We start from the raw sequence: 57,671 nt of genomic DNA, 5'->3' as shown, positions 1-57,671 counted from the left end.
GGTTCAAGATTTGCGGAAATTGTACCTGAAATAGAGTTTGATTCTGTTGAATTCATTAAAGCTTTAACAGATGCAATTAAGGCAGAACAGGCTAAATCAAATAAATCATTTGATGAAACAAAAATGGAGCAAGATGAAGAAATTAAGAAAAGAATGAAAGAAATCGAAGTTCAACAAAAAATTATCAAAGAAGAAAAAGAATTAAAAGAAAATATTGAAACCATTCAAGCATTTATTGTAAAAAATAAAACAAACAAAGAAGTTGTTACTCCAATATTATTAATTCTAAAAAAATATGGACTTACTAATTTACAAGAAATTACTGATTTGAACTTATCTAAAGAGATATTAAAGTTGACTAAATAAAATTAAAGGAGGAAGCGATGACTAAACAAGAAAAACAAGATTGGGATGAATTATATCAATATGTAAAACTTAATGTGTTTAATTATGATCAGAATCAGTCGCTTCCTTCTAATATTGTTTTAGGTTTAAAAGGATTGCAAACGGGTAAGGCAATTGAAAATCGAAAGATTAAGGATAATGCTCATTATCCGTTTAAAATCATTTTATTGTCGTTTAAATTAAATAAAAATAAAATTGATTATGCAATTAAAACAAAGAATTTTAAAAATGAACATTCAAAATTTGTATATATTAAAAAGATTGTCGAGAGTGATTTAAACAATTTATATACAAAAATTAAAGAATCTGAAAAAGCCAAAAGCAAAATAGAAGGAATCGATTTAACTAATTTGGAAAATAATTTTAAAGCAAAATATAAACCAAAAACTAAAAAGACAAATAAAAAATTAAAAGGATACTGGTAAGAGGTTGTATTATAGAAAAAAATATATTAAATGGATATGAAAAAGAAAGGTTGAGTACTATTAAAAAGGTTGCTGAAATCAAGTTGCCTTGTGAAGCAAATATAGTTTCAATATTATTTAAAAAACCTGAATTATTATCCAACGTTGAATTAAGCATTAATGATTTTACCAATAATGCTTGGAAGGTATATTTTGCAATAGTGAATGACTTATATAATATTGAAAAAAAGAATGTATTAGATGTTATTACTGTTGGTTTATATTTAGAAAAACATCCAAAATTAAAAACAGTTTATGAAAATTTTGGCGGTTATAATACTATAAAAAATGCTATCGAATATATTTCTGAAGATAATTTTAATGGATATATTAGTGAATTGAAAAAATGGAACATAGTAATAAAACTCTGTAAAATGGGAATTATTGTTGATGACAACAAGTTAAAAGAATTTATAGATTGTACAACTGAAGAAATCTATGAAGAATATGAATGTATGTTTAATGATATATTCATCAATGCTGATACAGATATGAAGTCATACAGTATATCTTACAAAATTAGAGATTTAATTGATGAATTAGATGAAGGGTTGGCAGTTGGTTTACCATATCACAACATGAGGATGTTAACTAATGAAACTGGCGGACAATATATGGGTTCAATTACTTTAATTGGTGGGCTCTCTAATGTTGGAAAATCTGCTTTTTTAAGAAGTTCTACGATACCAAGCATTATTGAAAATAATGAGAAAATAGTCATTATGCTTAATGAGGATGGACTAAAAAAATGGCAACGTGAATTTTTGGTATATGTGGCCAATAATGTTATAAAAAAAGATCTTCAAAAACAAACAGTTAGAGATGGCTCTTTCAAAAATGAGACCAAAGAATTATTACTTGAAGCAGCAAAATGGATAGAAAATAAAGACAAAGATAATGTTATTACTATAATTCCTTTTAAAAAGTATAAAACTAAAAATGTTATTAAAATTATGAATAAATACATAAGTCTTGGTATTAGATATTTTGCACTAGACACTTATAAAATGGATGCAGGAAAGGTTGAGAGTCATGCATGGTTGCAAATGCAACAAAACATGGTTGAAATTAACGATATTGTAAAACCAGAGAGTAAAAATGTACATATACTTATCACATTTCAATTATCAAAAGGAAGTGTAATGCAAAGATATTATACTCAAGACAATATTGGTATGGCAAAAAATATTGTTGATCCTGCAAGTACCTGTTTGATGATAAGAACATTATTTGACGATGAAAGACCAGGCGGTAAACGGGCGTTAAATATCTATACGTATGCTGGTAAAAATGGATTGTCAAAGGTGCCAGTAAGATTGGCTGATAATAAGCATTATCAAATAATATTTATTGTTAAAAACAGAGAGGGTGCAGCCAATACATATCAGATAGTAGTTGAACATGATTTAAGTAGAAATATTTTGAAAGAAGTTGGATTCACAAACGTTCCAATGGATTATTAGAGGGTTAAAGATGACAGGATTAGAACTAAAAGAATACATTTTTAATAATTGTAAGATCGAATATGTTCTAAATGAAATTGGATGTCATCATATTAAATATAATAAAAATAAAGAATATTTTACTTGTGGGAACATTGATGGAGATAATCCTTCTTGTATAGTTGTTAATAATAATAAATATATTAATGTTCGTAACTATACAAGAGAAGAATACTTTAAAAGTAATGATGAGATCAAATCAGATATATTTACACTGATACAGTATAATTTTTCTAGAACTAATCAAAATTTTGATTTTCGAGAAGCAATTAAATATGTACACAAATTGTTTGATATACCATTAACATACAATAAAGATGTTAAAGTAAAAAAACAAGTTAATGATCCATTAGAAGTGTTTAAAAAAATCAAACGAAGCACTGTTTATGTACAAGACATAGATTTGGATGAAATGGAGAATATTGATTATATACCGTATATCCATATTGATTGGTTTCGTGAAGGCATTGTTCCACAAACCATAAAAAAATTCGGGTTAGCATATAGTCACTTATATAAGAGAAATATAATTCCCTTAAGATACTGGCTTGATGGTAAATTGCTAGGATATAATCAGAGAACAGTTATTGATAATTATGAAGAATTGGGAATAAAAAAATATTTTATTACTCCTACTTACCCAAAAAGTCATAACCTATATGGATTATGGGAAAATAAAGAAGATATAACAAAATATGGTTATGTAGTTGTATATGAATCGGAAAAAAGTGTATTAAAAAGACATTCTAGAAAAGATCCAACTGGAGTAGCTTTAAGTGGACACACATTAAGTTCGGAACAGGCAAGGATTTTAATTGGTTTAAATGTAGATATTATCATTAGTTTGGATAAAGATATAAGTATTAATGAAATACGTCATATGTGCGAAAAATTTTATGGTATCAGAAATGTTTATTACACATATGATAAATATAATTTATTAAATCCCAAAGATTCTATTGCAGATAAGAGCAGTAATATATTCGAATTTTTAATGAAGTATAAAATAAAATATGACGAAAAAGAACATAAAAAATACTTAGATAGTTTAAAAAATAAAAATTGAGAAAGACAAAAGAAGAACTTTCAGGAATATGTAAAAAATACTCTGTTGATTTTCTGTGGAGTTGGTCTAGGGTGCATTCCTATATGACATCACATTATGAATATTTTTTAAGATACGTTAAACATATTCCTGAAGATAATAATAATTGTGCGTATGCACCCCTAGGCGGGGTAGCACACGGTGTTTTAGAGGAGTATTATGAGGGGAAAATTCAATATAATGATATGATAGAGCGTTTTCGAGATGGCTGGATGTTAAATATTGATTTGGCTGATTTGAAATTTGACCGTAATAATTCCGAAAAAAACAATAATATAAAAATTAAATATAACGAAGATTTAACACATTTTTTTAAAAATCATAAATCAATAGTTGATAAAAAAATGATTGAGCAATTTATTTTGATAAAGTTAAGACATGATATTGTATTGCAAGGATATATTGATATATTGATTACAACAAAAGATGGTAATTGTATAATTGGGGATTTTAAAACAAGCACTATCTATAAAGGTAAAAAAGCATTGGAAGAATGTGGTCAGCTGGCACTGTATGCAATTGGAATTCATCAGTTGGGTATTCCATTAAATAAAATTAAGATTGGCTGGAATTTTCTAAAGTATCAAAATGTTACTATAGAACAAAAAAATGGCAAGAAAAAAGTTAGAGAAATCGAAAGATGTAAACTTGGCGAATCACTGGTGTCTAATATAATGGTTTGGTTAAAACATTTTAAATACGATAGTGAACAAGTCGATGAATATATAATGAAAGTAATGCAAGATAACTCAATAGACTGTTTGCCTGATGACATAAAAGAAAAATTTATATTTGAAGACTGTTGGGTGTATGTTGAAGTAACACAAGAATTATTACAACAGTGGAAAGATTTATTAATCAATACAATTGATGAAATCAATGAAAAAACTGATATGTATAAACTTAGTCATGATTCTAAATTGTTTTGGGATGATAAGGATAGTGTAAAAACTCAAAGCTATTATTACTCAACGTTGTGTGGTTATAGTGCTAATTTATTGTTGCCTTATAAAGAATATTTAAAACAATTAGAAAATGAAAAGGGAGGTATTGATTTGCTATCTATTAGTAATGGTGATAACAATACTTCTAATGAAATTGACATTGATTTTGATAATATGCTTGAGGAGTTATTATCAGATGTCTAAAAATTATGTTCTTTATCATGTTCATTCAGATTTATCGAATGGTGTAACAAATATTGATAGTATTAACAAATACTATCAATATATTGATTATGCTAAATCGCTTGGTATGAAGTCGTTTGGCTTTGCAGAACATGGATGCATATATGAATGGAAACATAAAAAAGATGAAATTGAAAAAGCTGGAATGAAGTATATTCATGCTGAAGAATTTTATGTTACCGAAGAATTATCTGAGAAGATTCGAGATAATTATCATTGTGTTTTAATAGCAAAAAATGGCAATGGGGTTGAAGAGCTAAATAAACTATCTTCAATTGCGTTTGAAGAAGATCATAAATATTATCACCCTAGAATTAGCTTAAAAGAATTGGAAGAAACCAGCGACAATATTATCATTACTACAGCTTGCGTAGGTGGCATTCTTGCAAAGGGAGATAAAGCGATTCAAAAAAGATTTTTAAATTTATTAATAAAAAACAAGCATAGATGTTTTTTAGAGGTGCAACATCATAATGATGCTTTTCAAAAAAAATATAATCAATATTTAAAGAATATAAGTGATACAACTGGAATACCGTTAATCGCTGGAACTGACACTCACGCTTTAACAAAAGAGGATTTAGAGGGGCGAAGAGTTTTGCAGATTGGTAAAAGGGTGAACTTTGGAAATGATGAAAATAATTGGGATATGTCTTTCAAAACATATGATGAGTTAGTTGAGGCATATAAAATTCAAAATGCATTACCAGAAGAAGTGTATCTTCAAGCAATTGAGAATACAAACATAATGAGTGATATGGTTGAAGAATTCAGATTAGATTATTCAAAAAAATATCCGAAATTGTATGACGATTCTGAAGGTGTATTACTGAAAAAAATTGTTGAAGGTGTAAAAAATAGGGGGATTAACAAATTTCCAAATTACAAAGACTATATTCAAAGGATTAATTATGAGTTGCAAACTTATAAGCATAATGAGGCAATTGATTTTTTGTTGCTTGAAGAAGATTACAAGTCATATCTAAAAAAACAAGGAGTGAATTTTGGATACTCACGAGGGTCGGTTTCTGGAAGTGTAATTGCATATCTGTTGGGAATTACTGAAATAGATAGTATTAAATATAATTTGAATTTTGAAAGATTTATGAATACCGAAAGAATTACCTTAGCAGATATTGACACAGATTGGTTTAATGAAGACAGAGGTATGGTAAGAGATTATCTGTTTAAAAGAGATGGTCTTTATTGTTGCGATATTATTACATTTAACACTATCAAAATGAAAGGTGCAATTAAGGATATCGGTCGTGCTTTGGGAATGTCGCTAAATGAAACTCAAGAAATTAGCAATGCAGTATTCTTAAATGATAACAAAAAGTTTGAAATTGATGAATTATACCGAAAACGATATCCAAAATTATTTAAATATGTTGATTTGGTATCAGGCACTATAGTTTCTGTAGGTTCTCATCCTGCTGGACTAGTAGTTTCGCCTTACCCGATTGAAGGAAAATTTGGAACGTTTAGAAGTAAAACAAACAAAAACCCAATTTCACAAATCAACATGAAAGAAATTGATTCTTTAAATTATGTAAAACTGGATGTACTTGGATTAGACTGTGTTGGACTAATTTATAAAACCTGCAAGCTTGCAAAAATAGACTTTTTATTACCTGAAAATATGGATTTTACTGATATGAATGTTTGGGAAGATTTAGCTAAAGATACCACATTGATTTTTCAATTTGAATCAGATTTTGCAGGTAATTATTTAAAAGATATATTAAAGCCAGAAGTAATTGAAAAAATAAGAGAAAAAAATCCAGATTTTTCATATATAGACTTAATGTCTATGGCAAATGGGGCAATAAGGCCTGCGGGCGCATCTTATCGTGATAGTTTAGCTAAAGGATTATATAGAGATAATGGACATTATGCATTAAATGAATTCCTGGCGCCAACATTAGGGTATCTCGTATATCAAGAACAAGTTATAGAATTCTTGCATATATTTTGTGGATATTCGATGGGTCAAGCAGATGTAATAAGACGTGGTTTTGCTAAAAAAACTGGTACTGAAAAATATATTCCTGATATAAAAAAGGGCTTTTTTAAAACTATGAAAGAAAATTATGGGGTGAAAGAGAATGAATCAGAAGAATTAATTGTCAATTTTTTAAAAGTAATAGAAGATGCAAGTTCGTATTTATTTAGTAAGAATCATTCTGATCCATATTCATTCTTAGGATTTGCTTGTGGATATTTGCGACATTATTATCCATTAGAGACGTTTACTGCTGCACTAAATATTTACAAAAGCGATGCTGATAAAATGAAAAATATTAAAAATTATATAAACCAAAAAGGTTGTTATGTTAATGGAATAAGATTTGGATATTCTAAGGCTGAATTTTATATGGATAAGAAAACAAATTCAATCTATCAAGGCATTGAGAGTATAAAATATTGTAATGGTCAGATCGCAGAAGAGTTGTTTGAATTAGCAAAAAATAACTATAGTTCTTTTATAGAATTATTAGATGATATGAGTAAAACATCATTAGATGAAAGACAAACAAGGATTTTGATTGGTCTTAATTATTTTTCGGATTTTGGCAATAACGTTTATTTGGAAGAAGTTTATAATAAATACATTCAATTAAGAAACGCTAAAATTATTTCAAAATCTAAATTAGAAAAAATAGGAATATCGGAATATTATTTAGAGAAGTATTCAAAAAAAATTACTCCAAAACAATATAGAGATATTGATAATTTGAGCCTTTTGAAAGAACTATCAATAACTTTAGAGAAAGTTTGCCCAAAACCAATGCCAGTAGTAAAGCAGATAAAATTTGAAATTGAAAATTTAGGATATACTGATTATTCAAACTCTGAAATAAACAATATGTATTATATAGTTATAGATTTTGTTATAGGAAATAATCCAACAACCCCAAGATTAATTATAAGAAACTTAAACAATGGACAAGAGATAAAAACAAGAATTAAAAGAGGAAAAAAATTCAGAGACAACCCATTTGACCAGTTTTCGGTTTTAAGCATAAAGGAGTTAGATAAAGAATTTAAAAAGCGACCTGATGCTGAAGGGAAATGGATAGCAACTGATGAAGTAGAAGAAATATTAAATGATTATGAGGTGATAAAACTATAGAAGAAAAAGAAACGGTATTTACAGGGCAAGTAAATAGATGTACCTTCTCTAAAGAAAATTTTAGGATATATGCTATGAATGTTGATTTTAAATCAAATCCTAGGGTAATTGCAAATAATTACGGAAATGTGTCTATTATGGGAGAAATATCTGAATTGGATTTAAATACTGACTATAAAATTACTGGAATACCAACTAAAAACAAATATGGAACAACATATAAAGTAGTTTCGATATCAAGAGATAAACCAGTGAATCAGCAAGAAACATATCAATTTCTTAGAACTATATGTACAGAAAGGCAAGCCTCAGAATTGTATCTTCATTATCCGAATATTATCCAAATGGTTCTGGATAATGAAGATGTTGATTTGTCATTAGTTAAAGGTATTAAAGATGTTACATTTGAAAAAATCAAGAATAAAATAATTGATAATTTTATGTTAATTGACCTTATTAATGAATTTAAAGGATATATTTCATTAAATGTATTAAGAAAAATGTACAGCAAGTATACTTCAATCGAAATTGTACGTAAAAAAATTATTCAAGAACCATATAAATGTATGTGTTCTTTGAGTGGAATTGGTTTTAAAAGTGCAGATGAATTACTTTTAAAACTTCAAAAAAACAGAATTGTTGAGTTCGGTTATAATTTAAGAACCTCTTTACAAAGGTGTAGAGAGTGCATTTTATATAATCTTACCGAAACTGAAAATAACGGAAGTACTAGAATAAATATTCTAAAATTGTTATCAATCGTTAAAAGTGTAACCCCTGAATGTTCACAACATTTCTTTGAAGCAATCAAAGATGATGATATTTATTACAATAAGGATAAAAATAATGATGTTTTTGTATCGAGAAAAGTTACATACGAAGCCGAAATGTATATAAAATACAGAATAAATGAGGCGTTAGAAATCAATGATATATACGAAGTTAATCCTGAAAATTACAGAACTATTGATGAATACGAATTGACTGATGATCAGTTGTCTAGCATTCATAATTTATGTAAATCTCAATTTAGTATTTTAGTCGGATATTCAGGAACGGGAAAGTCGTTTTCAGCAAAAGCTATTATTAATATGTTAACAGATAAGAGTAAGTGGTTTGCTTTGTTTGCACCAACTGGAAAAGCTGCCAAAGTTTTATCGGAATATACTGGATCAAAAGCCGAAACAATTCATACTGGATTGGGGTATCAACCGCCTACATGGAGATATAACTCGTTTAATAAATTGAATTGCGATGTGCTTATAATCGATGAGTTTTCGATGGCAGATGTATTCTTGTTCAAAACTGTATTGGAAGCAATCGACTTTAATATAACCAAACTACTAGTAATAGGTGACCCTGCCCAGTTACCATCAGTAGGTTGTGGAAACGTAATGCATGACTTACTGACATCAAAAAAAATACCTAAAACCATGCTGACAAAGGTATTTAGATATGGCGAGGGTGGATTGATGAAAGTAGCTACTGATGTAAGAAATTGTAAACTGTATCTAACAAAATATGATAATAAAGTTACTGCATTTGGAGAAAACAAAGATTATTTATTTATGAACTATGACAAGGAGGCTGGATTAGACTGTATAAAAAAAGTTTATGCGAAAACATTGGAAAGATATTCTACCTCAGATGTGGTTGTATTGTCATCATATCGCAAAGGTGATTATGGGTGTATAAATATTAACAGATTGTTACAACCAATAGCTAACAAAGAACGTAAGGTGTCAGATATTCATATCGAAGCGCATAACACAAATTTTTATGTTAACGATATTGTAATGCAAACAAAAAATAATCGAAAAGCTTTTCTTGTTTCAAAGGGAACAATGTGGGGCGAAGATTGTTATGACTTTATCAACGAACAAACGTTTATTGCAAACGGTGAATCAGGGGTAATAGTTGATATTACAAAAAGAGGCTTGATTGTAATAGATTTCAATGGTTTGCTTGTTGGATATGAAAAGACGGATATGCAAAATGTCGAATTAGCATATTCTTGTACGCTGCATAAATTTCAAGGTTCCGCTGCCAAGGTGGTAATTTTATTTACACCATCAAGTCACACTTATATGCTCAATAGCAATTTGATTTATGTTGGGCTTACAAGAATGAAAGAAAAGTGTTTCCATATAGGAGATTTAGATACGGTCAATAGAGCAATACTAAAAAAAGAAAACTTAAGTAGAAATACATGGTTAAATATATAAAATTTTACTTTGCTAGTTGACATCAACTTGTGTTTGGTGTATAGTATACACGTGGAAGAAAACTAAGTTCTTCCTAAAAAAATTATTTATGATGTCACTTAGCAAAGTATGTTATATAAGGAATATGAAAAAAGAAATTGTTAGGGATAGATTATAGGCATAAGCAAAAAGAATTGTTAAAAATGGAAGTGAAAGAAAATGGAAAAATTACAGAAATTGAGAATTAAAGAAAAAGAATTACAGCAACACATAGAGGATTTTAATAAAATTCAATATAAGGTATATGAAGAATTTTTAGAAAAAAATGGATTAGATAAAGATGTTGAATTTTATGTGTGGACTAGAAATAAGAGGGAATGGAAAAAAGGAAAAATATTAATACGTAAAGATGGATATACTCTTATTGCTTCTTATCAATATGAGTTTCATAGCTATACAAAACAGGGAAAATTATCAACTAATCAGCTAGGGTATATAAAAAGCCCAGAAAATATAACAAATTATATAGAAAAAGGAGAATTAAAAGGAGTGATGAAGAATGAATGAAAAAAAGCAACTTAGAATGGAAGTAAAATTAGTCTTATTATTAAACGAATTATGTCCCGATTGTACATTGCATAGGGGTGTTGAAGAAAAATATGTAATTGCAAGCGTATTATTTAAAGGGAAATTTGGATTAAGTAGTATTGTTGATTGTAACCATATCCACCAAGTTATTAAAGAAAGCGGGAAAAATTGTTTATCACCTAAAGAAGTATTTAAAAAATTTGTAGGTAAAGGGTGGTTAGAAGATGCCAACTAGAGAAGAAATATTAGAGTATGCTGACACATTACATAGCTTGGAGCAGTTAGACGTTGTTAAAGAATATAAAAAAGCATTACATGAAGTGGTTACATATTCACAAACTCAAAACGAAGTACCATTAGAGTATTATAAATCATCTAAAAGATATGATTATTATATAGAATTACAATATGAAGAATTTAAACCATTAGATAATGGCAAATATGGTTTTAAACAACATGGATTTAGTTATCAGGGCAAGGGTATTGGTGCATATAAGAATTGGAGTATAAACGGTTGCGTAAGTTTATGTAACTTCACTAAAGAAGAAATAAAAAATATGATAGATAAGTGTATCGAAAGAGATAACAAAGAGGTAGAAGAAGATGTCGAGTAAAGAAGAATATATAAAAAAGCATAATGTTAGTGAAAAGGAATTTTTAATTTATTGTGTTAATGCCTTAAACGATAATTTTATGCTCAATGATGATGACAATGTAAATGATTTAAAAGGTTTCTTATACGATTTAATAACAGATTATTTTAATGGTATTGATTATTTAAATAAAGTTATCGAAGCACAAAAGAATAACTTAACAGATAGCTACATGATTGGATTGTATAACGGTTTAGCAACTGCCAAGGCAATTCTATTAAATAACAATGAGAATATTAAATTGGCTGATAATACAATAAAACCATACAAACTTGAAGATTTAAAGCCTGATATGTGGGTATGGGATAGCTATTGGGAAGAATGTTTTGAAATAGGTGAATTGTATAAAAAGAAAAATGAAATCGATATTCTTATACATAATAATAACATAAACACAAAAAGATATGAAACTATTAAATTTGAAGAAAACCGTTTCTATCCTGTACAATGTGCAATGAGGTAAACCCATGAATCCTGAAACAAAACTACAAAATGAAATCATGGTTAAAATGAGTGAGTTAGGATGCATACCAATGCGTAGAAATGTTGGATTGTTTTATACTCAAAACATGATACCCATTCACATTGGGACAGAAGGAGAACCTGATATAGAAATCATCTGTCCTAATGGAAAAGTGCTATGGTATGAAATAGTATATGCTGAATTTGAATATTGTCCTAAATGCGGTCAAGCAATAGATTTGGATGGTTGCGATGGAAAATAAAGGAGGAGATATAATGGAGTATATTGAGAGAGAAGAAGAAGAGTTTTTCAAACTATTGTTTTTAAAAAAATATTTAATTGGAACAAGTGGGATTATAGCAGGTGGTTGTTTTAAAAATATCTTTAATGGCGAACATATAAAAGATATAGATATGTTTTTTAGAAATAAAAATGATTTTAATGAAGCAAATAACAAATATGGAAAAAATAAAGAATTTAAATTTTATTATGAAAATAAAAACGCTGTGGCGTATGAGGAAGTAAAAACAGGGATAGTTGTTGAACTGATAAAAAAAACATTTGGTGAACCTGAAGCTATATTAGATCATTTTGATTTTACAATTACTAAATTTTGTTATTATTACGAAGTTGATTATGATGATGAAGATTTGTGTATGTTTAATTATTGTATATTACATCATCCAAAATTTTTTGAGCACCTACATGAAAGAAAACTTGTTTTACAAAACGACAAACTGCTTTACCCATTTAATACATTAGAACGCAGTTATAGATATTGTAAATATGGTTACTCACTGTGCAGAGATAGTAAAATTAATCTAATTAATGCAATAAGAAATTCCAACAAATTTAGTAATGACGATTTGTCGAAATCTTTATATGATGGGCTTGATTAAAATATATTAGTTTATAAGAAGGTAGTAAAATATGACTGACAAATTGACAATGTTTAAAGATGATACAAAAAAGGCTTGTGACAACAAAAAATTATATCCAGTTCAAATGTCTAATAAAAACAATCATAATTAAAAACATTTGCATATCTCAATAACAAATATTCTTTAAAAAAAATAAATAATGGAGGTGAAATATATTGAAAAACAGTAACGATGACAAATGGTTCTGGTTGTTTATGATAACTACAGCTATATGTTATTTAATAGGAAATATATTTTCTTAAATACCTTAAAACTGTATAGTTATTATAATTTTTTGAAAAATATTTTTAGGATAAATATAAAAAAAACAAAGGAGGACGATTTTGAAAAAATATACATTTGAAGATTTTGTTAAGGGAAATATAGCAGTAACATTTGAAAATATTGAAGAAGTTAAAACATTTTTAGACAAATGTATTAAAAATAATTTACTAAACTCTAAGTTTAAAAGTGCATGTCTGGAATGGATAAAAAATTCAAATTTTAAACTTGGATTATTTGTTGACAAAAAATCACATAAGTTAAAAGCAGCTAGATTAGAAAACCTCTTATTTGAAAAAGTTGCTTTCAAAAACATTACATTTAAAAAAAGTAGTTGCGAAATTCATATAACAGTTAAAAATAATGAAACTCATGCAATATTAAAAGAAAATGGGAAAGTTGTAAAACGTGAGGTAAGTAAATGTCATCATGATGACAAGTTTGATTTTACTATTGGAGCTACTATGACTTTCAACAGACTATTTGACAAAGATGAAAAAATAGATGTAAGTGAAACCAAAGATGCAAATTTTCTTAATTGTAGTTTTGAGGTATTAACCGACAGTTCCATTCTTACTAAAGGAAAAATTTATGATGTAGTAGATGGATATTTTACTGCTGATAATAACGCAAAGTATCCAAAATATATAGCACCACTTAAATTTTTTGAAGATTTAGAAAATTATTTGAGGCGATATAGCATTGCTTGTCACAAAGAAAAAACTATTAAAGTTAAGCAGGTCAAAAAAAAAAATAAACGCCCTGCAAAAATGGGAGAATATGTAATGATTACAAATAATCGTTTTTGCCCATCTCTTAAAATTGGAAGTATTAAAAAGATTCAAAACGAACTTTGTAATATATTAGTTGATAATAAATTACTCTCTCTCAATAAAAACAACTATATTGTTTTAGAAGGTTATGAATCTGCTAAAGCAAAAGTATTAGCTTTAAAAGGTATTTTGGATAAAATATATCCTCAGAAAAACATATTGGGAACACCAGTACTATCGAAAGATGTTAAAGGCAGTAGATTGCATATAGGTGATATAGTCAAGGTATTTGATAAGTATAATAATTTTAAACAATATGCAATAGTAACTTGTTCAGCTTATTCTGGATTTGGAAACAATATTAATAATAGTATTTTGTTTAGTGCAAATGGAACGAACAGTGATGGAAGATGGTTTGTTTTAAATACAAAATATAGTGAGTTTAATTTGAATGATGAAATCTCTGTTGATAATATTTCTGATACTTTGAAAGTTGTAGAAATAGAAAAAGATAACAATACCTAGATATTTTTACATAATTGCTCAAAAATATCCTTAGAAAACATCGTAAAATCACGTGTTTTCCAAAGGGGGATTTTTGGATAAAATGTAGATTTTATTCAAGTGGAGGGTTGGATGCAAAGATACTATGTTTACAAACAAGAAATTAAATGGGTGGACAGCAATAAAGATGGAAGTGTGTATCACTTAAGTGGTTGGACGTATCTTGGATATGTTGAAGGCGCTCAAGGTGTGTATGATTATCTTGGTGAAATAAAATTAGCAAAATGCTTTGATTATGAGCGAGTAAATACAAAAATTCGAACATGGCGGTTTTTAGTTTCTTGCAGATACATTGTAACTGATAAAAAAGGTCGGATTCGCACCAAGGATGAATTATATAAAAATGTTAAAAGGAAATTCGGGTGCAGACAAAATCGCAAACACTCTGGGCACAGATGGCGGTATCCAAATAATCATAGCGAACAGATACACTCTATTACTCCTCAAGAAATAAAAGAAATTAGTGATGAATATGGTATCCATTTAAAGCAGATTAAAGTTAAAAGAAAATTAGATGGTTTGGCGATGGAATACCAAACTAAAATGCAGCGTTCTTGGAAACGTTATAGAAGATACCAATACAAATAAAGAAGTATGAATATGAAAATGTGGTTAAATAGAAAAAGATTGGCTAGTGCAGTAACAATTTATTTGTTACATAAAAGAGATTATCACATATATTTATGGCAACGATATAATGGATATTATGACTTCTATTATGATTGTTCATGGCATTGGAATGATTGTATTAAAATAAATAATAACATTAAATTGTGTAACATACATGCCAAAACTTTAGCGGGTTTAGGAAGTGACTATAGACAATGGTTCGACATCTCATTCGATTTATATATTAATGATGAATTCATAAGAAAGTATGAAGCAAGTCTGTCACTAAATCCATCTAAGAGTGATTTTGGTTGTTGGGAAGTAAAAAATGTCAACCCAGATAAAGATAAAATAAACAAAGATATCCCACAATGGGCTGTTTATAAAATTGTGGTTTGGGTTGAAACAACGAGAAATAAATACAATTAAGGAGAAGATAATGAATGAACTAGAAAACGATTGTGTAATTATTTGTCGTGAAGTGAATAAATTTGATGACACGATTACATCATATAAATGTAAGGAAGGAACGTATAAAGATTTAAGCAAAGACTTTAGGTTTTTAATTTTTAGAAGCATGTTTAACCAAGAGTTAAAATATTTTATTTGTAATAAAAACAATGTTCAATTAGCTCTTAACGAAATATCTGACTCAACAATAAGTATATTAAAATATTGTACGGAGATAAAACGATGTTAAAACTATATTACAAGGACGAGTATGCTCAAAACTATATTATTAAAAACAAACTTGATGTCGGTAAATTGAAATATATTGGCGAATTCAAATCGGAGAAGGAAATTTGCTCGTTTATCAAAGATTTTTGGGAGCTTCGTGGCGCTCCTGTTCCCTATTTAGATATATGCTATGCAAATAATTATATTAGAATTGGTTATGGCAGCTGTACAAATTCTTACTATGTGACAATTAATAAATTGGATTTATTAGACTCTAAAGATAGCTTTGAATGTAACACAGACAAACTGCCAGTTGATAAACTTAAAGATCTAAACTCAAGTTGGATGCGCAAGCAAATTGAAGAAACAGAAGAACAGTTTTGTTGTATAAACAATCTAGATATTACCGAAGTCAAAGTAACTGGATATGATGGATGTGGACATAGAGTTGATATTTATTTAAATGAAGAAGAATTAATTAGATTTAAAAAATTTTATAGGAAGGGAGCAGTAGGCGGATAACGTTTGGTAATAAAATGAACAAAGTATATAAAAATAATATCACAAAATTTTTAGACAATTATCTTAATGACAGTTGTGAGGACGAATATTACATTTTAAAAAATCACATTTTATTTTATGGAAATGCAACTGATAATAACAATATTTCTATTTACGTTATTAGACGATTCGGCGCAACTAGAGGTCAAATATTTGTCAACAAGAAGAATAATGTGATAGTCCATATTGAAATATATAATTTAAACAATGTTTATTGTTATACTGTACCATTTGATATTTTATCAAGAATATTACAAGAAAGATTTATTGGTGCCAAAATGGAGTTAGAGAAAATAAAACTTGCAAGATGAGGAGAATTTAGTGTTAAAAGTTATTAAAAGAAATGGGAATAAGGTTGATTTTGATTCAAGCAAAATTAAAAATGCTATAATCAAAGCATTTAAAGAAGTAGATAAAAAAATCACAGAATCAGCAAAATTAAAAGCTGGATTAATTGCAAAGGAAATATCTAACACCTACACTGAATATCTGTCAGTAGAGGCTATTCAGGATATGGTAGAAGATAAATTGTTAGATACAGATAGAAGAGATGTTGCCAAAGCTTATATTAGATATAGATGTAAAAGAAATGTTAATAGAGAAATATCAAAAGATTTAAGTAAGAGGTACGATAACTATATAAGCTTAGTAAAAGGTAATAATGAAGAAGTTATAAAAGAAAACAGTAACAAAGATACTCGTATTATACCAACAATGAGAGATTATTTAGCTGGATTTACATGTAAAGAGATGGCAGAAAAATTATTAGTACCTAAAGAAATAATTGATGCTCATAATAAAGGGATTATTCATTTCCATGATATGGACTATAGTCCAGGAATGCCAATGACGAATTGTAGTTTAATTAATCTTGAAGATATGTTGCAAAATGGCACAGTTATTAGTGGAACTATGATTGAAAAACCACATTCATTCAGAACCGCTTGTACTATAGCTACTCAAATTATCGCACAAGTTGCTAGCTCGCAATATGGTGGTAATACAATTTCACTATCACATTTGGCACCCTTTGTTGATATTAGTAGGAAAAAAATCAAGAAAAAAGTTAAATACGAAATTGGTATAGCAAGTGGCAATCCAGAATTGATTGATGAATTAACCGAAAAAAGACTAAAGGAAGAAATTGCGGATGGCGTTCAAACTATTCAATATCAATTAATTACAATTTCGAGTACTAATGGGCAGAGTCCGTTTACAAGTATATTCATGTATTTGGGTGAAGTTAGCGATAAACAAACCAAAAATGATTTAGCGATGATTATTGAAGAGGTACTACGTCAAAGAATTAAAGGGGTTAAAAATGAAAAAGGAGCACCTATTACAATAGCATTTCCGAAGTTACTTTATGTTTTGGAAGAAGACAATGTTCATGAAAATAGCAAATATTGGTATTTGACTAAACTAGCTGCTGAGTGTAGCTCTAAAAGACTTGTGCCAGATTATATTTCTGAAAAGAAAATGAGAGAATTAAAACAAAACAACTGTTTTCCGTGTATGGGTAAGCGTAAACTATAGCCCAGGATAAACCGATCGAACCATTTGCTTAATGGGTGTAGTATCAAATACTGCTAACGGATAGGTCTTAGGGAGTCTAACGATTATGATCTAAGATGAGTACCGTGCTAAATCAATTGCTATTTTGCAGTTGTAAATGTGTATCGACTAATGGTGATGAGTGTAACCATGTAGGGTTGGAGATAAGCACCAACTCCAAGCGGTCGGCTCGACGATGAGACTAACGGACTCGGAGAGAACATCTAGTCAGTTTGAATAGTGATATTCAGCAAAGTAATGTGTAGATCGTTTCTACAACCATATTATGATAAAAACAATGAGCCAAAATTTTATGGACGTTTCAATCAAGGTGTTGTAACTTTATCATTACCTGATATAGCATTGTCAAGCAATAAAAATTTTGATAAATTTTGGCAAATATTTAATGAAAGATTAGATTTATGCTTTAAAGCATTAATGGTTAGACATAATTCGTTGAAAGGTACTAAATCCGATGTAGCTCCAATTTTATGGCAACATGGCGCATATGCGAGATTAAATAAAGGCGAAATAATTAATAAATTATTATTCAATGACTATTCCTCAATTTCGTTAGGATATGCTGGTCTTTATGAGTGTGTTAAATATATGACAGGCGAATCACACACCAAAGAAAAAGGACGTATATTTGGAGAAAATATATTAAAAAAATTAAACGATGCTTGCAGTAAATGGAAAAAGGAGACAAATATTGGATTCAGTATTTATGGCAGTCCAATCGAATCTACTACATATAAATTTGCAAAATGTCTTAGAGAACGATTCGGACTGGTCGAAGGAATAACTGATAAAGATTATATTACTAATTCTTATCACATTACTCCATCTCAACAAATTGATGCCTTTTCCAAATTAAGTTTGGAAAGTGAATTCCAAAAGTTAAGTTTAGGAGGTGCAATATCTTACATTGAAACTCCAAATATGACTAAGAATATTGAGGCGCTATTAGAAGTCATTAAACATATCTATAATACAAATATGTATGCTGAGATTAACACAACTACTTCATATTGTCATGAATGTGGCTGCACAGATATCTCTATGGGTGATGACTTAAGATTCCATTGTCCTCAATGTGGCAATGATAATTTTAATAAAATGAATATTGCTTTAAGAATTTGTGGTTATATTTCAACTAACCCCTTTAATGATGGCAGAGCGCAAGATATACATGATAGGGTATATCACTTGGGAGCAGAGTAATGTCAAACATAGCAAAAATAAAAAACTTTGATATAGCTAATGGCGAAGGAATTAGAACATCTATTTTCTTCTCTGGGTGCTCCCATCATTGTAAGGGGTGTTTTAATCAAAAGTTATGGGATTATGATTATGGAACTCCTTGTGGTGATGAAGTATATAAAGAAATCTATGACTCTATGAATGGGCATATCGCTGGAATATCTATTCTTGGCGGAGAACCATTTGACGCTAAAAATATTGATGATGTTTATACACTTGTAACCCTTTTTAAAAGAGATTTTCCTGACAAAACAATTTGGATTTGGTCTGGATATACTTGGGAAGAACTATTGGAAAAAACTGAGTGCAAAAATGAATATTTGAATGATATAACATTTGCAACACTTAAGATGATAGATGTTTTAGTCGATGGAAGATTCATATTAGAGCAGCGTGATTTAAATCTAAAGTGGCGAGGTTCAATTAAGCAACGTGTAATATCGGTACAAGAGTCTTTAAAGAAGAGAGAGATTGTATTACATGAATGAGATTGTAGATAAAAATAATTTAAAAACGGAGAAATAGAAAAATGAAATTTGATGAAGCATTAAAGTTAATGAAACAAGGGAAGAAAGTAAAACTTCCACATTGGCAAGGTTATTGGTGTTGGGATAATGGTACGGTTATGATCCACTCTCGTACTAGCGAAACCTTTGATTTATTTAATACTAATAACAAAGAATTTACTTTAGATAATATTGCAAGTGATAAATTTGAAGTGGTTCAAGACTTTTACGCTGTTGACAAAGCTATTATGGAGGCTATAAAACAAGCAGTGACAGGATCTGACAACAAAATAATAACAGAAAAATCCTATAAAGAAAGATTTAAAGTTGAATATCAACAACTTAAACAAAGACTAGATGAGTTAGATATTATGTTAACAAAGCATGAGGCGGAAGTTTTAGAATTTACTCCAACTTGTCCGATTTCTATGTTAGAAGATCAAAGATATTGCATGGATAGTTATTTACGAATTCTAAAGACTCGTGCTGAAATTGAAGGGATTGATTTGGGATAACAATATGGCATTTGAAGTGGATATTGTATTTAAAAACAAAGAAGAAATGGAGAAAATAAAAATATTGAATAGAACTGTAATTATTGAAAAAATAACAATCCATAACTTAAATATGGAGGAAGGTCAAACAAATTATTCTAAGGGTTTAATCGATTTGTCTCAAAATAATACAGATTATTATGACACAAAAGTTAGCAAATGCTTAGATAGTGATCAAATAAAAGAAATTATAATAAGCGAAGAACATCATTTACTAAATTCAGCTAAAGTAATGTCAGAAAGTGATCTGGCATTCATTCAAGAATCACAAAGGATTGCAAATGACTGGTTTTATTTATGTAAACAAATTGAAGAAATGCCAAATTTTGATTTGATGTTTGCTCAATGTAATATCAATGGTATTAAACATTTATTAATATTGAAACTTAACTATAAAACACAACCAGTATGTATTGTTGAAGATGATATATACAAGATTGTAACCAGACAAGTTGTTCCTACAAAAGGTGGACAAGTAGATGAAGCTGTTATCATTAACATTGAAGAAGATAAGCTTTCAATTATTGAAAAGAAATTTAAAATAGATGGCAAGCCTGGATATTATCTAAATGAACAATATATTAAAGGAGAACCAAAACTAACAGATAAACAAAAACTAAAAATATTAATTTCAGTTGTTAAAAAAATTAATAGAGATTATGGAGTCGTTGATGAAGATATTTTGGCAGCTCTACATAAAACAATTTTAGAACTAACAATGGATGATGGTATTTTAAATATTTATAAAGCCACATCAAGCTTGTTTAATAATGATTATGAAGCGAACAATGAAGCAGAATTACTACTAACTGATATGGGCATTTTAGATGGCGATGTTATTTGTAATATTAAATCATTAGATAAAATGTCACGTTGTAAATTAAAATTAAACGATGATCGTATAGTTGAATTAGATTTAGAAGATTATGTTGAAGGTATTGACATTAAGACAATCCCTGATACTAACGGTAAAAAACAAATTATTATTAAAAATATTGATGATATTACGGTGACTTAAATATGGGAAAACATAAATATGTAGAATACAGAATTAGTCCAACTTGGAATCGGTGTGATACTTTTATTAATAGAAGATATTTTCCTAATATTTGTAGCGCCTTGGATTTAATTAACGATTATGGGTATGAGATTATTTCAATGTGTTTTAACGATTGTGGTATGATAGCAGGCTTTATAGTTGATGAAGGATTTGGAAAGGAATAGAAAATGAAATTAGAGAAAATTTATATGTATTAATGAAGGTTGGAAATAGCAATAAACTTACTGAATTTTTTAACTGAAGACAATAATTTTACAGGCGATATAACAGAAACTGTTAAATGTGGAAATAAAAGTGCAATTAGATATTTAAGAAAAGAGTATGATGAAACAAACAATAATATTAATTCTAATTTAATTGCTGTCCCACTAAAAGTTATATATGAATGTTAAAGGAGAAAAGTGAAAAATGGAAAAAGAATTATCTTTGGAACGTACTATATGTAAGGAAAATTTTTGGTTACAAGATAATAGTAATTCAACAGATTACTTATTAGCGCAATTTAATAGTTTAAAAAGTATAATTGCAAATGCAATTTACTTTAAAAAACACATTTTACTAGACGGAAGTTTAATTAGAGGTATGGGGAAAAGTCAAACATTAACTGATTTGAGTGAAGCTTACCAATTACTTGTGTTAACTTTCTCAGATAAACATTCTAAAGAAATAAAGAATAAAAATGAAAATAGTATATCAATCGCATTGAGTCAATGGAATAAGGAACCACCTATAATTGAAAAAGGAAAAATTATATTAGTTGACGATATTCCGAGAGCCGAAGCCTTAAAATTAATCAACAATGGTTATATCGTTATATGGTTTGTAATTTAAGAAAAAGTTTCAAATATTGTTAGGATTTATCTAAAATAACGTCAATTTTTTACCATTCAACTTAGTTAAATCCTAAATATTTTTGAATAAAATCGTAGTTTTACTAAATTTAATATAAAAGGAGAAAAAATGGAATATATAGAAAAAGATGGTGACATTATTTACAAGAATAACAATAATGAACAAACAACAAAAATGACTAATTATATAATTAGTCAACATGCAGCAGAAAGATATGTTGAAAGAGCTTGGGGTTATACTACAAAAACAGATCAAGTTAAACATGCCAATTTAAGAAGCAATGAAATTAGAGAATTTATAAATAAACTTTGTAGTTATGGTGAATGTGTTTTTGAAGGTAAAATTAGAAATCATAACCATACAAAAATTTACAAAAATAAAAATTGGATAATAGTTGTTGATCCAAGTAATAACAAGGTGGTTACTTGTTATCCATTGTTATTTGGAGTAGGCGAAGATTTTGATATCGAATATAGTAACCGTTTAACCGATAAATTGAATAAACTAGTCTTAAAAAAGACTGAAGTTGAAAATGAAGTAAACGCCTTTAAAAATAACTACTTAGAAATTATAAAAAATAATAACACTAAAATAAATGAATATAAAAAAATAATTAATGAACTGGTTGAACAAAATAAAGGTTATCAAACTATTGTTGATAATGCTGATAGCGACATAAGAAAAGCAGAAGCTGATATTTACAATTTGGTAGATTCAATGACGGGAAAAAAGGTAATTTAATTAGAAAGGAAAATAGTTATATTGAAAATCAATTTAGAACAGTTAAATGAAATGATTGAAATGCAGCGTCAACTAGATGAGTATATTATGGATAAGCAAGGTGTTGAATATGATACCCATATAGCTGAAAAGATTAGCTTAGCTTTATTTGTAGAATTAGGAGAATTGTTTAACGAATTACCTAGCGGCTTCAAGTATTGGAAACCTAACGCAGTTGACAATAGAGATAAGGCGTTAGTCGAATATGTTGATTGTTTACACTTTGCAATGAGCTTACATTATTATAAAGATGATGAAATTGTAACAGATAATTTAAAAATGTTCGAGCACAATAATACAAACCTATATGAAAACATTTCTAATATTATGGACTCCTTGTTTCATATTGATCCTTATTGCAACATTTATACATCATTATTAGAGGGTATTTTATTATTAGGAAATTGTCTTGGATTTACTTGGGAAGAAATATATAAGACGTATATAAAGAAAAATAAAATTAATTATGACAGACAAATAAATGTAAAGGAATATATGAATAATGGTCAAGATATTGAATAATGTTCGAGTATATGAATTAGCTGAAAGCATTTATGCATCAGGATACCCAATGAGAACATCTGCGCCAGGCGAAGAAGAATTTATTAGAAATGTTTTGGATATTCAAATTGATATAGTAAATGGCAATTATGATAATAGGCATATTAAAAGAGCTATTAAATTAGCTAATGCTAAAGGTAAAGGACACGATCAATATTTAACAGGAATTTTAGTTTCGTTTGATATGTCATTTACAAATAAAGGATGGATTGAAGCGGAACGTTATGCCTTCTTGAATTTTGTCAGCTCCCAAAGTACCATGCATCGTATAACAAAAATGAACATTAAAGAATGTTGTAGCAAAAATGTTGATGAACGAATTATTGATATAGTAAATGAAAAAATAGATAAACACAATCAAACCAAATCTCAGGATGATTATAGAGACTTACTTGACAACTTGCCTAGTGGTTTAATTTTAACTGCCAGAATGACAACTAATTACAGATGTTTAAGAAACATTTATGGACAACGCAGCAATCATAGGCTGGAGGTATGGCAAGACTTCTGCGAAGAAATAGAACAATTGCCAATGGCCAAAGAACTAATTTTAGGAGATTGTTAATGTCCTATCCGTGTATAGAAAATTTTTTCAAAGAATGTGATAGCTGTGGTTTATGTAATAATATTAAACCAATAACTTGCCCTAAGTGTGGGGAAGAGTTGATAAATGGAGACGAATTATTTTTTGAAGAATTTAGCGATAATATAATCGGTTGTACCAAATGTATCTATGTTAAAAATGTGGAGGATTATGCCTGTGAAGAAACATGATTTTAAAGAGAAATGTGATTTTTGTGGTAAGTTTTCATTTGAATATGAAGGAACCAAAGAAGATAAAATCATTTGTAAAGAATGTAAAAATATAAAAGGTAAAATAACTGATGAAAATTGACTGTAGATTAAAAATTAATTTTGAACATGAATTTAATCGTTTGTGTTCAAATCAGTTGCACAATAGTTTAAATACGCTTAATGATGATTTGAGCGGTGAGTATGAATCAAAGTGTAAAAATTGTCCAATGTGCAACTCAAGCATATGTAACAATGATGAATTAAGTATCGAAGATGTTGAGATATTACAGAATTGGTCAGATGAAAATGAAGAAAAATAAAAAAGCTAAAACAAAACTGTATGTAATCATGACAGATGGTAACTTGGGTTATGTCGACCACATTTGTAAATGTGAGAAATGTAAAGAGCGTGGCATGTGGGAAGTTTTTATAAACACACTAAATAATGAATATTTAGATTGTATAAGATTTGATGAATTAAATAAATATATTGGATTTTGTTCAAACAATAAAAAGATCCTAATAAATTGTTATTTTAATAGATATTTTGAAAAAATATTAAAGAATAAAATTGAAGAAATTGGTTTTGATAAAATCTTTCCAGATGAATATTTTGATAAATATTTTATTAATTTTAAATATATACCAAAAAAAGATGATAGTATCTATACAATTATTTTTGACAAAGATAAAAAGGAGAGTGATTAATATAATTATTACAATTATTGGAGGTAGTGGAAGCGGAAAATCCACTTTAGAAAAGAAAATACAAAAAGAATATGAAATGGATAAAATTATTTCATATACTACTAGACCTATTAGAGAAAATGACAATGAAATAGATGGTGTTGATTATCATTTTATTGATGTAGAAGAATTTAATAAATTGAAAGACAGCGGTTTCTTTGCTGAAACTGGTGAATATAATAACTGGCATTATGCAACTGCCAAAGAAGATTTAAAAGATAATTCAGTGCTGGTAATAACACCATCGGGATTTAGACAGTTAAAAGAATACAATGAATCATTAGATAATCCATTTGAAATTATTAGCGTCTATTTAGATGTCGACCAACGTTCAAGACTAATTAAATTATTGGAACGTGGCGACGATATTAACGAAGCCTGTCGTAGAAATACTTCTGATCTTGGTTTACTGGATGGGGTTGAAAATGAAGTGATGTATGTTATAAAAAATTTTGAGTTTAGATTTAGTGTTGAACAGGTGTTCACAATGGTCGAACAGGTTCTGTCTGATTATCACTTACACTTAATTCATCAAATTTATGGAGATAAAATAAATGGAAGTATTTAATTTATATATTGCTGGTGCAATGAGTGGTATTCCACATACAACATATAAACCTAGACGCAATAATATAAAAAATAAACTGGAAAACTATTATAACAACAATTCTAACTCTTATCCTTATATACTATATGTAACTGATCCAAGTGATTATTATAACTATGATAACCAAGTGCATAAATCAGAGAAAGAAGTGATGAATTTTGAGCTAAACAGAGTGAGACACAGCAATTTGATTGTTGTTGATTTTTATGAATCATATTCGTTAGGTACCATGACTGAACTGACTGTTGCACATGAACATAGAATACCTATTATTGGGATAAATGACCGAGAAAATGTATTACACCCTTGGCAGATTGAAATGTGTGAGCGAATATTTAATTCAATTGATGATGCAGTAATGTACATAGGAGAGTTTTATTTAAGTTAATATGAGTAAAAAATATAGCGTTCCAATATGGAAAAAAATAAATCTAAGTGTAGAAGAAGCGGCTGTTTATTCTCACTTAGGGGAAAATAGAATTCGTGAAGAATTGTCAAGTGAACATTGTACTTTTTGTTTAAAGGTTGGGAAAAGTAAAAAGCTAGTGAAACGTAAAGAATTTGAGTTGTGGTGTCAATCTATGAGTGAAATTGTATAACTTATATAGAAGAACTTCTTTTCCAGTGTTATAATTATACTGTAGAAGAAGTTCTTTACTTTTTAAGAAAGGAGAAAAGATGGGAAAGAATCTCAAAGGTGAAGAGCTTGGCGTTGGTTATGGTCAACGCAAAGATAACAATAAGTATTATTTTAGATTTAACAATAGGTTTGGAGCCAGAGAAACTCTGCTGGCAGATAGCTACAGAGAAATCCAAACTTTAGCTAGAAAAGCATTAAAGGAGGATGCTCAAAAGAAAAACGCAACTAAAAACATGACTGTTAAAAAATTATTTGAATATTGGAATGATATTTACAGGGTTGATATAGTTAAAAGTACAACTAGGAGAAAGTATAGAGGAGTATACAATCAGCTTATAAAAGGAAGATGGGCAAACAATTCAATAAAGTCGATTGATACAGTTTTTTTAAAAACTGAATATAGTGAAATATCTAAAATTGCCGCTAAAGGCTCTTTAGAAACCTGGGTATATTTAGTAAAGGGAATGTTTTCAATGGCATATGAAGAAGAATTTATTGGAAGAAACCCTTCAGTGTCACTCAAGGCACCAGAAAGATTGTCAAAAGAAAAAATACCTCTTACTGAAGATGAAATTAGCATATTTTTAACGAATGCTGTACCATCAATCTATTTTAATGTATTTATAGTTGCATTAAATACAGGTTTGAGGGTTGGTGAAATTTCTGGTCTAAAAATTACAGATGTGGATTTTGAAAACAAAACAATTTATATTCACCGTCAACTGCACTATCTTCATGACAAAAACGAAATCAGGGAAGATCGGTACTTAGTTGACAGTCCAAAAACTAAAACATCAAATCGTTATATTCCAATAAATGATGCAGCTTTAAAGGCGCTTAAAAATCAACTGGCGTTAAATAAACTTATATTAAACAAAGCACGAGTAGCAAAAACAGTCGGAAACAAATATGAGGAGCTAATGTTTTTGAACAGTAATGGAACACCTGTCTATGAAAGATTATGTAATGATGCAATTAAGAAAATTATTCGAAATATTAATCTTAAAAGAAGTCCGCAAAACGAATTCAGAAAGTTTACAATGCACGTTCTTAGGGTAACGTTTGCATCAAAGTGTTATGAATCTGGAATAGATATGAAGCTTATTCAAAAATGGTTAGGTCATTCTAAAATTACTACCACTATGGGGATATATGTCAAGCTTCGAGCAAAAGACGATCTTGAAAAGATTAATATAATATCAACTGGTACAGACCTGGTACAAGGCGGTTAAAAAGCTTGTATCTGGCGCTGAAAACGCCTATAAATACGTGATATTCATCTTAGTACTTAGTAGTGGTATTGCTGAAATGATTATCGAAACAGCTACACCTGGTAGTATGATGGCAGTAAAAGGACGCTTGCATTCACGAACTTTTGAATGTGGTGATGCTAAAGTAATTACTTCAATTGAGGTTATAGCTGAACATGTTTCATTATTAGATAAATATTTTAATCAAGATAAATAAATACTATTTGAGTTTATCCTGCTAATTTGTTATAATATCATAACGAAAGTGGGTGATAAAGATGACTATTGATCAAAATAAAATAAGAAATTTTTCTATTATCGCACATATCGATCATGGTAAAAGCACCCTGGCAGATCGTATTCTTCAGATGACTGGAGCTGTTGCTGATCGGGAAATGAAGGCTCAGTTACTTGATAGTATGGATTTAGAGCGTGAAAGAGGTATAACAATAAAGTTGAATGCAGTTCAATTAAATTATACTGCTAAAGATGGACAAACATATTTATTACATTTAATCGATACACCAGGACATGTCGATTTTACATATGAGGTATCTCGTTCATTAGCTGCTTGTGAAGGTGCAATACTAGTGGTTGATGCTGTTCAAGGGGTGGAAGCGCAAACATTAGCAAATGTTTATTTAGCGTTAGATAATAATTTAGAAATACTTCCAGTAATCAATAAAATAGATTTACCAAGTGCCGATCCTCAGCGAGTAATTAAAGAGGTTGAAGATGTTATTGGATTACCTGCTGATCATGCTCCGCTGATTTCTGCAAAGACAGGTTTAAATATTGATGATGTTCTTGAAAAGATTGTTAAAGAATTTCCTGCACCAGCTGGAAATATTAATAATCCAACTCAGGCATTGATTTTTGATTCATATTATGATAGCTATCGTGGAGTAATTGTTTTTGTTCGAATCAAAGAAGGTAAGATCAAGGTTGGAGATACTGTTAAGTTTTTAGCAACAGATGCAACTTATGAGGTTACTGAATTAGGAGTTAGAACACCAAGAGAAGTAAAGAAAGAAGAACTAGTTGTTGGTGAAGTAGGTTGGTTTTGTGCTTCAATTAAATCAATTCAAGATATACATGTTGGAGATACTGTTACAACACTTGAAAAAGAATCAAGCGAGCAGTTACCAGGGTATCGGCAAATGAATCCAATGGTATATTGTGGACTTTATCCAGTTGATAATGCTCGATATAAAGATTTACGTGAGGCTTTAGAAAAAATGAAGTTAAGTGATTCTTCACTCATGTTTGAACCTGAGACATCTCAAGCTCTAGGATTTGGATTTAGATGTGGTTTTTTAGGATTACTACATATGGATGTAATTCAGGAAAGATTAGAAAGAGAATTTGATTTGGATTTAATTGCTACAGCACCTTCTGTTATTTATCATTGTTATTTAACTGATCGTAGTAAAGTGATTGTTGATAATCCAGCAATGATGCCTAATCCTCAAGTTATTGAGCATATTGAAGAGCCATATGTAAAAGCCTCAATTATGACACCAAATGAATTTGTTGGTGTGATTATGGAACTTTGTCAAAATAAACGTGGTGAATATATTGATATTGAGTATATTGATGATACAAGAAGAAATGTTATTTATGAAGTTCCTTTATCAGAAATTGTTTACGATTTTTTTGATAAATTAAAATCAAGTACAAAAGGTTATGCATCGCTTGATTATGAATTGATTGGATATCGTACAAGTAAACTTCAAAAAATGGATATATTATTAAATGGCGAGATAGTTGATGCATTATCAACAATTGTTCATAAAGATTTTGCTTATAATAGGGGTAAAATTATATGTGAAAAACTTAAAGAAATTATTCCTAAACAAATGTTTGAGGTACCTATTCAAGCAGCATTACAAGGGAAGATAATTGCTAGAACAACAATTAAAGCAATGCGGAAAAATGTTCTTGCTAAATGTTATGGTGGCGATATAACTCGTAAGAAGAAATTATTAGAGAAACAAAAAGAAGGTAAAAAGCGAATGAAAGCAGTTGGGAATGTTGAAATTCCTCAAGAAGCATTTATGGCTATATTATCAGTTGATGAAGATAAGTAGCATTATCAAAGAGGACAATGCTTTTCAGTTGTATTTAACTGAATTAAGCATTGTCTTTTTTATTGAATATATTTAAATAAGACTTTAAAATAATAGATACTATCAAGGAAAATTATGATAATTTAATATTTTTGCAAAGGGACTAAGGTTTGGAGGAGGATTTATTGATAAAGTTGCTTTTTAAATGGTTTAGTATTGAATTTATTTGTGAGCATTTGGGTTGGATTGTTCAAGCAGTTGAAAATGGGACTAATTGTTTAGGTTATCATTATTGGGTTACTTTAAATAGTAATTAAGAAAAGTGTTAACTGTATTAGTGAAGTAGCAAGAAGTAATGAATTTAAGTAGTAAATGATTTTGGTCACTTTCTTTATTTTATGGTAAATTTCTGTTTTGATTTACTTAAAAGAGTATTTAGTCTATAATAATTAAGTAATAAGGAGGCAAAGAAATGTCATTTAACTTTCGAAATAAGATGCATAAAATTCGTTTTTATGGTGCCTTAGAACAAGAACGTGAACAAAAGAGTCAGCAAGATAATATTATTAGTAGACGTTTGATCGTTTTGCTATGTTTTATTATTGCTATTACTTCAGTTATGGCTGCTAGGTTGGCTTTTATCCAATTTAATGAAGCTGATGAATTGGCTATAAAGCTTGAAAAATATGGTATTGCTACTTATTCAACTGATGCACCAAGAGGTGAAATCGTCGATCGTGAATATACAAAATTAGTTCAAAATACCAATGTTATTTGTGCTACATATTATGCACCAAAGAAGATCACTGATAAACAACTTCAGTCTTCAGCTAAATTTTTAGCTAAAACTATCAATCTTGATACTTCTTTGATTTCTAAACGAAATAAGAAGGATTATTTTATTATTGCTTTTCCTGATTTAGCTAAGAATCTAGTTAGTGATGAGGAAAAAGTAGAACTTAAAAAGCAGGCAAATTATGAAAAGGCTTTGTTGAGTTTGCAGATTGATCGTATTAGTGATGAAATGCTTAACGAACATTTGGATGAAGCTACTTTGATCTATACTCATTTTTATTATTTGATGAAAAGTTGTACTAGTGGTTCATCAATTTTAGCTGAGGGAATAACTGAGCAGGAAGCTAGTATTATTGGTGAAAATGCTGATATTTTACCAGGAATCAATGTAACCACAGATTGGTCGAGACAGTATGTCTATGATAATGAGTTTAAGCAGGTGCTAGGAAAAGTTACAACCAAAAAACAAGGATTACCAGTAGAGTTGAAGAATCAGTTGTTAGCTTTAGGTTACCAAAATGATTCACGTGTAGGAGTATCAGGATTGGAAAAACAATATGAAGAGATATTGCGTGGAAATGACAGTAGCTATACACTTAACTATGATAGTAAAGGAAATCCGATCATAACAAATGCGAAGACAGGAACAGCAGGGTCAAATATTCGATTAACAATTGATTGGGAACTGCAGCAGTTAGCTGACAAACTAATTGAAGATGAACTAAAGGCAATGAATAGTCAAAACCGCTTTTTTAATAAGATGTTTTTTACAATGATGGATCCTTATACAGGTGAGATAATTGTAATGTCAGGAAAGATTATCAATAAAGAAACTGGCGAAGTAACAGACTATGCAGCTGGTAATTATTTAGATGCTAATCTTATAGGTTCAACAATCAAGGGAGGAACTGTCTATACTGGATTTAAAGAAGGATTAATTCAAGCAGGAACTACATTTATGGATGAACCTATCAAGATAAAGGGAACTAAAGAAAAGAAATCGCATCGAGATATGGGACTAATTAATGAGATAGATGCACTAGCATATTCATCAAATGTATATATGTTTAGGATAGCGATGTTGCTAGGGGGAGCAAATTATGTTTATGATGGACCATTGAAGATAAACGATGCAGCATTTGAAACACTAAGAAGAGACTTGGGAGAACTTGGATTGGGAGTCAAAACTGGAATAGATGTTCCTTATGAAGAATTAGGAGTTCATAGAGATAGAAATAGAACTGGGGGACTTTTGCTTGATGCTTCAATAGGACAGTATGATACTTATACAAATATCCAATTAGCGCAATATGCATGTACATTGGCTAATGGGGGAAAAAGAATTAAACCTAGGCTGATGATGGATTCATATGTAGATGATCAGGATGGAACAGCAAATGCAAATTATACAGCTAAACCAGAGGTACTAGATGATGTATCAAACCAGGCAACAGCATTTAGTCAGATCAAACAAGGAATGAGAGCCTGTGTAACAAGAAGTAATGGAACATGTAATGCTTTTTGGAGTGGCAAATCATATATAACATATGCCAAGACTGGAACAGCCGAAGATTATACTGGAACAGGAGATACTGATTATCCTAATCATTTACAGATAGGGTATATACAAGCAGATGAAAATAGCAAGCCAGCGATTGCATTTGCATGTGTAGCGATTAGACAGACAAAGGCAACAACTGGAACAAGCTCTGCACCATATATCTCACACCAAATTGTTGATAAATATGTAGAAAAGTATGGTTTAAATTAAAAAATACTAGTAATTGTAAGGATACTGTGTTAATATATTTAACGGAAGTTTACAAATGGAGGTGTAAGTAATGAGAGAAAATATCATTCTTAAATGTACTGAATGTGGTGAAGAAAATTACATTAATACAAAAAATAAAAGAAATCATCCAGATAGAATGGAAGTAAATAAATACTGTCCAAGATGTAATAAAAAAACTGTACATAAAGAAAAAAAATAAGCCTAACGGCTTTTTTTCTTTATAAGGAGGTAGTGTAAATGAAAGTAAAAACATTAATATTAGGAAATATACAAACTAATTGTTATGTTGTTAGTAGTGATGACAAACATTGTTTTATAGTTGATCCAGGAGCTAATGGTAAAAAAGTACTTAATTATTTAAATGAAAATGAATTTGTTTTAGATGCTATTTTATTAACACATGGACATTTCGATCATATTGGAGCAGTAGATTATTTATATGAGCATTTTCATTGTCCAATCTATATTCATCACGACGATTTGTTTTTATTACAGGATGTTAAAGCTAATCTGTCAGTTTATGAAAAACCTTTTGTTGTTAAAGCACCAGTAACTGTTAGTGAAGAAAAGATGCAAATTAATAATTTTGAGATAGTTTGGTTGCATATGCCAGGACATTGTCCTGGTTCATCAATGATATATTTACCTAAAGAGAATATTATTTTTTCTGGTGATGTATTATTTAAGGGATCAATTGGTAGATTTGATTTTCCTAATTCATCTAAACATGATACTAATATATCATTAGGTAAAATTAAAGAATTTGATTTTGATGCTATAGTTTATCCAGGTCATGGAGCTAGTACAACTTTACAATATGAATTATTAAATAATCCTTATTTATAAAGATTATTTAATTGAAAATGTAATTGTTAAAAGTTATTTTAATGAAAATAAATAGTATGTAATAATTACTCAATTAAATGATGCGATTTATTGTTAGTGACTTTATTTTTAGAGTTTACCAATATGGCAGTTATAGGTTAGGTTAAGACAAATTATGTCTTAACCTTTTTATATGACATGTTCGTGCTAACATGTTGTTTTCTATTTTTAATTTAAAACTTATCATAGAAAATGTGAAAATCCTATTTCGTAAGAAGCTGATAATTAATTTATTTGTAAATATTAAAAGTAATTTTACTTTTAATATCGTAAGAGATAATAGGAGGATATTTTATGAATGACTTATTTGAAAAGATAATTAACCATGCTATAGATTATAAAACATCAGATATTCATTTATTGTTAAAACAGCAGTGTACTATTTCATTTCGTCAACATGGTGATTTAGTGCTTTATGATACTTTAGAATACAAAATAGGTATTAAATTGATGAATTATATTCGTTTCAAATCAAATATTGATATTAACTTTCAATTAAAACCTCAAACAGGACATATTAATTATACATATGAAAATAAGATTTATTATCTCCGTATTTCTAGTTTGCCTGGTAAAGATGTTGATAGTATAGTTGTGCGAATACTAAATAATCATCATCAGTTATCAATAGATGAACTTACTATTTTTAAAGATACAAAAAAATTTTTAGAACAGATTGTTAAATTTGATTCGGGATTATTTATTGTTAGTGGGGCAACAGGATCTGGTAAATCTACAACACTCTATACTTTATTAGATACAATTCATCAACGATGTCAAAAAAATATTGTAACTTTAGAAGATCCAATTGAGATTAAGAAATCTTATTGTCTTCAGATTCAGATTAACGAAAAATTAGGAATAACATATAGTAATTCTTTAAAGCAAATCCTGCGTCATGATCCAGATATAATTATGATTGGCGAAATTCGAGATGAACAAACTGCAAAATTAGCAATCACATGTGCTTTGACTGGTCATCTTGTTTTAACTACTATTCATTCAAGTAATTGTTTAACGACAATTAGAAGACTTTTGAATCTGGGTGTTTTAAAAATTGATGTTGAAGATGTTTTGATCGGGGTCTTATCACAAAAAATGCTTTATCATAAAGATAAGCATACTCCACTAATTTTATCCGAATATTTAGATAAAAATAAGATAAGTACTTTTTTTAATAAACAAGTTGTTAATTATACAACATTTAGAGATAATGCACGATATTTATTAGAGAATAATCTAATTAATTATCAGCAAGTAGCAGGAATTTTTTATGAGTGATGATTATCGTTTTTTAGAAAATTTAGCTTATTTTTTACAACAAGGTTATTTAATACAAGATGTTTTAGAAATCTGTGAATTTATTTTTAATACTAATAAGGTAAAAGATATTAAAAGAAAATTAAATAATGGTTTAACATTAGATGAGGCAATTATAGAAGAAGATTTTAATCATACATTTATTGAATACTTTAAGTTTTTTAGAATTAAAAATAATCTTTCTAAAGCAATTATTCAAAGCTTAGAAATTTGTAAAACAAAAGATAATACTTTAAAGAAATTAAAAAAAGAATTAACTTATCCTGTTTTATTAGTGATTTTTTTAATGATGTTTTCACTGTTTATTGTTTATGCACTTTTGCCATCAATAATGCAGCTATTTATAGAATTTGCTATTGAACCAGATTTATTCACAAAAATCATGTTTAAACTATTTACAATTATTCCAATTATAATAATTATTATACTTTTTTGTTTTGGAACAATTTGTTTTGTCTCTTTATATGCGATAAAAAAACAATATTTTCAATTAATTGATTTTTTAATAAAACATGCCTGGATAATTCAAAGAATGATAAAAAAATATTATTCTATTAAATTTGCCTTATATTATAATGAACTATTAATTAATGGCTATGATTCTACAGATATAATTATTATGCTCTATCAACAAATCGATGATAGTGACATTAAAATGTTAATATATGAAATATATAGAAAAATTTTATTAGGGGAATCATTAGAATATATAATTTCTCAGTTTGATTATTTTGAACCACTATTTATCACTTGTTTTAAGATATTATTACATGATAATCGTAGCAATAAATCACTTGATAATTATTTAAAAATATCTCTAGATACTTTGCATTTTAAGGTAACTCAGGTAATTAAATTTACTGTTCCGTTTGTTTATTGTTTTACTGCAGGATTTGTTATTTTAGTTTATATTTCTATTGTTATTCCAATGATGTCAGTGATTAGTAATCTATAAGGAGGAGAAAAAATGAAAAGAAGAGGATTCACGCTTATTGAAATGATATTTTGTATTTCTGTTATCTTAATTATTTTATTATTAGTAATACCAAATGTTACCAGTAAAAATAGGGTTGTTAAAGAAAAGAGCTGTGATGCTCAAGTTGAAGTAGTTAATTCCCAAATTATTTTGTATGAGATCGAAAATGGATATTTACCAACTAGCATTCATGATTTAACTTCTGGTGAGCATCCATATTTAACTGAAAAACAGGTTACATGTCCAAGTGGATTAACAATTTCAATTAGTGATGGGCAGGCTTATGCGAGATAATCAGGGATTTACTTTAGTTGAAGTTATTTTTACAATTAGTATTATTATAATTCTTAGCTTATTTACACTCAGTTTTGCTATCTCATCACCACCACAATTATCAATTGATCAGCAATGCAGTAAAGTTATTGATTTATTGGAAGAGGTAAAAGCAAAAGCATTGATAAATCATAAACAAATTAATGTTTTAATTGATATTAATCAAATTAGTTATAATTATCAAAAAGAATTTATTGTTAAGCTTGATGAAAATTATTATTTTCAAGATAGTTTTGAACTTTATTTTAATAAAAACGGTAATGTTAATAGTGGAAATCATTTGAATATTTGCAATCAAAAAGAATGTCGAAGTATTATATTTAATGTTGGAAGTGGGGTTTTTTATGTTAAAGAATAAAGGGATGACACTTATAGAAAGTTTATTGGCATTTAGTATTTTTATTACTATTATAGTAGTGATTTTTAGTAGTTATACTAGTGGGTTAAAATATTATCAAAAAGACAATGAAAGTTATGAAAGATATATTGAATTTCAAAATGATAAGGAGCTAAATTTATGGCAAACAAACGATTTATCAACATCAATAAACGAGGTTTTACACTGATTGAAGTTTTATTTTCACTATCTATATGTTTATTAATTATTTTAAATGCACTACCAATTATTAAAACAATTGCCTATAAAGATAAAATATCTACTAATTCTAGTAATTATGCAATTGGTGCCAAACAGTTAGCTAAAATATTATACACTTCAAAAAATATTGTTGTTAGTAATGTTTTGTCATTTAAAGATGAAAAAGAACAGTTATATACTATTTCATTACATAATAATAGAGTTGTTAAAGAGCCAGGATTTGATATTATTATCAGGGATGTCAAGAGTTTAGATTTTTATTTAGATAATAAAAAAATATATATGCAACTAAATAATGGTAAAAAGGATTTTTACTATTTAATTGCTACAAATTATGAAAAGATATATGAAAACGATGAACAAATTCAATAAAACCCAAGGTTCAATTTTACAGCTAGTATTAATTATTTTTTTAGTGTTAGTATTAAATATTGGAGTGTTCTTTTCAGGGATCATTAATAATAGTAAAGCAATAAATAGAGTAAAAGAAATAAATGAGAGTCGATTAATTGAATTAACTATTTTAAGATATTATAAGGAAATGATTTTAAATGAAGTTTTAATTAGTGACATTATTAATATTCAGAACTATGTAATCGAATATACAGTTGATGATTTAGGTAATTTTTACTATATTTTAACAACTGTTAGAAAAAAAGAACAGGAATATAGTTTTAATCTAAAAATAAATATTGAAACTTTAGTCATATCTTCATTTGAGTATCAATAATTAGTAAAACTACTTCACTTTATCAATGATTTTTGATATAATCACAGCGTAAATTACAAATAAGGAGATTTTAAAATGATTAGTGTTGGAGACTTAAGACCAGGGATTACTTTTGAATATGAAGGTAACCTATATGTTGTATTAGATTACTCACATAATAAAACAGCACGTGCTGCTGCTAATATTAGAATTAAAATGAAAAACATGAGAACTGGAGCAACTACTGAAGTTACTTTTGGTGGAAATGATAAAGTTAAAAAAGCTCATATCGATAAAAATAAAATGCAGTACCTTTATAATTCTGGAGAAGCATTGGTTTTTATGGACAATGAAACTTATGAGCAAATTGAAATTCCTGCTGATAATCTTGAATGGGAAATTAATTTCTTAAAAGAAAGTGATGAAGTTGAAGTAACTAGTTACGAAGGAGAAGTTTTAGGGGTTTCATTACCTATTAATGTTCCTTTTAAAGTTATTGAAACAGAACCAGCTGTTAAAGGTGATACTGCAACTGGAGCTACTAAAAATGCAGTTATTGAAACTGGGTTCCAAATCAAAGTACCATTATTTATCTCAGAAGGAGAAATGGTAATAGTAAATACTGTTGATGGTAAATATCAAGGTAGAGCTTAACACTAGTTTTAAACTAGTGTTTTTTTCATACTTTTTTTCTTACTGCATATAATAAAGTAGTTGATAAAGGAGAAAAAATATGAATAGACAAGCAATTACTTTTTTAACCTTATTTAGTCTAATTTTAGTACTTTCAATTTACTATATTCTTTTACCTCCTGAAAATACTGTTAATGAAGTAGCAGTAAATAATCAAGAGATATCACAAATTGAAGCATTACAAAAGAATTTAGATAAAGAAAGAGAAGACTTAATAAGCGAAAATAACGCAATTATTGCTTCTAGTGAAAGTGATAGTGATAAAATAGCATCTGCCTTAGCTACTATCAGTGAAGCTAAAGAAACAGCAGCGTTAGAAGCGAAAATTACCAAAATTGTTAATGAAGCAGGTTTTAAGAATGCTTTTGTGGAGGTTGAAAATAAAACTATTAAAGTAATCGTTGATAAAAAAAATGCTAATGGTAATGATGCAAATAGTATAATTAAAGTAATTATGGAAAAAACTAAGAATGAATATCAAGTTGAGGTTAAGTTTATTAGTGAGGCTTGAATTTTATCTTGATTTTATATACAATAAGTGTATATAAAGGAGTATTTGATATGAGTCAGGAATATTATGCAGTAGAAAAAGAAACAAATTTAGGTGCTTTAAATATTGGATTAAATGTTTTTCAATCAATTGCTGTCAAAACAATTGAGTCGATTGATGGGGTGCAGTTTGAAGGAAATATGTTACCTATGCCTGGGAATGGTCCTGTAACTATTCGCCTTAATAAGAATAATCAAGTTATTGTTGATATCGCTATTTTAATTGATTATGGATTAAATGTTACGACAATAACAAATACATTACAAAATAAAATTGCACAAAGTTGTTTTGAAATGACAGGTATTAAAAACATTAAAGTCAATATTGAAGTAAAAGGTATTAATTTTTAAAGATTATCAAAAGATAATCTTTTTATTTTCTAATTCATTTATTTTAAAGGTCAAATATGGTAAAATCAGATTAGATATTTTGGAAGGACGGTTTAAATGAAAAAATATAGAAAAAAATTAATTAGAGAAAAAGCGGTTATTGCGATTTATCAAAAACTACTTGTAGATATAAATGAAGAAGAAGTACGTGAGTATTTAAATAGTGATAAAGAAATTGCTAGTAATCAAGAAGATTATGAATATTGTTTTATGTTAATTACAAGTATTGCTGGTGAAATAGAAAAATATAAAGCAGAAGTAGCAAAATATTTAAAAGCTGGTTGGACGATTGATAGATTATCAAAAATGGAATTAGCAATTCTTTTGGTAGGTTGTTATGAATTATTAGAAACTGAGCAAGGTAAGGAAGTTATTATTAATGAAGCAGTAGAACTTTCTAAAAAATATTGTGATGAAGATGCTTATAAGTTTATTAATGGATTGTTAAATAAGATAAAGTGATGGAAAAAAGATATTTAACAGTAAGTGCATTAAATCGTTATTTAAAAGCAAAAATTGATGCAGATACACAGCTACAAAAAATCTTAATTAAAGGTGAGATTTCTAATTTTAAACATCATACTTCTGGGCATCTTTATTTTACGTTAAAAGATGAGAAATCAAGAATTAATGCTGTTATGTTTTCTTCAAAGGCAAATAAAATGTTATTTGAATTAGAAAATGGTATGAAAGTTTTAATTCAGGCTAGTGTTTCAGTATATGATGTAGCAGGAACATACCAATTGTATGTCGATAGTATTGAACAAGATGGTTTGGGAAATTTATTTTTACGATATGAACAATTAAAAAAACAGCTTTCTTTGGAGGGGTTATTTGATTTAGATAAAAAGATTACAATTCCTAAGTTTCCTAGTAAAATTGCTGTATTATCAGCTTATCCTAGTGCAGCACTTGCTGATATTGTAAGAACGATCAATTTAAGATTTCCAGTAGTTCGAGTAATTGTTTTCCCTATTCCTGTTCAAGGAAAAGATGCATATATTCATATAATTAGAACTTTAAACTATGTTGATACATTAAAATTTAGTACTATAATTATTGCTCGTGGTGGCGGATCTTTAGAGGATTTATGGAACTTTAATGAAGAAGGACTAGCTAGAGCAATATGCAATTGTAAAACACCTATTATTAGTGGTGTTGGTCATGAAGTTGATTTTACAATTTGTGATTTTGTTGCTGATTATCGAGCTGCAACACCAACTGCTGCAGCAATTAAAGCTACACCAGATTTAATTGAATTAAAACAAAGTGTAAACAACCTTCAATATAAATTAAATACTTTAATGAAACAAAAAATAACTTTAAATGAACAGTTACTTAGAAGAATCAAATCATTTTATTTATTTAAAAATCCTGATAAATTATTTGAAGATAAGAAAGCTAAAGTCGATTATTTATATGATCGATTAAATGATATTTTCACATATAATTTAAGTAATCAATGTAATAAAGCAAAGCATTTAATGCAAATATTTAATCATCAAGCAAATCTTTTTACAATAAATCAAAATAATCATTTAAATTTGATTAATAAGTCAATGGAACAGTTAATGAAACAAAAAATGAAATATGAGCAAGAAAGATTTTATTATTTAGTATCAAAACTTAATACTTTATCTCCATTAACAACACTTGAAAGAGGATATGCGATTATATTGAAAGATGAAAAAGTTATATCTAAGGCTGATGATCTTAAATCAGGTGATAAAGTTGAAATTAAAATGAAAGGCGGTAGCCAAAAAGCTATTATTGAATAGGGGAATATTATGGACAATGTTACATTTGAAGAAGCAATGAATCGACTTGAAGAAATTATTAGAATATTGGAAGATAATCAAACTTCTTTAGAAAAAAGTGTTGATCTTTTTCAAGAAGGAATTAAATTATCTAAAATATGTAGTGATAAATTAGCAGGAATTGAAAATAAAGTAGCAAAAATATTAGTAGATGGAAAACTTGAAGATTTAAAGATTGAGGAATAATATGGAAAAATTGATTAAAGAGATAAATAGCAGATTATTAGAAATAGTCGATAATTATCAAGATTCCGTTGTTAAAGAAGCTATTAAATATTCATTAATGGCTGGTGGAAAAAGAATTCGACCTATAATGATGTTGCAAGTTATAAATAGTTACGGAATTGATTATCATGACTATTTAGATGCTGCTTGTGCTATTGAAATGATTCATACATATTCATTAATTCATGATGATTTACCAGGTATGGATAATGATGATTTAAGGCGTGGTAAACCTACCTGCCACAGACAATTTGATGAAGCAACTGCTATTTTAGCTGGTGATGGTCTTTTAAATGAAGCTGTTAATGTTATTTTAAAAGCGTGTTATAGTAATGATTTAAAAATATCTTTATTACAAATCTTATATCAAGCGAGTGGGATTAATGGCATGATTTTAGGACAAGTTTTAGATATGGAGTTTGAAAATAAAAAAGCTAATCATCAAGAGTTGGATTTAATTCATCATCATAAAACCGGAGATTTAATTAGTGCAGCAATGAAGATGGGAGCCTTGGTTTGTGATTATAAAGACATGCTGATTTGGCAAGAGATTGGATATAAGATTGGTTTAGCTTTTCAAATTCAAGATGATATTCTTGATGTTACTGGTAATAGTGAAATTTTAGGAAAAAAAGTGGGTAGTGATTTACAAAATCATAAATCTACATATGTTTCTTTAATGGGAATTGATAAATCTCAAACAATAGTGAACCAATATTTTAAAGAAGCAACAGAACTTTTATATAAATTGAATGTTAAATATGAATTAATTTTAGAGATAATGGAAAAATTAAAGAAAAGAGTGAAATAATGGATCTAAATGAAATTAAAGATCCCTCTTTTTTAAAAGAGTTGGATATTAGACAATTAAATCAATTAGCCCAAGATATCCGTTATTTTTTAATTAATAACATTTCAAAAACAGGTGGACATCTTTCAAGTAATCTTGGTATTGTTGAACTGACAATTGCATTACATTATGTTTTTAATTCTCCTAAAGATAAAATATTATTTGATGTTGGTCATCAATCTTATGTTCATAAGATTCTTACTGGAAGAGCAAATCAATTTAAAACACTCCGTAAATACCAAGGATTATCTGGGTTTCAAAAACGTTGTGAAAGTTCACATGATGTGTGGGAAGCAGGGCACTCTTCAACTGCGTTAAGCGGAGCTGTAGCAATGGCAATTGCTCGTGATTTAAACAATCAAGATTTTAGTGTGATTCCTGTGGTTGGAGATGCTGCAATGGTTGGTGGAGAATCCCTAGAGGCATTAAATCACTTAGGTTCAATTAATAATAAAGTAATCATTATTTTAAATGATAATCAAATGGCTATTGGCAAAAGTGTTGGTGGATTTGGTGATTTTTTATCTTCAATTAGACTTAGTGGAACATATAATAATTTAAAGCAGGATTATCGAAATATTACTTCAAAAAATAAAATAGGTAAAATGGTATTTAATGTATCTAAACGAGTTAAAGATTTTGTTAAACATGGTTTAATCGATGATACGATTTTTGAGGATTTTGGTGTTGATTATCTAGGTCCTGTTAATGGCCATGATTTAGATGATTTAATTAGAGTTTTAAATTTAGCTAAGATATCTAAAACAAGTGTTGTTGTCCATGTGGTCACAAAAAAAGGACGAGGTTATCGATATGCTGAAAATGATTATGCTGGTAAGTGGCATGGGATAGCACCATTTAATGTAAATGATGGAACAATAAAACACCCTGAACCAAAAGATAAAATCAGCTGGTCTAAACTAGTTGCTAATCATATTGAAAAAAATATGGCTGAAGATGAAGATATTATTGCAATCACTCCTGCAATGATACATGGCTCTGCAATGGATAATATTTTTAAACACTATCCTAATCGCAGTTTTGATGTAGGAATTGCTGAAGAACACGCCCTTACTTTTACAGCTGGTTTAGCTGTTGCAAATAAAAAGCCATTTATTTCTATTTACTCATCATTTTTACAACGTGCCTACGATCAAGTTAATCATGATATTGCAAGAATGGATCTTGGTTGTTTAATTAGTGTAGATCGTTGTGGATTTGTAGGTGCTGATGGCCCTACACATCATGGCGTATTTGACATAGGATTTTTAAATCCTTTGCCTAATGTTATTATTTGTACTCCAAGTAATGCAAAAGATGCTAAAAGATTTATAAATACATATTTAGTGAATAATGATCATCCTTACATTTTAAGAATTCCTCGTGGTTATATCAAGGACGAAGTTGTTAAATGTAATGAGCTTATACCAATTGGTAAATGGAAAATCGAAAATAATGATAACTATGATGTAACAATTATTTGTTATGGTCAAAATGTAAATATGATCAGAGATTATTTTACTGACAAAGATATTAAAGTTAGATTAGTAGATGCTTTGTTTATAAAACCAATGGATCTTGAAATGCTTGAACAATTAGTTGATGATAAACCTCTAATTATTTATGAAACTGAATTAAAAATAAATTCTTTAGCAAGTAATATCGCTTATTATTATAGTCAAAAAGGGATATTGAAACAAATTTATAGTTTTGGAGTAGATGATCATTTCTCAGTTCAAGGGAGCATTAATGAAATTTTAAAGGATGAAGGTTTGGATATGGAATCATTTTATCAAAATATTAAGGAGATAATTGATGAAAAAAGAAAGAATTGATGTTTTATTAGTTGAGCAAGGTTTTTTTGATTCCCGTGAAAAAGCTAAACGGGCTATAATGGCAGGGATAGTTCATGATGACTATGATCGAATTGATAAGCCAGGAACTAAAATTCCAATTGATTCTAATTTATATGTTAAAGGAAATGTCATGCCTTATGTATCACGTGGTGGATTAAAGTTGGAGCGGGCACTAAATGAATTTTCTTTAGAATTGCATGATAAAATAATGGTTGATATTGGAAGTTCAACAGGCGGTTTTACAGATTGTGCTTTACAAAATGGAGCTAAACTTGTATATGCTGTTGATGTAGGAACTAATCAGTTAGTTTGGAAGCTTCGCAATGACCCACGTGTTATTGTAAAAGAACAAACAAATTTTCGTTATGCAACAAAAGAATTATTTGAATATGGGTTACCTTCCTTTGCTTCTATAGATGTTTCATTTATTTCTTTAAAACATATTTTTAATGCTTTAAAAGATATTTTGAGTGATAATGATCAAGTTGTTGCTCTAATAAAACCACAGTTTGAAGCTGGTCGTGAGGATGTTGGAAAAAATGGAATTATAAAAGATAAAAATATTCATCATCAAGTAATTTGTAATGTTATAGAATTTGCTAAAGAAGATGGATTCATTTTAGAAAAACTTACATACTCACCAATTACAGGTGGAGAGGGTAATATTGAGTTTTTAGGATTATTTGTTAAAAATGGCAAAGAAAATATGATAGATATTTTTGATATTGTTGAAGCTGCACATAATTGTTTTAAAGGATAGGTGAAAATATGTTAGAGAGTATTTATATTGAAAATTTTGCAATTATAGATCGTTTAGAAGTGAATTTTCAAGACCATATGACAGTATTAACTGGAGAAACAGGTGCTGGAAAGTCTATTATTATTGATGCTATAGGTCAGTTAATGGGTAATAGAAGTCAAACTACTCTAATTAAAAGTGGTTGTAATGAATTTTTTATTGAGGGTGTTTTCACAATTAATGCTAATTCTGAAGTTTTAAATAAATTAAATGAATATCGGATTGAATATGATGATAAACTAGTAGTATCTAAATCTTTTAATCGTGATAATAAAACTACTATAAAGATAAATTATCGTAATGTATCTAAACAAGCTCTAACGTCTATTATGAGTGAATTAATCGATATTCATTCTCAATTTGAAACTCATAGTTTATTTGATTGTAATAATCATATCAATATTTTAGATAATTATATTGGAGCACCAGTTAATACTTTAAAACAAAAATATATTTCAATTTATTATGAATACAAAGAGGTATTACAAACTTATCAAAAGACAATTAGTGAAGAATTAAGCGATGAACAACTTGAATATTATCAAGGACAATTAGATGAAATTAATAGTATTGATTTTGCTTCTATTGATGAAGATCAGCTTGAACAAGAGAAAAAACAATTATTAGATTATGAAAAAACTGCTGAAACAATTAATAATTATCGTCAATATATGAATGGTGAACATGGTGCATTAACTCTGTTAAACAATGCTATAAATGAATTAGAAAACCTTAACAAACAACCAACTTATCAGCATATTTATGAAAAGATTTATGATCTTTATTATAATTTGATCGATTTAGATAATGAAGTAATTAGTGAATTTAATAATAGTGATTTTGATGAATATCGCTTAAATGAAATTCAAGATATTTTATTTAAAATAAATCGTTTGAAACGTAAACATGGTCAATCTATTAATGCTATTATAGATGCTAAAAATGATTTAGAAAATAAGATTTTAACTTTTACTAACCGCGAATCATATATTGATGATTTAAAAAAACAATTAGATGAAGCTTTAGATAAAGCGAGTGTTCTTGCTAATAAGATAACAGATTTACGTAAACAAAAAGCTATTGAGTTTACTGATAATGTAATGAAACAATTAAAATCATTATATCTTGACAAGGTATGTTTTAAAATTGATTTTAAAACTAAAGACTTACAAAAAAATGGGCAAGATATAGTCACATTTTTAATAGCAACTAATCTTGGACAAACTTTAAAACCATTAAATAAAGTTGCTTCTGGTGGTGAAATGTCAAGAATTATGTTGGCAATTAAAACACTATCTTTATCTTCTAGCTCAATTGAAACAATCGTTTTTGATGAAGCTGATACTGGAGTGAGTGGTAAAGTAGCTGAAGCAATTGGTGCTAAAATGAAAATGATTGCAAAAAATAGGCAAGTCTTATGTATTACTCACTTAGCACAAGTTGCAGCATTTGCTAAAAATCATTATTTAATTGAAAAAACAAATAATGAAAATAACATTAATGTACAGATTCGAGAATTAAATAAAAATGATAGTATTATGGAAATTGCAAAATTAATTTCTGGAAAAGATATTTCTAATGAATCAATTGAGCATGCTAAAAAATTGAAAATAAGTTGTGAATAATTATAAGCATAGTGACCAAACTATACTGTAACAAATGTTACAAGGAGGTTTCTATGCTTTTTAAAAAGCTAATTCTTTCCTTAATTATTGTTTTAGCCATTATCATCAATCCAATCGCTCTTTATGCAATATCTTTAGTACCTGGTGGTGATTCAATTGGAATTGACTTAAATTATCAGGGTGTAGTAATAACAGGTGGATATAAGATTAAATCAAAAAATACAACTTATGATCCATTTGCAAAAGATTTTAAAACTGGTGACATGATCGTTGAAATAGATAATCAAAAAGTTACTAGTATTGAAGAATTAACCAAGATTATTAAAGATGGTGGCAGTGAAAAAAGTGATTATGATGTAACAATAATCAGAAATAACGAAAAACTGCATCGTAATTTACAAGTTATTTATGAAAATCAAGAATTTTCTACTGGTTTATATGTAAAAGATGCTATTAGTGGTGTCGGAACTTTGACATTCTATAACCCTACTAATAATACATTTGGTGCTTTAGGACATGCAATGAGTGATACTAAACTTAGTAGTAGTGAATTAATTCAATCTGGTACTATTTTTGAAAGTAATGTTACTAGTATAAAAAAAGCTACTTCTAATAGTTCTGGTAATAAAATTGCAGATATTTCTAATGTTGAAATAGGTAGTATAAACAGCCATAATCAATTTGGTATTTATGGAACTTATAATTATGATATTTCTAAAAGAAAGGCACTTGAAACAGCAAGTATTGATGAAATCAAATTAGGAAAAGCATATTTTTTAACAGTATTAAATGGGCATGAAATTCAAAAATGTGAAATTGAAATCACAAAGTTAAACGACCAGTATACAATTAAAGAAAAGGGTATTGAATTTAAAGTAACTGATCAGAATGTTATAAATAAGGCAAATGGTATTGTTCAAGGAATGAGTGGATCACCAATTATTCAAGATGATAAAATTATTGGCTGTGTCACTCATGTATCTGGAAATAATCCCATGATAGGTTTTGGATTGTATATAGAGTGGATGCTAGAAATGGATAAACAAGGATAACAAAGGTGCCAAAAGGCACCTTTCATATTTTCATGTAATGTTTTTTTTAGTATAATAAGTGTATTGGAGGAATTTAGCTTATCAAAAATAATTGTTCTATTTATAACTATAATTAATTATTTAGTAAAAGTAAATACACTATTAATGAGACGATAAGTTATATGATTTTTATTTAGGAGGATTAAATAATGCAGATAATCTTTCATATAGATTTAAATGCTTTTTACGCTAGTGCTGAAATTTCACGTAATCCTAATTTAGAGGGAAAACCACTTGTTATTTCTGGAAAATCCAAACGAAGTATTATAACTACTGCCTCTTATGAAGCACGAAAATTTGGAATTCATTCTGCAATGCCTTTATTTCAGGCATACAAAAAATGTAAAAATTTGATTGTATTACCTGCTGATTTTGAATTATATCATCGTTTATCAAATGAATTTTTTAGCATTCTTTCTTCATATAGTGAAATTTTAGAAGTTGCTAGTATTGATGAATGTTATGTTGATGTTACGAAAGTAATACAAGATAAAAATTATCATCCTGTTGAATTAGCAAGAAGAATACAAAATGATGTTTATGAACAATTAAATTTAAAATGTTCAATTGGAATTTCACCAAATAAATTTTTAGCAAAAATGGCTAGTGATATGAAAAAACCAATGGGGATTACTATATTGACTCGTTCAAACTTAAAAGAGCTGATGTGGCCTTTAGATATAAAAAATATGTTTGGAATTGGTAAAAAGACTCAGCCACGATTAAGAGAAGTTGGAATTATGACAATTGGTGATATTGCAAATTATAATAATTATAATAAATTAAGGCAGATTATTGGAAAAAATGCATTATTGTTATATCGTAGGGCTAATGGTATTGATAATAGAGTTGTTGATACCAAACAAAATGAATTAAAGTCTGTTGGGAACTCAATAACCTTGCCACATGATACATTAGATGAAATAATTTTACTAGATACGTTAAAACAATTGGCTAGACAAGTTTCTATGCGTGCAGCAAAAAGAAATCTTATCTCCAATTCTATATCTATTACTATTAAATATACTCGTTTTGAAAGTGTTAATCGACAAACAACGATTAATTCTTATATTAATGATTATGAATATATTCTTTCTACAGCAAAAATGCTTTTCGATGCTCATTATGATGGGCGCCCAGTACGTCTTTTAGGAATTAGTTTAAACAATACAATTAATAAAAAAAATTATAAAGAACAATTAAACATCTTTAATTCTACTAATGATATTGAAAAAGATGAAGATATACAAATAATTATAGAAAATATTAATAATAAGTTTGAAAAAACAATAGTTACTAAGGCTTCAGATATCTCTAAAAAAAATATTCAAAAAAAATATTTAAAATAAATGAATAAAATAATTTCTTGCTCATAAGTTGTATAAACGGAGGTCTACTTATGGGCATTTTAAATAAAATTTTTAAAAATGAAAAATTACTAATAAATATTTTTTCTTTTGTTTTATTAGGATGTGGAATCATCTTTGGAATTATTTATTATTTTTATGGCAGTGAAAATCTGATTAATCTTTGCAAGTATATATTTTTTTATAAAGATAATGAAATAACAAATAATTATAATTTATATATGACAATTACAGGTGTATACATATTCTTATCATTGTTTATCTCTACTAGTTTTTTGGGAATCTTTTTTAATAGTTTTATTATTTTTTCAAAAGGAATACAGTTAACTTTAGCAACTATTTTTTATTTTACATTAAATGAGTTTAGTATGGGTATGTTTTTTTTAGGATATATACCACAAATGTTAATTGAATTAATTCTAGTTTATGTAATTTCTATTATATCTCTTAGGCTGTCTTTAAATTGTCTTACGATATCATTTATTACTAGAGAAGTTTTTAATAGTCGTAAAATTATTAATTATATTTTAGATTATGTTATTATAATTTTAATAATTGTAACCATTTCAATGGCTTTTAAGGTCTATGCACTTTAGTTACCTAGTTAATCGTGATATAATAGCAGGTAAATGAGGTGATAGTTAAACATGGTAATAATTGAAGCTATAAATGAATATCGACAATATTTAATTGTTGAAAAAGGGCTTAGTAAGAATACAGTTATTGCTTATATTAGTGATTTAAAAAAGTTTTCTATTTATTTAAATGATAGTTTTCAGATTAATAAAATAGAGGAGCTTTCAAAAGAACATATTCGTTTATATTTAAAAGAATTAGGAAAAACAAACACTTCTGCTTCTATAACAAGAAAATTGGTTTCATTAAGAATGTTTTTTAATTTTTTAATAAAAGAAAAAATTATTGATGTTAATATTATAAGTAACTTTGATTTACCTAAGATAAACAAAAAATTACCTGTAATATTAAGTACTACAGAAATGCAAGAAATTCTAGAAACTATTAAGATAAACGATCACATCAGTTGTCGTAATCGTTGCATGTTGGAATTGATGTATGCTACAGGATTACGAGTATCGGAATTAATAAACTTAAATGTAAGTTCTATAAATCTATATATGGGATATATAAAAGTCGTTGGAAAAGGGGATAAAGAGCGGATTGTACCAATTGGTGAAATTGCTAAAATAATTTTAGATGTATATTTGAATCAGTATCGTGATAAATTTATAAAAAAAGAATCTTCTTTACTATTTTTTAATAATCATGGTAATAAATTAAGTAGAGAGGAATTTTATATTATCTTAAAGCAAGTTATTAATAAAACTTCTATCAACAAAAAAATTTCACCTCATACTATACGTCATAGTTTTGCGACACATCTTTTAGAAAATGGAGCAGATTTACGTTCAATTCAAGAATTATTGGGGCATAGTGATATAAGTACAACAACTATTTATACACATATATCTAATCAAAAAATTAAAAACGAATATCAGCAGTTTCATCCACGAATGAAGAAAAAAGATGATAGTATAGAATAAATCTAAAAGGAGGAAAAAATGAAATATAAACGTATTTTTTTAATTGTATGTGATTCTTTAGGAATTGGTAATGCTAAAGATGCTAAATCGTATAATGATGAAGGGGCTAACACTTTGCAACATATATGCGATTATTGTGATGGTTTAGACTTACCAAATTTAGAAGGGTTAGGTCTAGGTAATTTAGGAAATTTTAAAGGTATTTATCCATTAAAATCACAATTAGGTTATACTTTGGCATTAAATGAAATTTCTAAAGGAAAAGATACAATAACTGGTCATTGGGAAATGATGGGATTAAAAACAGAAAAGCCATTTGTGACATTTACAGAAACGGGTTTTCCTGATCAATTCATCAAATTATTTGAAGAAAAAACAGGGCGAAAGTGTGTTGGTAACAAAGCCGCTAGTGGTACCGAAATTCTTGATGAATACGGTGAACATCAAATAAAAACAGGTGATTGGATTGTATACACTTCAGCCGATTCAGTCTTTCAAATTGCTGCTAACGAAGAAGTTATTCCACTTCAAGAGTTATATGATGCATGTAAAATAGCTCGTGAATTAGCTATGGATGAACGTTGGAAAGTGGGGAGAATAATTGCTCGACCATATATTGGAAAAAAAGCAGGGGAATTTAAACGAACAGCTAATTGTCATGATTTAGCTTTACCGCCTTTTGCACCAACTGTTCTTGAAGCTTTAAAAACAGCTGAATATGATGTGATTGGAGTTGGTAAGATTCCTGATATTTTTGTTAATCAAGGTATTACAAAAAAAGTAAAAACTATTAATAACCAAAATGGTATGAATAGGACTATTGAATTATCAAAAACTGATTTTACTGGGTTGTGTTTTGTTAATCTAGTTGATTTTGATGCTGTTTACGGACATCGACGAGATCCTAAGGGGTATGGTAAAGCAATTAAGGAATTTGATAACCAATTAGAAGAATTAATGAAATATTTAAATCATGATGATCTATTGATGATCACTAGTGATCATGGTAATGACCCTACATATAAAGGTACAGATCATACTCGTGAACAAGTACCTTTGCTAATTTATTCAAAAGAACTTATAAAACCACATCACTTAGAGCAAATGGATTCTTTTGCAGTTATTGGAGCAACTATCGCAGATAACTTTGGAGTCTCTTTACCATTAGTTGGATGTTCAATTTTAAATAAAATAATTTAATGGAGAATTTTATGGAAGAAAATAGTAAACGATTAATAGTCATGTCAATTTTAGCATATGCAGTGGGAACTTTTATTCTCGCTGCAGGTTTGCTGACAAAATCATCTTTAAGTATAACAGTATTTTATATTATTACAATGGTATTAATTATATGTGCGATGTTAGCTTTATTCAATAATTATAAAAAAGATAAACATATTAAATTATATCTTTATTTATTAATAGTTGGTATTGTTTTTATTATTATAAATACTGCTGCTTTTATTAATAATTTATTTCTATAAAAGGAGTTTTAAACTCCTTTTTTTATTGTATAATCGAGTTTTAATCGTTCTTGAATTCTAAGATTATCAGCCACTAAAGCAATAAATTCTGAATTAGTAGGTTTAGATTTCTTTTTATTTGAAGTAGTTCTAATAATTTTATTTATTTCAATACCTCCATCTTGATTCCATGCAATTCCTATTGCATGACGAATAGCTTTTTCAACTCTCGAAGCAGTAGTACTATACTGACAAGCAATTTCAGGATATAATCTTTTGGTTATTTGACCTAATAATTCAATATCATAATATACCAGCATAATAGCTGTTCTAAGATATAAATAGCCTTTGATATGTGCAGGGATTCCCACATCTTTTAATATAGTAGTTATTTCATTTTCTAACTTTACTTTTTTATATTTTTCAGAAGTTTGTCTTATATCAATTTCTTCAATATTTATATTCATGATGGAATTAATTGTATAAATAAAAGATTGTATACTAATTGGTGCTTTAATGCAATATGTAACATCTAAACTATCTAGTAATTCATATATAACAGGATTATTAAAATGTGATATACAAATAACTTTTTCATATGCATTATTATTTATTTCTTTTAATTTCTGTAATACACCGATACCATCAACTTTAGAAAGCATTAAATCAATTATAAAAAGATTACATTTATTATATGATAAAAAATCTATGCAGTTTTTTGCATTATCACTTATCCCTAGAATTTTATAATTCTTTAACAATCCTAAATGTTTACTAATCAAATTAGCTAGTTCTTTATTTTCCTCTAATATATATACTGTATAACAGTTTGTTTTAGTCATCTTTATCCCTCCAAACATTGACAAAATCTATTATAAAGATACAAAAGTAGAAATAAAAGAAAGTTTTTTTAATTAATATTATATTTATAAAATTAGAAAACTGATTTACTGATTATCTAAAACAATTCGTTATTTATAGTCATTAGATAGCGTTTAATAGCGAATAATGGCGAATTTATTAAGGGAATTTTGTAGATAGTAAAAAAAGAAGTTTTTGTATTGCGTGTAAAATATTCACAAATAAATTACATAATATTCATTATGCGAAGTTGTACAATGATATTAAAGAGCGATATTTTAGTGGATATCGCTCTTTAATATCATTGTTTATAAACATTCATTTATATAAAAATTATTATCTTGAAAATTATTTTCTAAGAAGTTAGACATCATCGTACATACATATTTATAATCACCTTTAATTATAGCTTTTAAATCACTTTCAATAATTACTTTTTTATCAAAAATCATAAAGTGCCCAATTATCATATCTAAATAAGCTTGCTCTAAATATATGATTTCTGATATTTTTATTACTACATCTTCTTCGCTATATATTACATAACCAATTGATTTGTTGTTTAAATCAAATACTTTGATTTTTTCATCAAAAGCTTCACATCTTAATGCTAAATAATTTTGGTAATATTCAATATTTCTTTTTCGATAACCTGTATACTTTTTACAGAATTGATTATAAAGATTTAATAATTTAATATAATCATTATTATTTGCTGTTTTAATTAGAAAATTATCTTCATATAAATTATTATCAACTTCTGTTACTTTGTGATAATAATCTTGAGAAAAACCAAATTGATAATATAATTCGGGATTATATGCTTGTAAGATTATTTTAGCGTTTTGATACTTTGATAAGGATAATACATAATTCATTAATTTTTTCATTAATCCTTGTTTTCGATATGTCTTGTTAGTAGCCACTCCTAAAATAAAGTATACATCTTCTTCTTTTTCATTAAAAATAAGTGTATAAGGAATAATTTGAAGCATTGATACTACTAAATCATTATTCTTTAATACATAAGTATTTTCTTTTTGATAACGATTCATAAAATAGAAATTAGTTGATTTTTCATCTTCATCTTCAAAACTACTACGCCATAAATCTATAATATTATATAAATCTTTATCACTAGCTTGATTGATAGTTTGGTTGTTTAAAATAATAGTATATTTTTTTAACAATTTTACTGGATGCAGTGCTCTTTTTGCTTTACGCAAAGATTCTAATCCCATATCTTCTTCACGATTTACAAATTCATAATTTTCATAATTTTGTTCTAAAAATAATTTTCCAATTGCAACATATAATCCCCTAATATCCTTATTAGCTTTTTCAACATGTATCTGAATTGTACTATGTTTTAAGGGAGAACCAATTATAAAAGCTTCTAGTTTATTATCAATATAAATACATCCAGTTTTAATATTTAGTTCATGACGATGTACTAATAAATAAACTATACCAATATATTCAGAAACTACACTTTCTTCAATTCTTCTGGAAAAATCCCATTTTTTTAGACATTGTAAAACATTATCAATATCTTCATCTTCAATTTCTTTGTATATATAATCAGGATGTTCTTTAAGAAAAGCATTAAAATGATTACGTCTTTTTTGCATTTTTTTACCAGATAAAGTTTCTAAAGAAACTTTACTATATATATAATCATCAAAATCTTCATCATGTAAATATAAAAATTTATTACCATATAATTCTTCAATTAGTATTTTAAATTTCTCTACTGCCAAATCAATTCGAAAAATAAAATTATGTTTATTAGCGTATTCAAGCATATATTCTAATGCCTCTTGATAATACTCTGGTTTACAAAATGGCATAGCAAAAAACTTTTCATTCATATAAGTATGTAACATAATTAAATAATTTTCTTTAATTTCATAAAATATCTCATATTCATGATCCCACATCATCATTGTTACAAAATTAGAATTATAACCCTCATAATCAGCATCATCTAGATATGGTTTGATTTTATCATAGTCTTTTAATAATAATTTTTGCATATAACTCCTATTTATCTTCCTAACATTGCATTAATAAATTGTTTAGCTGTTCTTCCAGAAAAACCGCCATAACGAATCTCCCAAGTTAAAGCTTTTTGATGTAATTCTTCTTGAGGGATTTGAAGATTATATTGTTTAGCTAAGCCATCTACAATTTCAAGATAGTTTTGGCGATTTGGATGTGTATATAATATTTTTACCCCAAATCTAGAGCTTAATGAAATTTTTTCTTGTTTTGCATCATTTATATTAACTTCATCTTGATCTTGACGATCACTCCAGGTTTGTTTGACTAAATGGCGACGATTGCTAGTTGCGTAAATTAAAATGTTATCAGGTTTCTTTTCTAGTCCACCTTCAATTACAGCTTTTAAATACTTATATTCTATTTCAAATTCTTCAAATGATAAATCATCCATAAATAAAATGAATTTATAATTCCGTGATTGTAGTTCCTGAATTATACTAGGTAAATATTTAAACTGATGTTTATAAATTTCTATCATTCGTAATCCATCTTTGTAATATTCATTTAATAACGCTTTTATACTGCTTGATTTACCAGTTCCACTATCACCATAAAGAAGTACATTATTAGCTTTTTTTCCAGATAAAAATGCTTCAGTATTTTTGGTAAGTATTTTCTTTTGACTTTCGTATCCAATTAACTGATCTAATCGCCCGTTGCCTATATGTATTATAGGACAAATTTCATTATTTTCATAACGAAATGCTTTATTTAATCCAAATTTTCCTACTCCATAAGTTACAAAGAATTTTTCTAAAGTATCATAAAATTCATTAACATCTTTACAATTAGTTAAACTATTTTGTAGGGATCTCGAAATATCAAATAATTCCTGATTAATAACAGGTTTTGATGGAACAAAATTATTAATTAAATTTTGTTGTAATAGTGTTAAACAACTAAAATCAGTATTAAACATTTTAAAAATTATTTTAAAATCATTTATAACAATATCCTTTAAATTTATTGCAATATCATGTTTTCTCTCTAATGCTAGTGAAAATGAATTTTCATTATTTATTAATAGATTTGTTAGTAAACTATTAAACAGATTACCGTATAAATTATATTTTTCAGCTAATCTTATTAATAAAGAAACAAAACTGTTAGCATAGTCCAAATTATTATTTTTAATAATCTCATTATATAATTCAAAACATATTTTAACATCCTCATTTTTATATAATGGACTGAAAACAATTAAATCATTCATAATTATATTCCTTTCTAAATAATTAAAAAGACGAAAATTCGTCTTTTAATTTTTAAAACTATGTATAGGCGCTGGAATTCGTCCACCACGATTAATAAATTCAGCACATCCAAACTCATTTACTGGCATAATTGGTGCATAACCTAATAATCCACCAAATTCAACAACCTCTCCTACTTCTTTACCAATTACTGGAATAATTCTAACTGCAGTAGTTTTTTGATTAATCATACCAATAGCCATTTCATCAGCTATTATGCCAGAAATAGTACTAGTTTTCACACTTCCTGGAATAGCAATCATATCAAGTCCAACTGAACAGACACATGTCATAGCTTCTAACTTTTCAAGTGTTAATGCACCTCTATTAACAGCATCAATCATTCCTTGGTCTTCACTAACTGGAATAAATGCTCCGCTTAATCCTCCAACATATGAAGAAGCCATAACGCCTCCTTTTTTTACTTGATCATTTAATATTGCAAGAGCTGCAGTTGTACCAGGAGCCCCTACACTGTCTAGTCCCATTCCTTCAAGACAATCAGCAATACTATCGCCAATTGCAGGAGTTGGTGCTAATGATAAATCAATAATTCCAAATGGGATTCCTAATTTTTCTGATGCTTCTAAAGCAACTAACTGACCAACCCGAGTTATCTTAAATGCCGTTTTTTTAATAATTTCACATAATTCGCCAAAATTTTTACCCTTTGCTTTTTCAATAGCATTTTTAACTACACCAGGACCACTAACCCCAACATTAATAACTGCATCTGCCTCACTAACTCCATGGAAAGCTCCAGCCATAAATGGATTATCATCAGGTGCATTACATAAAACAACTAGTTTAGCACACCCAATTGAATCATTATCTTTGGTTAAAGTTGCTGTTTCTTTGATTATTTCTCCCATCAATTTAACAGCGTCCATATTAATACCAGTTTTGGTTGAACCAACATTAACAGAACTACATACGTTGCTAGTCACCTTCATAGCCTCTGGAATAGATCTTATTAATAATTCTTCTGCTTTTGTCATTCCTTTTGATACAATTGCACTATATCCACCAATGAAATTAACACCAGTTTCATGTGCGCATTTGTCTAAAACTTTAGCAATTTTAACAAAATCACTTGTTGTTTTACAAGCGTTAGAACCAACAAAACCAATTGGTGTTACTGAGATACGTTTATTAACAATTGGTATCCCATACTTCATTTCAATCTGATTACCTGTTGATACTAAATCTTTTGCTAAAGTTGTAATCTTTTTATAAATATTTTTGCATAAAACATCAACATCATGATCCATACAATCTAATAAACTGATACCTAATGTAATCGTTCTTACATCAAGATTTTCTTGTTCAATCATTTTATTTGTTTCTGCAACTTCAAATAAATTAATCATTTTACAAATTCTCCTTAAATACGATGCATTTTATTAAAAATGTTTTCGTGTTGTAATTTGATGTTTACACCAATTTCTGCACCTAACTTATCTAACTCTTCACAGATAGTACCAAATTCATCAGTAATTGAACTTAATTCTACAATCATCATCATATTAAAATATTCTTGAATAATAGTTTGTGAAATATCTAAGATATTAACTTGTTTAGCTGCTAAATATGTACATACTTTAGCAATAATTCCAACCTGATCTTTACCTACTACTGTAATAATCCCCTTTTGCATACAATAACCTCCTAATTATTTAGGTTATTATAGCATAATTGTATACAACAAAAAAGAGCAAAATACAATAAATTTTTTGTAAAAATATATTGTATTTATTATTCACAGCCTTAAAAAAATCAAGAAAATATCACAAAATATGAAAAAAGTACCATATTAAGACAGATTTTATAAACTATTTTGCCATTTTCAGCAACAAATAAATCATATAACTCAACAGTATTACACAACAAGTGTTTTATTAATTTACATATTATGCCTAGCTGTGCCAAAAGAGTTGCTCAATTATGTAAAGAAGCTTCACTTGATTGTCTTTTTTTGCTAATTACTATTATCTATTCTTTCTTTAAACACTTCAAATTCATCTTCTTCAAATATATATTTGTTTATTAGTTTTAACTGTTTTTCACTTAATCCTTCTATCCATCTACTGCATTCCTGATGGTATCTTCCTTTAATCATTTCAATAAATATCTCTTTTTTTCCTATCGCTATCCCCTGTTCTAATCCTTCTTTTTTTCCTTTTTCAATCCCTTGTTTTTCCCCCTGTTTTATTCCAATTTCAATTCCCTCTTCTAATCCTTTACTGTGATATTCATCTTTAAATGATTCTGTTCTTATTCTCGCTAATGCTAACTGATTCGCTATTGACCACATTGGCTCATTATTTCTAAACTTGTCATACATCTTTATCACCATCCCGATTATGTCTTCTTCTTTCTCTTTTATTATACCAGTATATTCATTCTTTATAAACAGATAACATAACCTTTCCAAATCACTTAGTTCTTTAACTTCTTTTTCTTTTA

The 57,671-nt window shown here is 28.0% G+C and carries 73 protein-coding genes (1 of these 73 cut by a window edge); 67 read left to right on the top strand and 6 right to left on the bottom strand.

Annotation, left to right across the window (positions count from 1 at the left end; translation table 11 throughout):
- The 67 genes from BMW96_RS00560 to BMW96_RS00240 all read left to right on the top strand — a co-directional run.
- Positions 1-366: the 3' end of an AAA family ATPase gene (locus tag BMW96_RS00560; RefSeq protein ID WP_092351403.1), read on the top strand. It extends 1,827 nt beyond the left edge of the window; only the last 366 of its 2,193 coding nucleotides appear in the window; its start codon lies beyond the left edge, outside the window; it ends in the stop codon at positions 364-366.
- A 17-nt stretch (positions 367-383) separates the two neighbouring features.
- Positions 384-830, top strand: a complete 447-nt coding sequence (locus BMW96_RS00555) for a hypothetical protein (RefSeq protein WP_092351401.1) — start codon at positions 384-386, stop codon at positions 828-830.
- A 50-nt stretch (positions 831-880) separates the two neighbouring features.
- A complete protein-coding gene (locus tag BMW96_RS00550) occupies positions 881-2,332 on the top strand; it encodes a helicase (RefSeq protein WP_180320332.1) in 1,452 nt (483 codons plus the stop codon).
- A 10-nt stretch (positions 2,333-2,342) separates the two neighbouring features.
- Positions 2,343-3,437, top strand: a complete 1,095-nt coding sequence (locus BMW96_RS00545) for a hypothetical protein (protein ID WP_211283647.1) — start codon at positions 2,343-2,345, stop codon at positions 3,435-3,437.
- Positions 3,434-4,624 (top strand): PD-(D/E)XK nuclease family protein, encoded by a 1,191-nt coding sequence (locus tag BMW96_RS00540; protein ID WP_257606860.1) that lies wholly within the window; start codon positions 3,434-3,436, stop codon positions 4,622-4,624. The genes BMW96_RS00545 and BMW96_RS00540 overlap by 4 nt, the downstream gene beginning before the upstream one ends.
- A complete protein-coding gene (locus BMW96_RS00535) occupies positions 4,617-7,799 on the top strand; it encodes a PHP domain-containing protein (RefSeq protein WP_092351395.1) in 3,183 nt (1,060 codons plus the stop codon). The genes BMW96_RS00540 and BMW96_RS00535 overlap by 8 nt, the downstream gene beginning before the upstream one ends.
- Before the next feature lie 74 nt (positions 7,800-7,873).
- Positions 7,874-10,024, top strand: coding sequence for an AAA family ATPase (locus tag BMW96_RS00530; protein WP_180320331.1), 2,151 nt, complete (start codon positions 7,874-7,876; stop codon positions 10,022-10,024).
- 198 nt (positions 10,025-10,222) lie between these two features.
- The gene (locus BMW96_RS00525) at positions 10,223-10,570 is read left to right on the top strand and encodes a hypothetical protein (protein WP_092351391.1); all 348 of its coding nucleotides are present in this window, start codon (positions 10,223-10,225) and stop codon (positions 10,568-10,570) included.
- On the top strand, positions 10,563-10,826 hold the full coding sequence (locus tag BMW96_RS00520; protein WP_092351389.1) for a hypothetical protein: 264 nt from the start codon (positions 10,563-10,565) through the stop codon (positions 10,824-10,826). Before BMW96_RS00525 ends, BMW96_RS00520 begins: the two co-directional genes overlap by 8 nt.
- On the top strand, positions 10,816-11,205 hold the full coding sequence (locus tag BMW96_RS00515) for a hypothetical protein (protein WP_092351387.1): 390 nt from the start codon (positions 10,816-10,818) through the stop codon (positions 11,203-11,205). Before BMW96_RS00520 ends, BMW96_RS00515 begins: the two co-directional genes overlap by 11 nt.
- Positions 11,195-11,707: a hypothetical protein gene (locus BMW96_RS00510; protein WP_092351385.1), complete on the top strand. Its 513-nt coding sequence runs from the start codon at positions 11,195-11,197 to the stop codon at positions 11,705-11,707. The genes BMW96_RS00515 and BMW96_RS00510 overlap by 11 nt, the downstream gene beginning before the upstream one ends.
- 4 nt (positions 11,708-11,711) lie before the next feature.
- Positions 11,712-11,969 carry a hypothetical protein gene (locus tag BMW96_RS00505; RefSeq protein WP_092351383.1) on the top strand — a complete coding sequence of 86 codons (258 nt, stop codon included), beginning with the start codon at positions 11,712-11,714 and terminating at the stop codon, positions 11,967-11,969.
- Positions 11,970-11,982: 13 nt separating this feature from the next.
- The gene (locus BMW96_RS00500) at positions 11,983-12,606 is read left to right on the top strand and encodes a Gabija anti-defense Gad2 family protein (protein WP_143050688.1); all 624 of its coding nucleotides are present in this window, start codon (positions 11,983-11,985) and stop codon (positions 12,604-12,606) included.
- Positions 12,607-12,971: 365 nt separating this feature from the next.
- Positions 12,972-14,207, top strand: a complete 1,236-nt coding sequence (locus BMW96_RS00495; protein WP_092351380.1) for a hypothetical protein — start codon at positions 12,972-12,974, stop codon at positions 14,205-14,207.
- A gap of 111 nt (positions 14,208-14,318) precedes the next feature.
- The gene (locus tag BMW96_RS00490; protein ID WP_092351378.1) at positions 14,319-14,834 is read left to right on the top strand and encodes a hypothetical protein; all 516 of its coding nucleotides are present in this window, start codon (positions 14,319-14,321) and stop codon (positions 14,832-14,834) included.
- 12 nt (positions 14,835-14,846) lie between these two features.
- Positions 14,847-15,284 carry a hypothetical protein gene (locus tag BMW96_RS00485; RefSeq protein WP_244881232.1) on the top strand — a complete coding sequence of 146 codons (438 nt, stop codon included), beginning with the start codon at positions 14,847-14,849 and terminating at the stop codon, positions 15,282-15,284.
- A gap of 10 nt (positions 15,285-15,294) precedes the next feature.
- The gene (locus BMW96_RS00480; RefSeq protein WP_092351374.1) at positions 15,295-15,555 is read left to right on the top strand and encodes a hypothetical protein; all 261 of its coding nucleotides are present in this window, start codon (positions 15,295-15,297) and stop codon (positions 15,553-15,555) included.
- Positions 15,549-16,055 (top strand): hypothetical protein, encoded by a 507-nt coding sequence (locus BMW96_RS00475; RefSeq protein WP_092351372.1) that lies wholly within the window; start codon positions 15,549-15,551, stop codon positions 16,053-16,055. Before BMW96_RS00480 ends, BMW96_RS00475 begins: the two co-directional genes overlap by 7 nt.
- Before the next feature lie 14 nt (positions 16,056-16,069).
- Positions 16,070-16,405: a hypothetical protein gene (locus tag BMW96_RS00470; RefSeq protein WP_092351370.1), complete on the top strand. Its 336-nt coding sequence runs from the start codon at positions 16,070-16,072 to the stop codon at positions 16,403-16,405.
- 10 nt (positions 16,406-16,415) lie between these two features.
- Positions 16,416-17,630 carry an anaerobic ribonucleoside-triphosphate reductase gene (nrdD, locus tag BMW96_RS00465; protein WP_162207503.1) on the top strand — a complete coding sequence of 405 codons (1,215 nt, stop codon included), beginning with the start codon at positions 16,416-16,418 and terminating at the stop codon, positions 17,628-17,630.
- A 276-nt stretch (positions 17,631-17,906) separates the two neighbouring features.
- Positions 17,907-18,872 (top strand): anaerobic ribonucleoside-triphosphate reductase, encoded by a 966-nt coding sequence (nrdD, locus tag BMW96_RS00460; protein WP_092351712.1) that lies wholly within the window; start codon positions 17,907-17,909, stop codon positions 18,870-18,872.
- Positions 18,872-19,399: an anaerobic ribonucleoside-triphosphate reductase activating protein gene (gene nrdG / locus BMW96_RS00455; RefSeq protein ID WP_092351366.1), complete on the top strand. Its 528-nt coding sequence runs from the start codon at positions 18,872-18,874 to the stop codon at positions 19,397-19,399. The genes nrdD (BMW96_RS00460) and nrdG overlap by 1 nt, the downstream gene beginning before the upstream one ends.
- A 41-nt stretch (positions 19,400-19,440) precedes the next feature.
- Entirely contained in the window at positions 19,441-19,932 is a 492-nt protein-coding gene (locus BMW96_RS14420) for a crAss001_48 related protein (protein WP_244881231.1), read from the top strand.
- A 4-nt stretch (positions 19,933-19,936) separates the two neighbouring features.
- Entirely contained in the window at positions 19,937-20,989 is a 1,053-nt protein-coding gene (locus BMW96_RS00445) for a nucleoid-associated protein (protein WP_244881230.1), read from the top strand.
- 2 nt (positions 20,990-20,991) lie between these two features.
- Positions 20,992-21,195 (top strand): hypothetical protein, encoded by a 204-nt coding sequence (locus BMW96_RS00440; protein ID WP_092351364.1) that lies wholly within the window; start codon positions 20,992-20,994, stop codon positions 21,193-21,195.
- Between the two features lie 39 nt (positions 21,196-21,234).
- Positions 21,235-21,423, top strand: coding sequence for a hypothetical protein (locus BMW96_RS00435; protein WP_092351362.1), 189 nt, complete (start codon positions 21,235-21,237; stop codon positions 21,421-21,423).
- Positions 21,424-21,439: 16 nt separating this feature from the next.
- Entirely contained in the window at positions 21,440-21,862 is a 423-nt protein-coding gene (locus BMW96_RS00430; protein ID WP_092351360.1) for a hypothetical protein, read from the top strand.
- Between the two features lie 129 nt (positions 21,863-21,991).
- Positions 21,992-22,624: a hypothetical protein gene (locus BMW96_RS00425; protein ID WP_092351358.1), complete on the top strand. Its 633-nt coding sequence runs from the start codon at positions 21,992-21,994 to the stop codon at positions 22,622-22,624.
- A 21-nt stretch (positions 22,625-22,645) separates the two neighbouring features.
- Positions 22,646-23,185, top strand: a complete 540-nt coding sequence (locus BMW96_RS00420; RefSeq protein WP_092351356.1) for a dUTP diphosphatase — start codon at positions 22,646-22,648, stop codon at positions 23,183-23,185.
- Positions 23,166-23,789: a hypothetical protein gene (locus tag BMW96_RS00415; protein ID WP_092351354.1), complete on the top strand. Its 624-nt coding sequence runs from the start codon at positions 23,166-23,168 to the stop codon at positions 23,787-23,789. Before BMW96_RS00420 ends, BMW96_RS00415 begins: the two co-directional genes overlap by 20 nt.
- The gene (locus BMW96_RS00410; protein WP_092351352.1) at positions 23,789-23,998 is read left to right on the top strand and encodes a hypothetical protein; all 210 of its coding nucleotides are present in this window, start codon (positions 23,789-23,791) and stop codon (positions 23,996-23,998) included. Before BMW96_RS00415 ends, BMW96_RS00410 begins: the two co-directional genes overlap by 1 nt.
- Positions 23,985-24,119, top strand: a complete 135-nt coding sequence (locus BMW96_RS14595; RefSeq protein ID WP_257606861.1) for a hypothetical protein — start codon at positions 23,985-23,987, stop codon at positions 24,117-24,119. The genes BMW96_RS00410 and BMW96_RS14595 overlap by 14 nt, the downstream gene beginning before the upstream one ends.
- Entirely contained in the window at positions 24,109-24,339 is a 231-nt protein-coding gene (locus BMW96_RS00405) for a hypothetical protein (RefSeq protein WP_092351350.1), read from the top strand. The genes BMW96_RS14595 and BMW96_RS00405 overlap by 11 nt, the downstream gene beginning before the upstream one ends.
- The gene (locus tag BMW96_RS13990) at positions 24,326-24,727 is read left to right on the top strand and encodes a hypothetical protein (protein WP_092351348.1); all 402 of its coding nucleotides are present in this window, start codon (positions 24,326-24,328) and stop codon (positions 24,725-24,727) included. Before BMW96_RS00405 ends, BMW96_RS13990 begins: the two co-directional genes overlap by 14 nt.
- A complete protein-coding gene (locus BMW96_RS00395) occupies positions 24,720-25,334 on the top strand; it encodes a nucleoside/nucleotide kinase family protein (RefSeq protein ID WP_157796111.1) in 615 nt (204 codons plus the stop codon). The genes BMW96_RS13990 and BMW96_RS00395 overlap by 8 nt, the downstream gene beginning before the upstream one ends.
- A complete protein-coding gene (locus BMW96_RS00390) occupies positions 25,321-25,761 on the top strand; it encodes a hypothetical protein (protein ID WP_092351344.1) in 441 nt (146 codons plus the stop codon). The genes BMW96_RS00395 and BMW96_RS00390 overlap by 14 nt, the downstream gene beginning before the upstream one ends.
- Position 25,762: 1 nt before the next feature.
- On the top strand, positions 25,763-25,972 hold the full coding sequence (locus BMW96_RS00385; RefSeq protein ID WP_092351342.1) for an excisionase: 210 nt from the start codon (positions 25,763-25,765) through the stop codon (positions 25,970-25,972).
- 79 nt (positions 25,973-26,051) lie between these two features.
- Complete coding sequence (locus BMW96_RS00380; RefSeq protein WP_092351339.1) at positions 26,052-27,245, top strand: tyrosine-type recombinase/integrase; 1,194 nt, start codon at positions 26,052-26,054, stop codon at positions 27,243-27,245.
- Between the two features lie 76 nt (positions 27,246-27,321).
- A complete protein-coding gene (locus BMW96_RS00375) occupies positions 27,322-27,480 on the top strand; it encodes a single stranded DNA-binding domain-containing protein (RefSeq protein WP_092351337.1) in 159 nt (52 codons plus the stop codon).
- A 61-nt stretch (positions 27,481-27,541) separates the two neighbouring features.
- A complete protein-coding gene (gene lepA / locus BMW96_RS00370; protein WP_092351334.1) occupies positions 27,542-29,353 on the top strand; it encodes a translation elongation factor 4 in 1,812 nt (603 codons plus the stop codon).
- Positions 29,354-29,517: 164 nt separating this feature from the next.
- Entirely contained in the window at positions 29,518-29,649 is a 132-nt protein-coding gene (locus tag BMW96_RS14590) for a hypothetical protein (protein WP_257606862.1), read from the top strand.
- Positions 29,650-29,804: 155 nt separating this feature from the next.
- A complete protein-coding gene (locus BMW96_RS00365) occupies positions 29,805-31,898 on the top strand; it encodes a peptidoglycan D,D-transpeptidase FtsI family protein (RefSeq protein ID WP_092351332.1) in 2,094 nt (697 codons plus the stop codon).
- A 70-nt stretch (positions 31,899-31,968) separates the two neighbouring features.
- A complete protein-coding gene (gene rpmG, locus BMW96_RS00360; RefSeq protein WP_004609845.1) occupies positions 31,969-32,118 on the top strand; it encodes a 50S ribosomal protein L33 in 150 nt (49 codons plus the stop codon).
- A 38-nt stretch (positions 32,119-32,156) separates the two neighbouring features.
- A complete protein-coding gene (locus tag BMW96_RS00355) occupies positions 32,157-32,765 on the top strand; it encodes an MBL fold metallo-hydrolase (RefSeq protein ID WP_092351330.1) in 609 nt (202 codons plus the stop codon).
- Positions 32,766-33,098: 333 nt separating this feature from the next.
- Positions 33,099-34,085 carry an ATPase, T2SS/T4P/T4SS family gene (locus BMW96_RS00350; protein WP_092351327.1) on the top strand — a complete coding sequence of 329 codons (987 nt, stop codon included), beginning with the start codon at positions 33,099-33,101 and terminating at the stop codon, positions 34,083-34,085.
- Complete coding sequence (locus BMW96_RS00345) at positions 34,078-35,079, top strand: type II secretion system F family protein (protein WP_092351325.1); 1,002 nt, start codon at positions 34,078-34,080, stop codon at positions 35,077-35,079. The genes BMW96_RS00350 and BMW96_RS00345 overlap by 8 nt, the downstream gene beginning before the upstream one ends.
- A 12-nt stretch (positions 35,080-35,091) precedes the next feature.
- On the top strand, positions 35,092-35,394 hold the full coding sequence (comGC, locus tag BMW96_RS00340) for a competence type IV pilus major pilin ComGC (protein ID WP_092351323.1): 303 nt from the start codon (positions 35,092-35,094) through the stop codon (positions 35,392-35,394).
- Positions 35,384-35,791 carry a prepilin-type N-terminal cleavage/methylation domain-containing protein gene (locus BMW96_RS00335; protein WP_092351321.1) on the top strand — a complete coding sequence of 136 codons (408 nt, stop codon included), beginning with the start codon at positions 35,384-35,386 and terminating at the stop codon, positions 35,789-35,791. The genes comGC and BMW96_RS00335 overlap by 11 nt, the downstream gene beginning before the upstream one ends.
- A complete protein-coding gene (locus BMW96_RS00330; RefSeq protein ID WP_092351319.1) occupies positions 35,778-35,999 on the top strand; it encodes a hypothetical protein in 222 nt (73 codons plus the stop codon). Before BMW96_RS00335 ends, BMW96_RS00330 begins: the two co-directional genes overlap by 14 nt.
- Positions 35,951-36,403, top strand: a complete 453-nt coding sequence (locus tag BMW96_RS00325) for a prepilin-type N-terminal cleavage/methylation domain-containing protein (RefSeq protein WP_092351317.1) — start codon at positions 35,951-35,953, stop codon at positions 36,401-36,403. Before BMW96_RS00330 ends, BMW96_RS00325 begins: the two co-directional genes overlap by 49 nt.
- A complete protein-coding gene (locus BMW96_RS00320) occupies positions 36,387-36,761 on the top strand; it encodes a hypothetical protein (RefSeq protein ID WP_244881229.1) in 375 nt (124 codons plus the stop codon). Before BMW96_RS00325 ends, BMW96_RS00320 begins: the two co-directional genes overlap by 17 nt.
- A 75-nt stretch (positions 36,762-36,836) precedes the next feature.
- Positions 36,837-37,394, top strand: coding sequence for an elongation factor P (gene efp, locus BMW96_RS00315; protein WP_092351313.1), 558 nt, complete (start codon positions 36,837-36,839; stop codon positions 37,392-37,394).
- 79 nt (positions 37,395-37,473) lie between these two features.
- The gene (locus BMW96_RS00310) at positions 37,474-37,944 is read left to right on the top strand and encodes a SpoIIIAH-like family protein (RefSeq protein ID WP_092351311.1); all 471 of its coding nucleotides are present in this window, start codon (positions 37,474-37,476) and stop codon (positions 37,942-37,944) included.
- A gap of 50 nt (positions 37,945-37,994) precedes the next feature.
- Complete coding sequence (locus BMW96_RS00305; RefSeq protein ID WP_092351309.1) at positions 37,995-38,333, top strand: Asp23/Gls24 family envelope stress response protein; 339 nt, start codon at positions 37,995-37,997, stop codon at positions 38,331-38,333.
- Between the two features lie 96 nt (positions 38,334-38,429).
- Entirely contained in the window at positions 38,430-38,834 is a 405-nt protein-coding gene (gene nusB, locus BMW96_RS00300; protein ID WP_092351307.1) for a transcription antitermination factor NusB, read from the top strand.
- Positions 38,834-40,150, top strand: coding sequence for an exodeoxyribonuclease VII large subunit (gene xseA / locus BMW96_RS00295; protein ID WP_092351305.1), 1,317 nt, complete (start codon positions 38,834-38,836; stop codon positions 40,148-40,150). Before nusB ends, xseA begins: the two co-directional genes overlap by 1 nt.
- A 9-nt stretch (positions 40,151-40,159) precedes the next feature.
- Positions 40,160-40,375 carry an exodeoxyribonuclease VII small subunit gene (gene xseB, locus BMW96_RS00290; RefSeq protein ID WP_092351303.1) on the top strand — a complete coding sequence of 72 codons (216 nt, stop codon included), beginning with the start codon at positions 40,160-40,162 and terminating at the stop codon, positions 40,373-40,375.
- Between the two features lies 1 nt (position 40,376).
- On the top strand, positions 40,377-41,225 hold the full coding sequence (locus BMW96_RS00285) for a polyprenyl synthetase family protein (RefSeq protein ID WP_092351301.1): 849 nt from the start codon (positions 40,377-40,379) through the stop codon (positions 41,223-41,225).
- Positions 41,225-43,099 (top strand): 1-deoxy-D-xylulose-5-phosphate synthase, encoded by a 1,875-nt coding sequence (gene dxs / locus BMW96_RS00280; protein ID WP_092351299.1) that lies wholly within the window; start codon positions 41,225-41,227, stop codon positions 43,097-43,099. The genes BMW96_RS00285 and dxs overlap by 1 nt, the downstream gene beginning before the upstream one ends.
- Positions 43,080-43,880 carry a TlyA family RNA methyltransferase gene (locus BMW96_RS00275; RefSeq protein ID WP_092351297.1) on the top strand — a complete coding sequence of 267 codons (801 nt, stop codon included), beginning with the start codon at positions 43,080-43,082 and terminating at the stop codon, positions 43,878-43,880. The genes dxs and BMW96_RS00275 overlap by 20 nt, the downstream gene beginning before the upstream one ends.
- Positions 43,881-43,888: 8 nt before the next feature.
- Entirely contained in the window at positions 43,889-45,544 is a 1,656-nt protein-coding gene (recN, locus tag BMW96_RS00270) for a DNA repair protein RecN (RefSeq protein WP_092351295.1), read from the top strand.
- Between the two features lie 53 nt (positions 45,545-45,597).
- On the top strand, positions 45,598-46,596 hold the full coding sequence (locus tag BMW96_RS00265) for a SpoIVB peptidase S55 domain-containing protein (RefSeq protein ID WP_092351293.1): 999 nt from the start codon (positions 45,598-45,600) through the stop codon (positions 46,594-46,596).
- A 188-nt stretch (positions 46,597-46,784) separates the two neighbouring features.
- Positions 46,785-47,984, top strand: coding sequence for a DNA polymerase IV (locus tag BMW96_RS00260; RefSeq protein WP_092351291.1), 1,200 nt, complete (start codon positions 46,785-46,787; stop codon positions 47,982-47,984).
- A gap of 50 nt (positions 47,985-48,034) precedes the next feature.
- Positions 48,035-48,598 carry a hypothetical protein gene (locus BMW96_RS00255; protein ID WP_092351289.1) on the top strand — a complete coding sequence of 188 codons (564 nt, stop codon included), beginning with the start codon at positions 48,035-48,037 and terminating at the stop codon, positions 48,596-48,598.
- 51 nt (positions 48,599-48,649) lie between these two features.
- The gene (xerD, locus tag BMW96_RS00250) at positions 48,650-49,564 is read left to right on the top strand and encodes a site-specific tyrosine recombinase XerD (protein ID WP_092351287.1); all 915 of its coding nucleotides are present in this window, start codon (positions 48,650-48,652) and stop codon (positions 49,562-49,564) included.
- Positions 49,565-49,582: 18 nt separating this feature from the next.
- Positions 49,583-50,764: a phosphopentomutase gene (locus BMW96_RS00245; RefSeq protein WP_092351285.1), complete on the top strand. Its 1,182-nt coding sequence runs from the start codon at positions 49,583-49,585 to the stop codon at positions 50,762-50,764.
- An 11-nt stretch (positions 50,765-50,775) separates the two neighbouring features.
- Positions 50,776-51,048 (top strand): hypothetical protein, encoded by a 273-nt coding sequence (locus tag BMW96_RS00240; RefSeq protein WP_092351283.1) that lies wholly within the window; start codon positions 50,776-50,778, stop codon positions 51,046-51,048.
- 8 nt (positions 51,049-51,056) lie between these two features.
- Here BMW96_RS00240 and spo0A read toward each other — a convergent pair whose 3' ends face one another.
- From spo0A to BMW96_RS00210, 6 genes are all read right to left on the bottom strand, one after another.
- A complete protein-coding gene (spo0A, locus tag BMW96_RS00235; RefSeq protein WP_092351281.1) occupies positions 51,057-51,869 on the bottom strand; it encodes a sporulation transcription factor Spo0A in 813 nt (270 codons plus the stop codon).
- Positions 51,870-52,196: 327 nt separating this feature from the next.
- Positions 52,197-53,924, bottom strand: a complete 1,728-nt coding sequence (locus BMW96_RS00230) for a GNAT family N-acetyltransferase (RefSeq protein ID WP_092351279.1) — start codon at positions 53,922-53,924, stop codon at positions 52,197-52,199.
- An 11-nt stretch (positions 53,925-53,935) separates the two neighbouring features.
- On the bottom strand, positions 53,936-55,165 hold the full coding sequence (locus BMW96_RS00225; RefSeq protein WP_092351277.1) for an ATP-binding protein: 1,230 nt from the start codon (positions 55,163-55,165) through the stop codon (positions 53,936-53,938).
- A 45-nt stretch (positions 55,166-55,210) separates the two neighbouring features.
- Positions 55,211-56,575: a PFL family protein gene (locus BMW96_RS00220; RefSeq protein WP_092351275.1), complete on the bottom strand. Its 1,365-nt coding sequence runs from the start codon at positions 56,573-56,575 to the stop codon at positions 55,211-55,213.
- Between the two features lie 14 nt (positions 56,576-56,589).
- Entirely contained in the window at positions 56,590-56,862 is a 273-nt protein-coding gene (locus BMW96_RS00215; protein ID WP_092351273.1) for an ACT domain-containing protein, read from the bottom strand.
- A 321-nt stretch (positions 56,863-57,183) separates the two neighbouring features.
- Positions 57,184-57,671, bottom strand: a 488-nt coding sequence (locus BMW96_RS00210; RefSeq protein ID WP_092351270.1) for a hypothetical protein, incomplete at its 5' end; no start/stop codon positions are given.

This window comes from Thomasclavelia cocleata, assembly GCF_900102365.1.
Classification (GTDB): Bacteria; Bacillota_I; Bacilli_A; order Erysipelotrichales; family Coprobacillaceae; genus Thomasclavelia; species Thomasclavelia cocleata.
Note: the sequence above shows the minus strand (reverse complement) of the source record. Positions and strands in the feature narration are given on the sequence as shown.

Bases quoted from the DNA above. Each gene is read 5' to 3' on its own strand.
- BMW96_RS00330 (WP_092351319.1), top strand. From the start codon at position 35,778: ATGTTAAAGAATAAAGGGATGACACTTATAGAAAGTTTATTGGCATTT.
- BMW96_RS00470 (WP_092351370.1), top strand. From the start codon at position 16,070: ATGAACAAAGTATATAAAAATAATATCACAAAATTTTTAGACAATTAT.
- BMW96_RS00335 (WP_092351321.1), top strand. From the start codon at position 35,384: ATGCGAGATAATCAGGGATTTACTTTAGTTGAAGTTATTTTTACAATT.
- BMW96_RS00345 (WP_092351325.1), top strand. From the start codon at position 34,078: ATGAGTGATGATTATCGTTTTTTAGAAAATTTAGCTTATTTTTTACAA.
- BMW96_RS00475 (WP_092351372.1), top strand. From the start codon at position 15,549: ATGTTAAAACTATATTACAAGGACGAGTATGCTCAAAACTATATTATT.
- BMW96_RS14420 (WP_244881231.1), top strand. From the start codon at position 19,441: ATGAAATTTGATGAAGCATTAAAGTTAATGAAACAAGGGAAGAAAGTA.
- BMW96_RS00255 (WP_092351289.1), top strand. From the start codon at position 48,035: ATGGGCATTTTAAATAAAATTTTTAAAAATGAAAAATTACTAATAAAT.
- BMW96_RS00425 (WP_092351358.1), top strand. From the start codon at position 21,992: ATGGAATATATAGAAAAAGATGGTGACATTATTTACAAGAATAACAAT.
- BMW96_RS00535 (WP_092351395.1), top strand. From the start codon at position 4,617: ATGTCTAAAAATTATGTTCTTTATCATGTTCATTCAGATTTATCGAAT.
- BMW96_RS00390 (WP_092351344.1), top strand. From the start codon at position 25,321: ATGGAAGTATTTAATTTATATATTGCTGGTGCAATGAGTGGTATTCCA.
- BMW96_RS00355 (WP_092351330.1), top strand. From the start codon at position 32,157: ATGAAAGTAAAAACATTAATATTAGGAAATATACAAACTAATTGTTAT.
- nusB (WP_092351307.1), top strand. From the start codon at position 38,430: ATGAAAAAATATAGAAAAAAATTAATTAGAGAAAAAGCGGTTATTGCG.
- comGC (WP_092351323.1), top strand. From the start codon at position 35,092: ATGAAAAGAAGAGGATTCACGCTTATTGAAATGATATTTTGTATTTCT.
- efp (WP_092351313.1), top strand. From the start codon at position 36,837: ATGATTAGTGTTGGAGACTTAAGACCAGGGATTACTTTTGAATATGAA.
- dxs (WP_092351299.1), top strand. From the start codon at position 41,225: ATGGATCTAAATGAAATTAAAGATCCCTCTTTTTTAAAAGAGTTGGAT.
- xseA (WP_092351305.1), top strand. From the start codon at position 38,834: ATGGAAAAAAGATATTTAACAGTAAGTGCATTAAATCGTTATTTAAAA.
- BMW96_RS00365 (WP_092351332.1), top strand. From the start codon at position 29,805: ATGTCATTTAACTTTCGAAATAAGATGCATAAAATTCGTTTTTATGGT.
- BMW96_RS00220 (WP_092351275.1), bottom strand. From the start codon at position 56,575: ATGATTAATTTATTTGAAGTTGCAGAAACAAATAAAATGATTGAACAA.
- BMW96_RS00380 (WP_092351339.1), top strand. From the start codon at position 26,052: ATGGGAAAGAATCTCAAAGGTGAAGAGCTTGGCGTTGGTTATGGTCAA.
- nrdD (WP_092351712.1), top strand. From the start codon at position 17,907: ATGTGTAGATCGTTTCTACAACCATATTATGATAAAAACAATGAGCCA.
- BMW96_RS00260 (WP_092351291.1), top strand. From the start codon at position 46,785: ATGCAGATAATCTTTCATATAGATTTAAATGCTTTTTACGCTAGTGCT.
- BMW96_RS00240 (WP_092351283.1), top strand. From the start codon at position 50,776: ATGGAAGAAAATAGTAAACGATTAATAGTCATGTCAATTTTAGCATAT.
- BMW96_RS00520 (WP_092351389.1), top strand. From the start codon at position 10,563: ATGAATGAAAAAAAGCAACTTAGAATGGAAGTAAAATTAGTCTTATTA.
- BMW96_RS00320 (WP_244881229.1), top strand. From the start codon at position 36,387: ATGAACAAATTCAATAAAACCCAAGGTTCAATTTTACAGCTAGTATTA.
- BMW96_RS00310 (WP_092351311.1), top strand. From the start codon at position 37,474: ATGAATAGACAAGCAATTACTTTTTTAACCTTATTTAGTCTAATTTTA.
- BMW96_RS00510 (WP_092351385.1), top strand. From the start codon at position 11,195: ATGTCGAGTAAAGAAGAATATATAAAAAAGCATAATGTTAGTGAAAAG.
- lepA (WP_092351334.1), top strand. From the start codon at position 27,542: ATGACTATTGATCAAAATAAAATAAGAAATTTTTCTATTATCGCACAT.
- BMW96_RS00490 (WP_092351378.1), top strand. From the start codon at position 14,319: ATGCAAAGATACTATGTTTACAAACAAGAAATTAAATGGGTGGACAGC.
- BMW96_RS00265 (WP_092351293.1), top strand. From the start codon at position 45,598: ATGCTTTTTAAAAAGCTAATTCTTTCCTTAATTATTGTTTTAGCCATT.
- xerD (WP_092351287.1), top strand. From the start codon at position 48,650: ATGGTAATAATTGAAGCTATAAATGAATATCGACAATATTTAATTGTT.
- BMW96_RS00225 (WP_092351277.1), bottom strand. From the start codon at position 55,165: ATGAATGATTTAATTGTTTTCAGTCCATTATATAAAAATGAGGATGTT.
- BMW96_RS00440 (WP_092351364.1), top strand. From the start codon at position 20,992: ATGGGAAAACATAAATATGTAGAATACAGAATTAGTCCAACTTGGAAT.
- BMW96_RS00275 (WP_092351297.1), top strand. From the start codon at position 43,080: ATGAAAAAAGAAAGAATTGATGTTTTATTAGTTGAGCAAGGTTTTTTT.
- BMW96_RS00305 (WP_092351309.1), top strand. From the start codon at position 37,995: ATGAGTCAGGAATATTATGCAGTAGAAAAAGAAACAAATTTAGGTGCT.
- BMW96_RS00555 (WP_092351401.1), top strand. From the start codon at position 384: ATGACTAAACAAGAAAAACAAGATTGGGATGAATTATATCAATATGTA.
- BMW96_RS00325 (WP_092351317.1), top strand. From the start codon at position 35,951: ATGGCAAACAAACGATTTATCAACATCAATAAACGAGGTTTTACACTG.
- BMW96_RS00375 (WP_092351337.1), top strand. From the start codon at position 27,322: ATGATTATCGAAACAGCTACACCTGGTAGTATGATGGCAGTAAAAGGA.
- BMW96_RS00215 (WP_092351273.1), bottom strand. From the start codon at position 56,862: ATGCAAAAGGGGATTATTACAGTAGTAGGTAAAGATCAGGTTGGAATT.
- BMW96_RS00410 (WP_092351352.1), top strand. From the start codon at position 23,789: ATGTCCTATCCGTGTATAGAAAATTTTTTCAAAGAATGTGATAGCTGT.
- BMW96_RS13990 (WP_092351348.1), top strand. From the start codon at position 24,326: ATGAAGAAAAATAAAAAAGCTAAAACAAAACTGTATGTAATCATGACA.
- BMW96_RS00530 (WP_180320331.1), top strand. From the start codon at position 7,874: ATGAATGTTGATTTTAAATCAAATCCTAGGGTAATTGCAAATAATTAC.
- BMW96_RS00515 (WP_092351387.1), top strand. From the start codon at position 10,816: ATGCCAACTAGAGAAGAAATATTAGAGTATGCTGACACATTACATAGC.
- BMW96_RS00430 (WP_092351360.1), top strand. From the start codon at position 21,440: ATGGAAAAAGAATTATCTTTGGAACGTACTATATGTAAGGAAAATTTT.
- BMW96_RS00500 (WP_143050688.1), top strand. From the start codon at position 11,983: ATGGAGTATATTGAGAGAGAAGAAGAAGAGTTTTTCAAACTATTGTTT.
- BMW96_RS00285 (WP_092351301.1), top strand. From the start codon at position 40,377: ATGGAAAAATTGATTAAAGAGATAAATAGCAGATTATTAGAAATAGTC.
- rpmG (WP_004609845.1), top strand. From the start codon at position 31,969: ATGAGAGAAAATATCATTCTTAAATGTACTGAATGTGGTGAAGAAAAT.
- nrdG (WP_092351366.1), top strand. From the start codon at position 18,872: ATGTCAAACATAGCAAAAATAAAAAACTTTGATATAGCTAATGGCGAA.
- BMW96_RS00505 (WP_092351383.1), top strand. From the start codon at position 11,712: ATGAATCCTGAAACAAAACTACAAAATGAAATCATGGTTAAAATGAGT.
- BMW96_RS00445 (WP_244881230.1), top strand. From the start codon at position 19,937: ATGGCATTTGAAGTGGATATTGTATTTAAAAACAAAGAAGAAATGGAG.
- spo0A (WP_092351281.1), bottom strand. From the start codon at position 51,869: ATGACTAAAACAAACTGTTATACAGTATATATATTAGAGGAAAATAAA.
- BMW96_RS00525 (WP_092351391.1), top strand. From the start codon at position 10,223: ATGGAAAAATTACAGAAATTGAGAATTAAAGAAAAAGAATTACAGCAA.
- BMW96_RS00385 (WP_092351342.1), top strand. From the start codon at position 25,763: ATGAGTAAAAAATATAGCGTTCCAATATGGAAAAAAATAAATCTAAGT.
- BMW96_RS00230 (WP_092351279.1), bottom strand. From the start codon at position 53,924: ATGCAAAAATTATTATTAAAAGACTATGATAAAATCAAACCATATCTA.
- BMW96_RS00405 (WP_092351350.1), top strand. From the start codon at position 24,109: ATGAAAATTGACTGTAGATTAAAAATTAATTTTGAACATGAATTTAAT.
- BMW96_RS00415 (WP_092351354.1), top strand. From the start codon at position 23,166: ATGGTCAAGATATTGAATAATGTTCGAGTATATGAATTAGCTGAAAGC.
- BMW96_RS00245 (WP_092351285.1), top strand. From the start codon at position 49,583: ATGAAATATAAACGTATTTTTTTAATTGTATGTGATTCTTTAGGAATT.
- recN (WP_092351295.1), top strand. From the start codon at position 43,889: ATGTTAGAGAGTATTTATATTGAAAATTTTGCAATTATAGATCGTTTA.
- xseB (WP_092351303.1), top strand. From the start codon at position 40,160: ATGGACAATGTTACATTTGAAGAAGCAATGAATCGACTTGAAGAAATT.
- BMW96_RS00350 (WP_092351327.1), top strand. From the start codon at position 33,099: ATGAATGACTTATTTGAAAAGATAATTAACCATGCTATAGATTATAAA.
- BMW96_RS00545 (WP_211283647.1), top strand. From the start codon at position 2,343: ATGACAGGATTAGAACTAAAAGAATACATTTTTAATAATTGTAAGATC.
- BMW96_RS00485 (WP_244881232.1), top strand. From the start codon at position 14,847: ATGAAAATGTGGTTAAATAGAAAAAGATTGGCTAGTGCAGTAACAATT.
- BMW96_RS00480 (WP_092351374.1), top strand. From the start codon at position 15,295: ATGAATGAACTAGAAAACGATTGTGTAATTATTTGTCGTGAAGTGAAT.